Source organism: bacterium, from assembly GCA_008933615.1.
GTDB lineage: Bacteria > CLD3 > CLD3 > SB21 > SB21 > SB21.
In genome coordinates this window covers 1-41,934 of record WBUR01000037.1, presented here as the reverse complement: position 1 = coordinate 41,934, position 41,934 = coordinate 1, and the positions used below count along the sequence as shown (strand labels likewise).

Annotated in this window: 46 protein-coding genes, 1 tRNA gene and 1 other RNA gene; 11 read left to right on the top strand and 37 right to left on the bottom strand. The window is 42.6% G+C overall.

What is annotated here, in order from left to right; genetic code table 11:
* The 14 genes from F9K33_13235 to F9K33_13170 all read right to left on the bottom strand — a co-directional run.
* Positions 1 to 248: recombination protein RecR (locus F9K33_13235; protein KAB2878475.1), on the bottom strand; the 248-nt coding region annotated here is incomplete at its 3' end.
* Positions 249 to 263: 15 nt separating this feature from the next.
* Complete coding sequence (locus F9K33_13230; protein ID KAB2878479.1) at positions 264 to 590, bottom strand: YbaB/EbfC family nucleoid-associated protein; 327 nt, start codon at positions 588 to 590, stop codon at positions 264 to 266.
* A 32-nt stretch (positions 591 to 622) separates the two neighbouring features.
* Complete coding sequence (dnaX, locus tag F9K33_13225; protein ID KAB2878474.1) at positions 623 to 2,401, bottom strand: DNA polymerase III subunit gamma/tau; 1,779 nt, start codon at positions 2,399 to 2,401, stop codon at positions 623 to 625.
* A gap of 29 nt (positions 2,402 to 2,430) precedes the next feature.
* Positions 2,431 to 2,529, bottom strand: an RNA gene (gene ffs, locus F9K33_13220) — signal recognition particle sRNA small type.
* 211 nt (positions 2,530 to 2,740) lie between these two features.
* Complete coding sequence (locus F9K33_13215; protein ID KAB2878473.1) at positions 2,741 to 3,355, bottom strand: YbjN domain-containing protein; 615 nt, start codon at positions 3,353 to 3,355, stop codon at positions 2,741 to 2,743.
* A gap of 122 nt (positions 3,356 to 3,477) precedes the next feature.
* Positions 3,478 to 4,422, bottom strand: coding sequence for a tRNA epoxyqueuosine(34) reductase QueG (gene queG / locus F9K33_13210; GenBank protein ID KAB2878472.1), 945 nt, complete (start codon positions 4,420 to 4,422; stop codon positions 3,478 to 3,480).
* 107 nt (positions 4,423 to 4,529) lie between these two features.
* A tRNA-Pro gene (locus F9K33_13205) sits at positions 4,530 to 4,603 on the bottom strand.
* Positions 4,604 to 4,766: 163 nt separating this feature from the next.
* Positions 4,767 to 6,119, bottom strand: a complete 1,353-nt coding sequence (locus F9K33_13200) for an L-lysine 6-transaminase (protein ID KAB2878471.1) — start codon at positions 6,117 to 6,119, stop codon at positions 4,767 to 4,769.
* Between the two features lie 234 nt (positions 6,120 to 6,353).
* A complete protein-coding gene (locus F9K33_13195) occupies positions 6,354 to 7,841 on the bottom strand; it encodes an aldehyde dehydrogenase family protein (protein ID KAB2878470.1) in 1,488 nt (495 codons plus the stop codon).
* Positions 7,842 to 7,896: 55 nt separating this feature from the next.
* A complete protein-coding gene (locus F9K33_13190; GenBank protein KAB2878469.1) occupies positions 7,897 to 8,094 on the bottom strand; it encodes a hypothetical protein in 198 nt (65 codons plus the stop codon).
* Between the two features lie 24 nt (positions 8,095 to 8,118).
* A complete protein-coding gene (locus tag F9K33_13185; protein ID KAB2878468.1) occupies positions 8,119 to 8,799 on the bottom strand; it encodes a VCBS repeat-containing protein in 681 nt (226 codons plus the stop codon).
* A gap of 43 nt (positions 8,800 to 8,842) precedes the next feature.
* A complete protein-coding gene (locus F9K33_13180) occupies positions 8,843 to 9,820 on the bottom strand; it encodes an alpha-ketoacid dehydrogenase subunit beta (GenBank protein ID KAB2878467.1) in 978 nt (325 codons plus the stop codon).
* 63 nt (positions 9,821 to 9,883) lie between these two features.
* Positions 9,884 to 10,249: a hypothetical protein gene (locus F9K33_13175; protein ID KAB2878466.1), complete on the bottom strand. Its 366-nt coding sequence runs from the start codon at positions 10,247 to 10,249 to the stop codon at positions 9,884 to 9,886.
* Between the two features lie 34 nt (positions 10,250 to 10,283).
* On the bottom strand, positions 10,284 to 11,969 hold the full coding sequence (locus F9K33_13170; protein KAB2878465.1) for an alkaline phosphatase family protein: 1,686 nt from the start codon (positions 11,967 to 11,969) through the stop codon (positions 10,284 to 10,286).
* A gap of 476 nt (positions 11,970 to 12,445) precedes the next feature.
* On the opposite strand from F9K33_13170, the gene F9K33_13165 reads away from it, so the two are divergent.
* Positions 12,446 to 13,258, top strand: coding sequence for a DNA/RNA non-specific endonuclease (locus F9K33_13165; GenBank protein KAB2878478.1), 813 nt, complete (start codon positions 12,446 to 12,448; stop codon positions 13,256 to 13,258).
* Between the two features lie 31 nt (positions 13,259 to 13,289).
* Here F9K33_13165 and F9K33_13160 read toward each other — a convergent pair whose 3' ends face one another.
* The 8 genes from F9K33_13160 to F9K33_13125 all read right to left on the bottom strand — a co-directional run bounded on the left by F9K33_13160 (position 13,290) and on the right by F9K33_13125 (position 19,890).
* Positions 13,290 to 14,033 (bottom strand): dienelactone hydrolase family protein, encoded by a 744-nt coding sequence (locus tag F9K33_13160; protein ID KAB2878464.1) that lies wholly within the window; start codon positions 14,031 to 14,033, stop codon positions 13,290 to 13,292.
* 54 nt (positions 14,034 to 14,087) lie between these two features.
* Positions 14,088 to 15,443: a peptidase M64 gene (locus tag F9K33_13155; GenBank protein KAB2878477.1), complete on the bottom strand. Its 1,356-nt coding sequence runs from the start codon at positions 15,441 to 15,443 to the stop codon at positions 14,088 to 14,090.
* Between the two features lie 80 nt (positions 15,444 to 15,523).
* Positions 15,524 to 16,438, bottom strand: a complete 915-nt coding sequence (locus F9K33_13150; GenBank protein KAB2878463.1) for a hypothetical protein — start codon at positions 16,436 to 16,438, stop codon at positions 15,524 to 15,526.
* Positions 16,425 to 16,895, bottom strand: a complete 471-nt coding sequence (locus tag F9K33_13145; GenBank protein ID KAB2878462.1) for a DUF4442 domain-containing protein — start codon at positions 16,893 to 16,895, stop codon at positions 16,425 to 16,427. The genes F9K33_13150 and F9K33_13145 overlap by 14 nt, the downstream gene beginning before the upstream one ends.
* 33 nt (positions 16,896 to 16,928) lie before the next feature.
* Positions 16,929 to 17,984 carry a thiamine pyrophosphate-dependent dehydrogenase E1 component subunit alpha gene (locus tag F9K33_13140; protein ID KAB2878461.1) on the bottom strand — a complete coding sequence of 352 codons (1,056 nt, stop codon included), beginning with the start codon at positions 17,982 to 17,984 and terminating at the stop codon, positions 16,929 to 16,931.
* 156 nt (positions 17,985 to 18,140) lie between these two features.
* On the bottom strand, positions 18,141 to 18,239 hold the full coding sequence (locus F9K33_13135) for a hypothetical protein (GenBank protein ID KAB2878460.1): 99 nt from the start codon (positions 18,237 to 18,239) through the stop codon (positions 18,141 to 18,143).
* Positions 18,240 to 18,296: 57 nt separating this feature from the next.
* On the bottom strand, positions 18,297 to 19,322 hold the full coding sequence (locus tag F9K33_13130) for a thiamine pyrophosphate-dependent dehydrogenase E1 component subunit alpha (GenBank protein KAB2878459.1): 1,026 nt from the start codon (positions 19,320 to 19,322) through the stop codon (positions 18,297 to 18,299).
* Positions 19,323 to 19,365: 43 nt separating this feature from the next.
* Positions 19,366 to 19,890, bottom strand: a complete 525-nt coding sequence (locus tag F9K33_13125; protein KAB2878458.1) for a hypothetical protein — start codon at positions 19,888 to 19,890, stop codon at positions 19,366 to 19,368.
* 191 nt (positions 19,891 to 20,081) lie between these two features.
* Between F9K33_13125 and F9K33_13120 the strand changes: the two genes are divergently transcribed.
* From F9K33_13120 to F9K33_13105, 4 genes are read left to right on the top strand one after another with little or no spacing between them, the layout of a single operon-like run.
* Positions 20,082 to 20,741, top strand: coding sequence for a hypothetical protein (locus tag F9K33_13120; protein KAB2878457.1), 660 nt, complete (start codon positions 20,082 to 20,084; stop codon positions 20,739 to 20,741).
* 6 nt (positions 20,742 to 20,747) lie between these two features.
* A complete protein-coding gene (locus F9K33_13115; protein ID KAB2878456.1) occupies positions 20,748 to 21,563 on the top strand; it encodes a ParA family protein in 816 nt (271 codons plus the stop codon).
* 26 nt (positions 21,564 to 21,589) lie between these two features.
* Positions 21,590 to 22,264 carry a hypothetical protein gene (locus F9K33_13110; protein KAB2878455.1) on the top strand — a complete coding sequence of 225 codons (675 nt, stop codon included), beginning with the start codon at positions 21,590 to 21,592 and terminating at the stop codon, positions 22,262 to 22,264.
* A gap of 1 nt (position 22,265) precedes the next feature.
* A complete protein-coding gene (locus F9K33_13105; protein KAB2878454.1) occupies positions 22,266 to 22,601 on the top strand; it encodes a hypothetical protein in 336 nt (111 codons plus the stop codon).
* Between the two features lie 62 nt (positions 22,602 to 22,663).
* On the opposite strand, the gene F9K33_13100 is transcribed toward F9K33_13105, so the two are convergent.
* From F9K33_13100 to F9K33_13070, 7 genes are all read right to left on the bottom strand, one after another.
* Positions 22,664 to 23,188, bottom strand: a complete 525-nt coding sequence (locus tag F9K33_13100; GenBank protein ID KAB2878453.1) for a thiol peroxidase — start codon at positions 23,186 to 23,188, stop codon at positions 22,664 to 22,666.
* 77 nt (positions 23,189 to 23,265) lie between these two features.
* A complete protein-coding gene (locus tag F9K33_13095) occupies positions 23,266 to 24,246 on the bottom strand; it encodes a molybdopterin-dependent oxidoreductase (protein KAB2878452.1) in 981 nt (326 codons plus the stop codon).
* The gene (locus tag F9K33_13090) at positions 24,246 to 24,458 is read right to left on the bottom strand and encodes a hypothetical protein (protein ID KAB2878451.1); all 213 of its coding nucleotides are present in this window, start codon (positions 24,456 to 24,458) and stop codon (positions 24,246 to 24,248) included. Before F9K33_13090 ends, F9K33_13095 begins: the two co-directional genes overlap by 1 nt.
* A 3-nt stretch (positions 24,459 to 24,461) precedes the next feature.
* Positions 24,462 to 25,124 carry a bifunctional (p)ppGpp synthetase/guanosine-3',5'-bis(diphosphate) 3'-pyrophosphohydrolase gene (locus F9K33_13085; GenBank protein KAB2878450.1) on the bottom strand — a complete coding sequence of 221 codons (663 nt, stop codon included), beginning with the start codon at positions 25,122 to 25,124 and terminating at the stop codon, positions 24,462 to 24,464.
* 20 nt (positions 25,125 to 25,144) lie between these two features.
* Complete coding sequence (locus F9K33_13080) at positions 25,145 to 25,771, bottom strand: hypothetical protein (protein ID KAB2878449.1); 627 nt, start codon at positions 25,769 to 25,771, stop codon at positions 25,145 to 25,147.
* A 153-nt stretch (positions 25,772 to 25,924) separates the two neighbouring features.
* On the bottom strand, positions 25,925 to 26,320 hold the full coding sequence (locus tag F9K33_13075; protein ID KAB2878448.1) for a DUF2203 domain-containing protein: 396 nt from the start codon (positions 26,318 to 26,320) through the stop codon (positions 25,925 to 25,927).
* 1 nt (position 26,321) lies between these two features.
* On the bottom strand, positions 26,322 to 26,555 hold the full coding sequence (locus tag F9K33_13070) for a hypothetical protein (protein KAB2878447.1): 234 nt from the start codon (positions 26,553 to 26,555) through the stop codon (positions 26,322 to 26,324).
* A 131-nt stretch (positions 26,556 to 26,686) separates the two neighbouring features.
* Here F9K33_13070 and F9K33_13065 point away from each other — a divergent pair, with 131 nt between their 5' ends.
* From F9K33_13065 to ruvC, 3 genes are read left to right on the top strand one after another with little or no spacing between them, the layout of a single operon-like run.
* Complete coding sequence (locus tag F9K33_13065; protein ID KAB2878446.1) at positions 26,687 to 27,568, top strand: DUF2520 domain-containing protein; 882 nt, start codon at positions 26,687 to 26,689, stop codon at positions 27,566 to 27,568.
* On the top strand, positions 27,565 to 27,969 hold the full coding sequence (locus F9K33_13060; protein KAB2878445.1) for a hypothetical protein: 405 nt from the start codon (positions 27,565 to 27,567) through the stop codon (positions 27,967 to 27,969). The genes F9K33_13065 and F9K33_13060 overlap by 4 nt, the downstream gene beginning before the upstream one ends.
* A gap of 1 nt (position 27,970) precedes the next feature.
* Positions 27,971 to 28,504, top strand: a complete 534-nt coding sequence (gene ruvC, locus F9K33_13055; protein KAB2878444.1) for a crossover junction endodeoxyribonuclease RuvC — start codon at positions 27,971 to 27,973, stop codon at positions 28,502 to 28,504.
* Positions 28,505 to 28,592: 88 nt separating this feature from the next.
* Here ruvC and F9K33_13050 read toward each other — a convergent pair whose 3' ends face one another.
* From F9K33_13050 to F9K33_13035, 4 genes are all read right to left on the bottom strand, one after another.
* Positions 28,593 to 29,903 (bottom strand): T9SS type A sorting domain-containing protein, encoded by a 1,311-nt coding sequence (locus tag F9K33_13050; protein ID KAB2878443.1) that lies wholly within the window; start codon positions 29,901 to 29,903, stop codon positions 28,593 to 28,595.
* Between the two features lie 45 nt (positions 29,904 to 29,948).
* Positions 29,949 to 30,359, bottom strand: coding sequence for a cytochrome c maturation protein CcmE (locus tag F9K33_13045; GenBank protein KAB2878442.1), 411 nt, complete (start codon positions 30,357 to 30,359; stop codon positions 29,949 to 29,951).
* 58 nt (positions 30,360 to 30,417) lie between these two features.
* Positions 30,418 to 31,695 (bottom strand): dicarboxylate/amino acid:cation symporter, encoded by a 1,278-nt coding sequence (locus tag F9K33_13040; protein ID KAB2878441.1) that lies wholly within the window; start codon positions 31,693 to 31,695, stop codon positions 30,418 to 30,420.
* A 123-nt stretch (positions 31,696 to 31,818) separates the two neighbouring features.
* Complete coding sequence (locus tag F9K33_13035; GenBank protein ID KAB2878440.1) at positions 31,819 to 32,544, bottom strand: DUF2914 domain-containing protein; 726 nt, start codon at positions 32,542 to 32,544, stop codon at positions 31,819 to 31,821.
* Positions 32,545 to 32,752: 208 nt separating this feature from the next.
* Between F9K33_13035 and polA the strand changes: the two genes are divergently transcribed.
* From polA to F9K33_13020, 3 genes are read left to right on the top strand one after another with little or no spacing between them, the layout of a single operon-like run.
* Positions 32,753 to 35,491 (top strand): DNA polymerase I, encoded by a 2,739-nt coding sequence (gene polA, locus F9K33_13030; protein KAB2878439.1) that lies wholly within the window; start codon positions 32,753 to 32,755, stop codon positions 35,489 to 35,491.
* A 49-nt stretch (positions 35,492 to 35,540) separates the two neighbouring features.
* A complete protein-coding gene (locus F9K33_13025; protein ID KAB2878438.1) occupies positions 35,541 to 36,620 on the top strand; it encodes a tetratricopeptide repeat protein in 1,080 nt (359 codons plus the stop codon).
* Positions 36,617 to 37,492: a hypothetical protein gene (locus tag F9K33_13020; GenBank protein ID KAB2878437.1), complete on the top strand. Its 876-nt coding sequence runs from the start codon at positions 36,617 to 36,619 to the stop codon at positions 37,490 to 37,492. The genes F9K33_13025 and F9K33_13020 overlap by 4 nt, the downstream gene beginning before the upstream one ends.
* On the opposite strand, the gene F9K33_13015 is transcribed toward F9K33_13020, so the two are convergent.
* From F9K33_13015 to F9K33_13000, 4 genes are all read right to left on the bottom strand, one after another.
* Entirely contained in the window at positions 37,493 to 39,358 is a 1,866-nt protein-coding gene (locus tag F9K33_13015; GenBank protein ID KAB2878436.1) for a tetratricopeptide repeat protein, read from the bottom strand.
* 22 nt (positions 39,359 to 39,380) lie between these two features.
* A complete protein-coding gene (locus tag F9K33_13010) occupies positions 39,381 to 40,238 on the bottom strand; it encodes a hypothetical protein (GenBank protein KAB2878435.1) in 858 nt (285 codons plus the stop codon).
* Entirely contained in the window at positions 40,238 to 40,858 is a 621-nt protein-coding gene (locus tag F9K33_13005) for a sigma-70 family RNA polymerase sigma factor (GenBank protein KAB2878476.1), read from the bottom strand. The genes F9K33_13010 and F9K33_13005 overlap by 1 nt, the downstream gene beginning before the upstream one ends.
* Before the next feature lie 171 nt (positions 40,859 to 41,029).
* A partial coding sequence (locus F9K33_13000) for a thymidine phosphorylase (protein ID KAB2878434.1) occupies positions 41,030 to 41,934 on the bottom strand: 905 nt, incomplete at its 5' end.

Here is a 41,934-nt window from a genome sequence, read left to right as displayed (position 1 = left end):
ATCGTATGCCGGTCGCGTTTTGGATTGGTACATAAAACGCAGGGATCTTGTTCGGTTACATTGAAACAAACAGAACAACGGCCGATCTTTTCTTTTATGTCAATCAACGCCTTCGACAGAACTAGCACATCTTCTTTGGGTTGCTTCAGCAAATGAAACGCCAGCCGCTGAGCCGTCTTGCGGCCAATGCTTGGAAGTTTTGAAAATTCGTTTATGAGCCGCTCTAATGACTCCGATGTATATTGCATAACAGTTTCTAAGTATTATTTGTTCGGTAATTTCATATTGGGCAATAAGCCGCCCGTGACCCTGCTCATTTCTGCATTCGAAATCTCCTCCGCCTTTTGAACTGCATTATGGATCGCCGACAAAATCATGTCTTCCAGTATGTCGACTTCAGCCGGATTAACTGCTTCTTTGTCAATTTTTATCGATTGAATCTTCATATTGCCATTGACGCTCACTTTGACCATACCCCCGCCGGACGAGCCCTCGACAAGAACCTGTTCTAATTCCGTCCGCTGCTTTTCTATCTCTTTTTGCATTTTTTCAGCCTCACGCATGAGGCTCTTCATATCAAATCCTTTCATCATGCTCTTATTCGTTGCCTTTCGTTGTAGATTTATGTATTCGTTTTATGAGATACTTCAATCAGTTCACAATCAAAGATTTCTATCAAACGCTTCAAAGGATCCTTCTGTTCGAGTTCCCGAATATGTTTAAATAATTCCACTCTATCCTTTTGAGAATTATCAGATGTAGGGGTCGCTTGATTAACGCTTTCCACTACGGGATAGTGATCCTCCGTCGTTTCGCTCAGAATGGATTCCCGATAGCCTTTTTCAGCTATTCTTTTTAAATCGCATTGAATGTGCAGCCGTTGCCCGAGAAACTCCTTCATTACTTTGGACAGATATTCTCTTTCTTTGTGAATGATCTCAATGTGAAACCCGGTGAAGTCATTGTGTGTAAAGCCCACATGGAGTACATCCTGAATAATTTCTGCAGGAAACGCATGTTCCAATATAGCTCCGACACGAATTTTTTCCAGCTTGACCTTGCTGAGTATTGCGCCCCATTTGCTTTCGACCTGTGGTATGCCGACTTCAATATTCATAGACCCTGATGAGGGTTTCGCCTGCGTAAGATTCAAATTTGGCGTTGTAATATTCTGAATAGTCGGAACAGAGGCGTTCGTATAGGCTGTTGTCGCTACGGAATTAACTTTTTTTTTTAATGCCGGCTCGGAGCTATTGTTCTCGTTAGGCTCCATCGATTCGATTTTCCTAATGAGATCGCTGAGCTGAACCGTATTTTCCATCTGAATCAGTTTCATCAGCATCAATTCAAAAATAAATTTTTGCTTGATGCTCCATTTCACTCGTTGGACGGTTTCGGACACCAAGTTCATCATCCGCAAAAGGTCCTGCTCTGAAAAATATGAAACAGAATGTTCATACTGCTTTCGGTATCCCTCAAATACTTCCGTCAGCGCTTGAGCCCCGCAGGCACGCGTCATGAGCATGTTACGAATATGTTCTAAGAACCCGTGTAAAAATTCCGTTATATCCCAGCCGGCATCCAATATTTTTGCGGCAAATTTAAAACCTTCCGCGGTCTGTTTTTCATGAATAATATTTGTCAGTTCAAAATATACATCTACATTAATGATGCCCAGCGCATCACGCAATTGATCGATCTTGATGTTAATACCGCAGAAACTGATTACCTGATCCAGAAGCGTCAGCGAGTCGCGCATACCGCCGTCGGACATCTGAGCCATAGCGAAAAGGGATTCCTCGTCGATTGTTATTTTTTCTTCTTTGCAAATGTAGCGAAGGCGTCCGACGATTTTATCAATCGGAACTCGTTTAAAATCGAAACGCTGGCACCGAGATAATATGGTGGGTAATATTTTATTGGGTTCGGTTGTAGCAAAAATAAAGATCACCTGCGGCGGCGGTTCTTCGAGTGTCTTCAGAAGCGCATTGAAAGCGTCCTTAGTAATCATGTGAAATTCATCGATAATATAGATCTTATATCCGCCGCGAACCGGCATATAGCGAACGTTATCGCGCAGGCTTCTAATCTCATCAATACCGCGGTTGGATGCGCCATCAATCTCCAATACATCAAGGCTGCGCCCGCCGGTAATTTCTGTACAACTGAGGCATTCGTTGCATGGGATAATCGTTGGGCCACCTTTCTCGCAATTGATTGCTTTGGCGAAAATGCGGGCGGTGGTCGTTTTGCCTACTCCGCGTGGCCCCGAAAAAATATACGCATGGGCAATACGATTGGATTCAATAGCGTTTTTGAGCGTGGTTGTAATATGTTCCTGGCCGATTACATCGTCAAACAGCATCGGGCGATATTTTCTGGCAATGACGAGATAGGACATGAATATTTCGATTTAGAGTGGATGGAAAAAAAGCCCAAGCTTGTTACAGCACATCCAAGAATAGCCTACCGTTGCTTCCTTCCGGACCTGGCGGGGTTCAGCTGTCTCAAATTGCGTAAGGCTCGGGCTATTATGTTACAATAGTTCACTGTGTGCTTTTTAATGTTGCCCAAAGTAATCAATCTGACCCTATTTGTCAAGAAATCTTGTATTAAAAAATGACTGTTTTTTCGATTTACATCAGCTTAAAGGCCGGTGACCGGAAAATAAAATACCGAACATAAAAAAACCAGCGTCGGTTAACCACGCTGGTTTTCAAAACTCAGTTCTAAACAACCGTTACATAATACCTTTTTTCATAGCTTCCCGGGCGGTCATACCTCCGGCCATTTCAACAATCTGGTTATCGTAATGATCTGCAATTCGGGCTACGGATTTCATTGATGCGCTGAACTCATTCTCATCCAAGTTGGCCCCAGCGAGTGAATGGCTGAATATAATTGTTCCGTCGTAGGTAATGCCAAACGAACCGAAATGCAGAACGGCGTTTTCCCTAAGTAGAAATTTCATAAGATTTTCGTCAAGGCGCGCGTCCTGAACGACATATGAAAATGATTCTACTACCACATCGTTGCTGTGCCAGGGGCGAATGACGGTCTGAACAACGGTCGAGCCTTCAAAAACCAAAAACCGCCCGTCTTCGTGTCGTTCGTAGTTCTTTTTATATAATTGCTTAATAAACCCTTCCACTTTATTCTGAACTTTTAAATTCAATTGTTCCAAAGTCAGTTTCGCAACTTTTTTCGCCGGCGCCTTCTTTGATGATTTTTTTCCGCTTTTTTTAACGGTTTTTTTCGGTGCGGCCTTTTTAATTGCCTTTGCTACTTTTTTCTTCACAACTTTCTTTTTCGCAGGTTTCTTTGAAGCCGCTTTTTTTGTTGACTTCTTTGCCATAGATCCTCCTGTGTTGCGGTGAGTAAAATTCTTAATAATTTCTGAATTAACAAACTTGGTGTGAACGACCAAAATTCCGAAAATTATGCGTAAAAGTCAAGGCGGATCATACCTTCATTTGCTCAAAGTTTTGTCAGTTGTGACAATACATGCTTCACATTCCGGACAAATCCGGTGTATTTTGTTCTCTTAACGGGACTTTTTTTAAATCGATTATTGAACTCGTCCTCACTGAGCGATTCCCACTCTTTTACATTTCGGTTTAAATTATTTTGCCTTGGGAAAAATTGTTCATTTGCAGTCGTTTCAGCAAATTTAATGTTCCATGGACAAACATCCTGGCATATATCACAGCCGTAAATCCAGTTATTGAATGGCTGCGCCACCTGTTCCGGAAAGGCTTCGCCACGGTATTCGATGGTTAGGTAAGAAATACACTTATTCGAATCTACAACATAAGGCTCTGTAATGGCCTGTGTCGGACAAGCATCAATACACCGGTTGCACGTTCCGCAAAAATCGCTGATCGACTCATCATAATCGAGTTCCACATTTAATATTATTTCTCCTAAAAACACCCATGATCCGAGTTCCTTTGTAATCACATTGCTGTTTTTGCCTTGCCATCCGATCCCGGCCTGAGTTGCCCAGTATTTATCCATCATGGGCGAGGTATCAACGCAACTCTTTCCTTCTGCATCAGGACATAGTGACTGTATTTCGTTAAGCAGTTGGCGCAACTTTTCTTTCACAATATCATGATAATCGTCACCCCATGCATATCGTGAGATCTTTCCCATTTCGGGATCATTCGGTATTGGTTGCGGTGTATAATAATTGAGTGCAACGGAAACAACCGATTTCGCGCCTGGAAAAAGTTTCCTCGGATCCGCTCTTTTATCAAAATAATTTTCCATCCATTTCATCGTGCCGTGGAAGCCGGATGTCAGCCACCGTTCAAGCAATGACGTCGACGCAACTTTATCTGCCTTGGCAATGCCCACTTTATCAAAGCCGATTTCCAACGCTTTGGATTTTATACTATAGGTAAGATCTGTCTTAGTCATTTCTTTGAGACGGGTTTGATTTTTTGATGGGCACTATGTGATGTATTAATATACAAAACTAGCAGTAAAATCAAAGACCCTCTGATTACTCAGAGGGTCTTATTGAGTCGGGGCGAGAGGATTTGAACCTCCGACATCCTGCTCCCAAAACAGGCGCGCTACCGGGCTGCGCTACGCCCCGAACATATATCAAATTATTTCAAACAGTTTCTAAACTAAGTCTCTGACATTGGCGCTACCGAGCGGAGTTTATCCCGACGAAAGCCGGGACTACGCCACGAACACGTAATTTAAACGGGCTCGAATATATAGAATCAACGTTCGATTGTCAAGGTGTATATCGCCTATTTTGCAATTTGCTTTAATGCATTTCTCAACAGGCCTATAGCCTCATCAATTTCTGATTTTGTAATATTAAGCGCCGGCCTAAGTCGGATCGTATTTTCGCCGCATTTCAGAATTAGCAATCCCCCCGCATAAGCCTTTTTGACCAGCGTATCTCGCAATTCCGTCACAGGCAGATCGAAAGCGCACATGAGGCCGGACCCGCGCACATTCGATACTAATGAAAAATCACTTTGAAGTTTCTGCAATGCTGCCAGAAGATAATCACCTTGTACTCTGGCGTTTTCAACTAATTTTTCATCTGCAATGATCTTCAGATACCAGGTAGAACGGTACATATCTGTGAGATTGCCGCCCCAAGTGGAATTGATACGCCCGCTGGATTCGAAAACGTTACCTTTTGTCTCATCAATACGCTTACCGGCAAGTATCCCGCAGATTTGCATTTTTTTCCCGAAGGCAAGTATATCCGGTTTCACGCCGATCTTCTGATGCGCCCAGAAGGCGCCGGTCAAACCTACGCCGGTCTGAACTTCATCGTAGATCATCAATATCTCGTTCTCATCACAAATCTTGCGAAGCTCTTCATGAAACTCTTTTCTGAAATGATTGTCACCGCCTTCGGCTTGTATCGGTTCAATGATCAGACAGGCAATCTGCTTTTTGTGTTCCGAAATTTGCTCGCGTATGTACCGTAACGATTCCCCTTCTCGTTTCTTCACTTCCGCAAGATTCTTTTCATCCAGCGGGAAAACGATCTTCGGGTTTGGCGCCTTTATCCAGTCAAATTTAGGGAAGTACTGTACTTTGTGACGGTAAAAAGTATTGGTCATGGTCAGCGTGTATCCCGAACGGCCGTGAAATGCTTCATTAAAATAAATCACTTTCAGCGAATTCACGTACTCATTTTCGGTTTCGACGGATTGGAAACCGTTCGGGTACTGTTTACGCACTTTCCAGTCAAAGGCGGTTTTGAGTGCATTCTCCACGGCAAGCGCACCGCCAGAAATCATGAATAAATGCGGCAGATAATCCGGAATGCCGACTTTGTCGAATGCGGCAACAAATTCCGCCATTTTGATTGTATAGACATCCGCGTTGGCAGGATTATTGGTCGCAGCTTCAACGAGACCGTCCTTAAATTCTTGTGTCTGCAGGCGGGGGTGATTCATTCCGACAGGCGCGGAACCGAAGAATGAGTAAAAATCTAAGAAAGATCTTCCTGTTTTGACATCGATAAGGCGGGAACCTAAACTTTTCTTTGTATCGAGCACAATATCAAATCCGTCAACCTGCATGTGTTTGCGCAAGGTTTCATGAACCTGATCGGCTGTGAGATGAATATTCAACATGACGATTCTCCTTTGGGAAAATAATAATAAAAATGTCCTCGTTCACTATAGAATGAGGAAATCTAATTAAAAGGAGAATCTGCCTCATATCCTCCATTCCGGTTTGAGCAGACATTTTCTGCGCCCGATAAGAACTTCTTGCTGACCAATCCACCAAAAACAAATCTGGTCGTCGACGGCAGAATGATCAACAAGAATTTCAAAAATATTTCTAAAAAACTGAATCATCTAACATTAATAGTTATCAATTTGCGCGCGCTGCAATTTATCACTGTAATCGACGTATACTGTTTTCAATTCACTAAAGAAATCATAAACAGCCCAGCCGCCTTCGCGATGCCCGTTGCCGGTTTCCTTAACACCGCCGAAAGGAAGATGCGCCTCGGCTCCGATGGTCGGAGCGTTGATATAAGTGATACCTGCTTTGATATCCCGAATCGCTCTGAACGAATCGTTTACATTACGCGTGTATACTGAGGATGAAAGCCCGTACACCGTGTCGTTCAATACTTCAATTGCTTCATCGAGGTTTTTAACTTTAATCACGGAAAGGACAGGCCCGAAAATCTCTTCCTGTTCGATTCGCATGCCCGGCTTGACATTGGTGAAAATCGTCGGTTTGTAAAACCACCCTTTTTTCAGATCGCCTTCCGTTGCACGCTCACCGCCGCACATCAGTTTTGCGCCTTCTGCTTTTCCTATTTCAACATATTCGTGATCGGTATTCAATTGGTCTTCGTTCACGCACGGTCCGACTTCCACGCCTTTTTCGAGACCATCGCCGAGCCGAAGTTTCTCGGTGCGCTTGACCAACATATCAACAAACTTGTCATGAATTTTTTCATGCAGGATCAACCGGCTCGTGGCGGTACACCGTTGTCCCGTCGTTCCGAATGCGCCCCATAACACCCCGTCAAGCGCCAGCTCAAGATTGGCGTCGTCCATAACTACCTGTGCGTTTTTGCCGCCTAATTCCAGTGATACCCGCTTCAGAGTTTTTCCGCAGGATTGCGCTATCGTTTTTCCCACGCCGGACGAACCGGTAAAACTAATTAATGCAACGTCCGGATGTTCAACGATTTTCATGCCTACCGCTCCGCCGCCGCCGTGAACTATATTGATCACGCCTTTGGGAACTCCGGCATCGTGAAGTATCTGAACTAAACTCGTTGCCGTTTTGGGCGTGTCGGAGGCCGGTTTAAATACGACGCAATTACCGCACACCAATGCAGGGAAAATTTTCCAGGTCGGAATCGCCATCGGAAAATTCCACGGCGTGACTATGCCGGCAACTCCGATCGGCGTCCGAATGGCCATAGCAAATTTATTGGGCAGTTCCGACGGCGCGGTATAACTGAATAATCTGCGCCCTTCACTCGCAGCATAATAGGCTGTGTCGATACCCTCCTGAACGTCGCCGCGCGTTTCGGTCAGAACTTTTCCCATTTCACGCGTCATTTCGCGCGCGAGTTCTTCTTTGCGTTCTACCATAAGATCGCCGACTTTTTTCAAAATATCGCCTCGTTTCGGAGCGGGCGTCAGGCGCCATTCTTCCCATGCCGCTTTGGCTGCTCCGACGGCCTCGTTTACATCTTCTTCAGCCGATTTCGGAAAGGTACCGATCACCTCATCCCAATTGGCCGGATTTCGGTTCTCGAATGTCTGGCCGGACTTTGCATCTTTCCATTCGCCGTTGATAAAATTTTGAAATTTCTGTGCCATGTTCCGTACCTCAATCTTTACTTTTGTTTTGAATAATTAGCCAACCGGAGTTTCATTATAAATTACGATCGATCCGGTTGCGGAAACTTTCGCTCGACATCGCTTTTCTAGCCACCAGTCCCCAAAGTGTAAAAACACCGCCTATGATCATGCCAAAAATACCAAATCCGAAAGGCGGAATATTCGGAATAAGTATGACCAGACCAAGAATGATCCAGACCCAATAAAGTTTTAAAAGCCATAATGTAAGCATATCGATCTCCTTTTTGAATCAATCCTATTGTCTTCCGGAATAGACATTTTCCAGTACAAAAATATCCTTCTCGAACTTGTAAAAGTAGGTTCTTTGACGGACGTCGCCTCCGTCGTTTTCCGGATATTCAACCTCGTCAATTCGAACGCGGTACCGCTGCTTCTCGTCTGCGCGCGTCAAGGATATGTTGCATGAAAACGACAGGCCGCCCCTGGTGTCCAAACTAAAAAGTGAAGTAAATTTATGGTCAATTAATTTTTCAATGCGGCAGAAACGGCGAAGTTCTTCATCAAGAAGCACTGAATAGATCTCGGCAAATCCATCGTTATCAACATCAACGATCTTTATATCAAAAACGCTTCCCCCGGCGCAACTGTTGACTATATTGCATGTCCATTTACCTTCATCCAAGTAATACACCATCACATACGTCAACTTTTCATTCAGACTGCCCGATACGATCAGTTCTATATTACCGTCACCATCCAGGTCTGCTGAGAACCCTTTGTACAGGATAAACTCGCATTGTGTGGGCGCCTTATCTATGACACCCGGATAATTAATCGACGCATCCCTATACGCGTCCTCAATATAATTTCGTTCGTTAACGCCGGATATAACCTCTATCGGCCGTCCGTTGCCTTCGAAAGCAATGCCATGCAAACCGCATACAACAAATAATAAACTAAAAACTCGAGCGATCAATCTTTCTTTCCTGTTTAATAAATCTTATAGAACATATCTCAATTTAATATGCTGCTAATTCCCGCATAACCTTGAGCATTTTGTCTTTGTTGGGCAAAAAATGAGCTTCCAACGGCGGACTGTACGGAACCGGCGTATCAATAGCCGCAAGGCGGCGAATAGGCGCATCGAGATGTTCAAATGCATTTTCCGTGATGAAGGCAGAGATATCACCGCCAACCCCGCCGGTCAGTGTCGCTTCATGCGCAACTATCACACGGTTAGTTTTCTTCACGGACTGTAATATGAGTTCTTTGTCGTACGGCAGTATACTGCGCATATCCAAAACTTCGACGCGTACTCCGTCTTCTTTTTCGATTTGCTCTGCCGCTTCCAATGCCCAATGCACAGCCGAACTGTATGCAACGACGGTCAAGTCTTTACCTTCGCGCTTAATATCGCCTTTCCCTATCGGCACAATATAATCGTCTTCCGGAACTTCACCCTTGATACGGCGGTAAAGAAACTTGTGCTCAAAAAATAAAACGGGGTTATTATCTCGAATGGCTGATTTGATCAAACCTTTAGCGTCGTACGGAGTCGAAGGAGATACAATCTTTAAACCCGGAACATGAAAAAACCACGCTTCCGGATTTTGTGAATGAAACGGCCCGCCGTGAACGCCGCCGCCCGACGGGCAACGTACGACCATGGGAACGGCCTCACGCCATCGATAATGAATTTTTGCGGCCTGATTAACCAACTGATTAAAACCGCAGGATATAAAATCTGCAAACTGCATTTCTGCAACGGGACGCAAACCCATCAAAGCCGATCCGACACAAACGCCGATAATACCCGCTTCGGAAATAGGCGTATCCATGACGCGCTCTGCGCCGAATTCCTCGATGAACCCTTTCGTCACTTTGAAAGCTCCGCCGTATACTCCGATATCCTCCCCGATCAGAAAGACATTGGGATCGCGACGCATTTCCTCGCGCATCCCCATCGAAATCGCTTCCAAATATGTTAAAGTCGCCATTATTTCCTTTGTAAAAAAATTATTTTTCGTTTGTCACACGACCCACGAACAAGCAACTGCAAATTACTGTTCAAGCAACTGCAATTGATTTCCGTCCGGATCGACCACGACAGCGATCTTGCCGAATTCCAGCTCCGTAATACCTTGCGTGAATTTGACATTCTTGGATTTCAAAGTACCCACGGTTCTTTCCATATCGTCCACTTCAAACTGAATCAATACACCGTTCTTCTTGTAATCTTTCGGTTCCGCAGATTTTTCGCCTCCTTTTTCCAGCGTGAGAATCGTGCCTTCGGTATTAAATTGCGCAAAACCGTCTTCATGATACGTTACATCCAAACCTAAGCCGTCTTTGTAGAAAGCGAGTGAGCGGTCGAAATCCGATGCATAGATACAGACATATTTAATGTTGGTAATCATTCTGGACATTGTGTGAACTCCTTCTTAGGTTGTGGTAATGTTGCTATTTTGAAAATCGTATAACTTCTTTTAATATTTTTCCTTCAAAACCGACCGGCGCATCGATTCCGAATATAGTCGACAAAGTGGGTGCAATGTCGGCAGGAGAACAGGGGGTTCCGAAATTTCCCGGTTTTATCCAGTTAGTACCGTATAGGATAAGAGGAACGTGCCGGTCATACGAGTAAGGTGAACCGTGTTCAGTGCCAACTTCATTTCTGTCCCATACAAAATTCGGTTTCAGAATGATGACTAAATCTCCACTGTTCTCAGTGTGATAATTATTTTGAACGAGCCTCAAAACCGTGTCCTGACTAATATTACCGTGCATTAGATGTTCTGCCGTATACACGCGAAATATTTGAGGCATTGATTTAGTCAAAACCTGGCTAATATAATCTTCTGCGGCCTTTTTATCAATCTTTTTTTCGTCTAACGCGCTCCGGTTAAAATAGAAATCAAGGTTCGCCATCCGTCCGACATAGGAACTTTCCACGTCTAATTTACCGAACTTCTTCGTCATGGCTTCTTGAACCAACTTTTCAATAACCGGCGGTTTGACTCGGCCGGATTCAATTTCCAGCCTTTTCAGTTCTTCCGGCATCACAGCGACTCCGTGGTCGGACGTGAGAACGTACAAGATATGTTCATCGCCGACTGCCTTGTCCATAAATTTGAATAGCCGTTCCAAATAACGGTCCGTCCGAATCGTAACATCCATCACCTCGCGGCTATTTGGGCCGAAACAGTGTCCTATCTCATCGTTTGCGGAAAAGCTGATACATAGAATATCCGGAAATTCATCAGCGCCTAATTCTTCTTCAACTGTCAATCTCTCTGTAAAATCCAATAACGCTTCAGAGGAAAAGGGAGATTCAATAAGCAGGTTGTAATAATCGGCATCCGGTTTTTCCAAACTAATTCCGATTTGATAAGGCAACGTCCCGCTCCAGCTCTTTGGATAATCATAATAACGCAAGGCTGAAATATCGATCATTGGATAGTCTTTTTCGCCGAGAAGCAAGTCCCACTTCGCTCCGAACCATTTATCAAAACTATGTTCCCGATTAAATGTCTCAACCCATTCAGGAAAGGCTTTCATATAATACGAACTCGTAAAAAAACCTCCCTCGGCATCGTTCATCCAATAGGCTGCGTTGGCCGATCGTCCTGCCATAAGAATCGACGCATCGTCTTTGCAGGAAACAGCAAAGACTTTGGATTTATTTCCGTTGTGATGTTTCAGGGCATCGCCGAGATTGGTTCCGTTAAATTTTCGAGGTGAACGCCCGTCCCGGTTTGATTTTTGGATAAGGCCTAGCACCGGCGACAGAGTATCTTCTACGGAGTATGTCAATCTTCGGAGATCACGGTCATACCAGTTGTTTGCTACGATACCGGTCGTGCGAGGATACGCTCCGCTCATCATCACAGAATGGCCGACTGACGTCTTTGTAGTTGCATGTTCGTATTCACAATTGACAAAATTCGCTCCTTTTTTTATCAAATGATTAAATCCGTCTGCGCCGAAGAAAGGAGCAAATCGAGTCAAATAATCATAGCGAAATTGGTCGATGCTGATGAAGACAATCAATTTCGGTGGTATAGGCAGCTTGGCATCCGTTGCAGATTTAGAACATCCGGTCAAGATAACCAGAGTGAGAAATAAAACATTTTTCATGTAGGTCATTTCACTTTTTCGCGGTGCATAGTAATAAATATTTTAGCAAATTAAAAGACAAAATTGCCCTTTCGTAAAAGAAAACCAATTGACAAAGCTATGGTAAATGACTAAAATTCCCCATGCTAAAAACGCTATCAACGCTTACCCTGTATAGCCTCATGGCGCTTTTGTATTCCTGTGCTCAGGTGAAAGAACCGAGTATCAATAACGATAACAACAACGATCCTTCAGATGCCGCAAACCTGTCCTCATTTCCATCAACGTTGGCTGAATATATTGATAATCCGACGGATGAGGATTTTTATAAGCTCGAGACTTTGGCGAATAAGCGCATCAGCGTCGATCTATCCATACCCGTCGGAAAAAATTACGACCTACACCTTCTTCGCGCAGATGAATCGGTGATAGACGGTTCCAAAAATAACGGTGTCGGCGGTATTGAATCAATTCGTTATACAACGCCCCAGCCGGGAATCTATTATATCCGGGTCAGCAGCGGGAACGCTTCTTATACTTCAACCGAACCCTACCGTTTGACTGTTTACATAACCGACACAACCGGCGCTCCGGGTTTTTCAAGCCCATACCTTGCGCTTGGCAATCCGAGTAACGCCGCCGCCGTAATTGACTCGACAAAAAATTATCTGATGGAAAAGCCACAATACGCGCTTTCCTACAACAGCTCGACCGGTAGGCCTAACTGGGTATCGTGGCACTTGAATAGTTCGTGGCTCGGAGATGTCCCAAGGCAGGATAATTTTCGCGTTGACGATTCTCTTCCTTCAGTCTGGTATCATGTGAATGAAAATGATTTCTCCGGTAGCGGTTATGATCGCGGGCACCTTTGTCCTTCGGGAGATCGTACAGCGACGGAAGCTGACAATTCAGAAACATTTTTGATGACCAATATGATCCCGCAAGCGCCGGATAATAATCAGGGACCGTGGGCCAATCTGGAAAACTATTGCCGTGATCTGGCAGCCGAAGGAAAAGAACTTTTTATTATATCGGGCGGTTATGGGTCGAACGGAACTGTAGCCGCAAGACACGTGTCCGTGCCTGCGCGCTCGTGGAAGGTTATTGTCGTAATGAATGAACCCGGAATTTCAGATATAACCACAACTACCAGGGTTATTGCGATTGACATGCCGAATGTGAACGGCATCCGCAATGACGATTGGAAAAATTACCGCGTTTCCGTTGATCAGATTGAGGCGGCAACCGGTTACAATTTCTTGTCAAATGTTCCTGTGTCTATTCAGGCCGTAATTGAAAGCGTTATCGACAATCAGTAATTTTCAAAAAATTATCTCTGTGTTCTCTGTGCTAAGTTCCGAATACCTTTCTAAAAAAACCAACCGCCTCCTGCCATGCCAAATCCGTCGATTCAGGATCATATCGGGGGCCTTCATCACGCATGAATGCATGCTCGGCTGGAAACAATTTGACTGAGAAATCTGTTCTGGCTTTTTTTAATTCGGATTCAATACTTGTCCTTCCCTCCGCCGGAATATGAGGATCAAGCGATCCGAATATCATAAGTAACTTGCCTTGAATTTCTTTCGCCCGCTCAAGCGAACCCGCATTTTCATCTTTGCCGAGCTTTCCATTGTGAATGCCCGTACCGTAGAAACATACCGTCGCTTTGACGTCAGGCTGAAGCGACGCGCGAAAAGCCAAATGCCCGCCAATACAAAACCCGGCGGCGCCTAATTTACCGGAAGCATTCTTAGGATACTGTTTTAAATAATCCAGGACAGCGCGGCAATCAGCATCAAATTCTGCAATGCTTGTTCTCCCCGCATCATTCATTCCTCTGTCACGACCCGTGTCGTCAAACGGGATCCAAGCTCCCGGCGGTTCTACACGGTGATAAATTTCCGGCGCGGCTACAACGAAACCATAGCCTGCCAAACGTATACACGCACGGATCATCGTCGGCGTTAGCTGGAATATGTCGGAATAAAAAATTACAGACGGATATTTCCCATCCGCTTTCGGTTCGGCAACGAACATCCGCATGGTACTATTATCCACGCTAAGGTCAACATACTGATGCGTAACAATCATCGGCTCTTTCTTCTTATGTCAAATAGAACTGATAAACATTTATCTACTAAATTTTTATTCAGAATACATCTTAATAACTTTTAAAATCGACTCAGTGCACACTTTGCAGAACGGCACATCGTTACGCGTGAACATGATACAATCGAGTTCCGGACGATAAAGGCCTTTCGATTCATACGCCGCGCCTTCAAATGCTCCGACCTTTCCAAAGAACTTATTCTTTTGCAGCATAGGCGTTGTAACCTGTTTTACCTCTTTGAACAAAGCCTCCATTTGTTCTTCCGTGGCTTTTTCTTCTACCATTTTAGCGCGTTTTTTCTGACGCTCGACTTCGTATTTGTCATACTCATCCTTATTCCACGGCGTCGGCAAAGGCGTGCCGGCTTCCATCAGGTGCTTCCATTTAAGATTTGCGGGATCAAAAAGCCCCGTCACATTCGGTTCCCAGGGTTCTACCGATGGCAATGCGTAATTCTCATACGATACCGGCGATGTATAATATTCATCGCCCAGCCCTGCAAACGAATGGCCGAATTCATGCACGAAAACATACGCGGACGGTTCCGTATCGGAAGTCACCGTCGCCCATAAATTAAATATACCGCCGCCGCCGTATTTGCGGTCATTGGCAATCATGATAATGGCGTCGTACGGCGCATTGGCGGAAATTTCACGCAAGCTCTTATTTTCATAGGTCAAAACGTAACGATCGGAATCGAAAGAATTAAAACTCAGGCCCAGCGCCGATTTGCGCCAAACGCCTTTACGCGGATTGCTGATGCCCGACTGAGCTGAAAAAACATCGATCGCGCGTACGTTAAAGTTTTTCTTTTGTGATTTGAAGGGTTCTGTTTCGAACATCACGCCAACTAATCGCGTTACGTCTTTATGAAATTTATCTTTTTCCTTCGCCGTATAACCGTCGGCTAATATCAGAATATCGACTTTTTTTGCCGCATCGCCGTTCTCAAAAACGCTCCAAACCTCGCCGGCAGGAACGAGCGGAGAACGATTGACGAACCGGCTCGACGGATCAATCGTCGTAGCATATATTTGTGTGAATGAACCATCGTCCTGGCGTTTCTTTAGAACCAACTGCACTTTATTCTTCGGTTCGGGAAAGCGCTGGGATTCGTGCAACGTCCGCCAGACCTTCGAAGCTTCGCCGGTCGTTTCCCACTCGCCGTAAATACTGGCGAAGCCCCGTGAATAAATGACCTTGTTTGATTTCAAATCCACGACCTCGAACATGTATTTCCCAAGATTCGATTCGTCGATCAAATTGATTTTACTCCCAGGCCAAACGCCTTCGAGGCGGATTTCATCCAAGCTGATATGCTCTTCCTTCGCCGTTCCGCTGTGGTAATAATCAAAACGGAAAGTCTGTCCGGTAAAATAATCATCGAACATGTTTTGGCCTCCTAAACCAAATAGTGATAGAAAAATGAGTAAGATTGTCATAAGAGCCTCCTTAAAGTGAAATCCATTAGCTACCTATTTAATTTATACGATTGTCGAACCAATGAAATAACATATTCTAAATCATCGTCCGAACTGATCTGCAATTCATAATCACCATTCCCCCAATGACCAATTTTTGAAATGTCTCTAGTTAACTTTTTGGGATCATCAAGTTTACCCTTTTCAAGATTGATAAATACTTTAATAGACTTCTTTTGAATACAAACATCAGTAATATTACTCTTTATTTGAAATGCGATGTAATATTTTTTTGCTTTAACCTTTATTTCAGGGCTTATTGATAAAACTAAATTTTTGAACCTTTCGTATAATTCACTTACTTCAGCTGTGGCAATTGAAAGATGTTCTTGCTCGCTATAGGTCTTAACTTCTTTGCTAATTACATCTACATTTTCATTCTTCTTAGATACAGACTTGATACTCGCTTGTGTAGAAGAAGGAATATGTTGATCAAACAAAACGGTATTATTAGAGTATCTATGAATTTCCCATAATTCAATTGGCAAATCTTTGAAATTTATCGCCTCAATTTGATATTGGGTAAAGGATGTCGAAACAAACATTACTCGAGACTGCGACCAATCAATATCATCGCGTTTTAAGGACATCTTGCATTTTTCGTTGTATTCAAGTATGAATTCTGCTTTGTTATTCAACATCAAGCTTAAGTAACTCATGCCTTGGTCAATAACAGAAAAATTTCGATCCTTTTTGTATTCAATAATCACAAAGGAAGACGAATCCTTATCAAAGGCAAGAGAATCTATTCTTAGACCATTCAATTGAAATTCGGACCTCACAAATTGCAGATTAAAAAGCGTCGCCATATTTCCCTGAACCAGTTCTTGCATCTCTTTTTCTAGTCGAAACGGATTTTCCTTAACTAACTCAATTTTTTTGTCATTTTGTTTAAATAGTTGCATTTTGACCCCTCTTCCTCACATAAATCAATTTCTTCACTTCGGCCACTATATTATTTTGTTCATCTGTGACGGATACTTCAAATTCATAATCCGCCTTTTTCTTCGCTTCCAATTCCTCTTTGATAGATTGAATCTTTTCATCAGGGACATGAAAACGGGCTTTAACCTTACCGGAGCCGGGTTTGACGAATTTGATTTGCGCTGATTTGTCCCAGACAATATAATCTTTGCCGAGTTTACGCATCAGAATGAGCATAAAAAAAGGGTCACACATAGAATACAGTGACCCGCCGTAATGCGTTCCGACATAATTTCGATTCCAGAATCGTAGTTTCATTTCCACTTCAATAATCTTTTCCTTACGATCCACTTCCTTCACTCGTATACCTGCTCCGAGAAACGGCGGATACCAATTGATCCAGCGAAACACATTGATCTTTTGTATTATCAACGTCATTTGGCTACTGCCGGAATGGATCGTTTGACGCCGCTATTCCGCATAAACGCCTTCGGCCGCTTCTTCACCCAGCGGGAACGGTGCATTTAATGCAAACTCCTCCGCCTCTTCCATGTCTTTCGCGACTCGTTTCTTTAGAGCTTCATTTTCTGCCTGTGTGATGACCTTATGATCGAGCAGATATTTTTCGGCGCGCGCGATGGGATCTTTTTTCTGCCATTCGGCAAACATTTCCTTCGGAACATAGAATGCGTCATCATGTTCCGCGTGGCCTTTCATGCGCATGGTTTTGGACTCGATCAAAATCGGGCCATTGCCGGCGCGGCATTGTTCAATTGCGTACTTGGAAACGCGGTACACTTCAAAAACGTCATTGCCGTCCATTACCACGGCTTCCATGCCGTATGCTTTGCCTTTCACCGCCAGATCTTTGAGATTAGACTGATGCGCCGTCGGCGTAGAATACGCCCAGTTATTATTTTCTATGATGCAGACAAAAGGCACTTTCCATACCGCGGCCATGTTCATACCTTCATGAAATTCGGCCGTGGACGTACCGCCGTCGCCGATATACGTCAGCGCCACACGCGGCTCCTTTTTGAGTTTAAACGCTAACGCGCATCCGGTCAGATTTATGATCAAACTTCCGAGATGGGAGATCGGCGCAAAAACTCCGATGCTCAAATCGCCCAGATGCGAATTCCCGTCACGGCCTCCCGTCGGAGTCGTTGAGCGGCCGATGAAATTGGACAAAAAATTCTTTACCGGTAATCCCCGAACGATAATGGCGCCCGCATTACGAATGATCGGGCCGACGATGTCGTTTTTTTCAAGCGCGTAGGCAGAACCGACGCTGGTAGCTTCCTGCCCGCGGCTGCCGTAGGCGGCGCCGATTATTTTGCCCTGCCGATAAAGTTTCGCCACACGATCATCAAATGCCCGATTGAGCATGATGAAATAATACAATTCTTTCTTCTGTGCATCGGTTGGCTCGAATTTCTTAAGATCGAGTTCGGCGGCAGTTAGAAAGGGCTTTTGATTTTTTTTTGTCTTTTGTACGCGGTCTTTTTTTTTATCTTTAGAGTTCACGTAACTACCATTCCGTTTTTTGTAAAAGTTACTCTGAGCGAAACGAAGAGTTCCCTAATTGGAAGTACTATTTCATTATTATAGAGATCCGCCATTTCGGGTTTATCGTATTTAAATTTATTCTAATTTCTCAACATTATAAACGTAAAGGTTATTCTAATGCTCAAATCCCCTTCTCATCACATTATTTGTAATACCGCTATACAGCACCCTGTTATTTTTATTCGACATCATATAAACAAAATACTGTCGCATGGCGTGTTCTCAATTTCGCATGAGATTCATCGCTTCGCTCTGAGTGACTGCAAAAGACTACTCCGCGTATACGCCCAATTCTGCATCGGCGCCGTTGGGCCAGGGCGCCCTATCGGCAAATTCCACCGCCTCTTCGATTTCATGCTTAACGTCAGCTGAAATTTTCTCGATCAATTTCTGTGTCAAAACTTTTTTTTCAAGAAGGCATTTCTCGAATTGATCGATCGGGTCTTTCGCCTGCCACTTTTCCAAAAGCCCTTTGGGATAATACTCATGCCCGTCATGTTCTGCATGTCCGCGCATGCGCATCGTAACCGATTCGATCAGCGTTGGGCCTTTCCCCGACCGCGCCCTATCCACTGCCGTTTTACAGGCATCATATACTTCCAGAATTTTCGTCCCGTCAATTTTAACCCCAGGAATTCCGTAGCCGATAGCGCGATCCACAGGGCTCTCACAGGCATATTGCAAATGCGTCGGTGTCGAATACGCATATTGATTATTCTCAATGATAAGCACAAACGGCAATTTCCAAACGGCCGCAAGATTCATCCCCTCGTAATATTCTCCGACGTTCATTCCTCCATCACCGATATAATTAAGCACGACCGCATTTTCCTTTTTCTTTACAGCGGCAAGCGCAGTACCCGCTGCTTGCGGGATCATCGCGGCAAGGTGGCTGATATTTCCTACGATACGTAATTTCTTGTCATAATAATGCCCCGTTCCGTCCACACCGCGCGTGGGACTGTCGGCGCGGGCGAGATGATTGAGCATCAGAACTTTCGCGGACTGTCCGCGCGTGAAATGTGCGCCAATATCGCGGTGCATCGGATATAAATAATCCTGCGGCTCCAGCGCAAACGCACTGCCGACGGCCGTCGCCTCATTTCCCCAACCGGAATACGCGCCGCCGATCATCTTGCTCTGACGATATAACCTGATAATACCCTGATCAAATTCACGCGTCAAACGCATCAGGCGGTACATTCGAATATAATCTTCTGAAGTAAGATTACTTTCTATTTCGACCTTTTTTTTCACGGCTGCTTTTGTTTTACTATTCGCTTTGGATTCCGCCATCTAAACTTTCATTTATTTATTCAATACACTTATCTTCTGATCCCTAGTATTCCCAGACATAACTTGCCGACTGTCCTTTGGTTTCTTCTACTTTCACCGCGACGGCGATAACAAAACTCACGATCTCTTTGTCCGGATTGTTTTCGTTCCACGATGTTTCTAATTTCCTGCAAAAAGCATCGCAGATATATTTTGCCAGCAATTCCGAGGTAACGTTTGCAATCGGTAAAATCTCCACATCTTCGCACGGGAAACTGTAATTTTTTGAAAATCCGGAGCCAGAAAACACCACCTCAAACTGGTCGCGATTCTTTGAAAGTTTTAGATATTTCGACTCCGTTGGAAGAAGAATTTTTTCGTCGAGTTGGTCGCAAAGCGCCTGCATCATTCGTTTGAGATCTTTGAAATCAAATGTGATCCCGTTTTCGCTATCCCGGCATTCGATATCCACCGCGACGTAGTAATTGTGCCCGTGCAGGCGCTCAACGTCATTATCGTCAAAAATTGTAAAATGCGCCGAACTGAATTTTAGATATTCCTTGGAAATATGTATTATGAATTTAGACATTCGTCGGCATTTCCCCTACGCTGAGTTAAACAAAATTAACCCAAAGCTAAAAAATTTAACTAAATATTCCAATTAAAAATTACAATCCATTCATATTCTTTTACGCCTATCTGTATTTTTGCATTGATTTATAAGCAAGAAAATTGTAGTTTGTTTCGCATTTTTATCAATCACATACCCGTCGGACTATCATGAGCAAAAACCCAATCGAATCGGCCGTTCTAAGTAATGTCAAAGTCGACTATGCCAAGGGAAGTCTATCCCTTACCGATCCGTTTACCCAACTACCCCGTCGCGTTGGAATTGTCGATATGCCGTTTATTTCGAGATTACAAAGCCTCCTATGGGCACAAAACAAAGACAAGGCAGTTGACCCTAAACTGTTTTTTTATGAATTCGGAAGAAGCTGGGGCTTTGAATTCTATAAAAACTTAAATGAGCGCATACAACAAATAAAGAGCGAATCCATTAGAAAGCCTCAGGATTACCTTAAGGACGAATTTATAGAATATCTAAATAACTACCTGAGTTACTCCGGTATCGGCCAATTCCGTATCACCGAAGGGAACAAGTTTTACGTCATTGAACTCAAACACTCAGTTGAATGGGCTCTTGAGAAGTCCGATGGCGATCACATGAATCGCATTCTTGCCGGTTTCTTATCTGCTTTATTCAGCTCCATTTCAGGAAAAAGACTTTCTTGTACCGGTTTTACGGATACTCACTCTCCCGAACGAAATCGTTTTGCATTAAGTACAGAAGATGTCATCGAGGAAATAGAACAACACCTTCAAAGCGGCAAGACAGAAAAAGATATTTTGGCCGCATACGGTAATCAACATTTGGAATAAGGTTGCATGGGTCAGATTTTCAGCATAGCGAGTCAGAAAGGAGGCGTCGGTAAAACAACTACCGCGCTCAATCTCGGCGTTGCTTTTGCAAGAAGTAACAGAAAAGTTCTGATCATCGACGCAGATCCTCAGGGCGGAATAGTATACAGCCTCAATAAACACCCGAATTCTCCGTTCGGCCTGTACCAGGTTTTTTGCGGTGAAGCAGAGATTCTCGACGGCGCACAGCCAACGGAATTAGAAAATCTATTTGTAATGGACTCCGGAATCCCAAACTCTAACTCTGAAATTAAGGCTTTTGAAGACGCAACCCGCGCTACCGGATTATTTCGCGAATCCGTTCTGAATGCTGCGCCGTATTACGATCTCATACTCATCGACTGTCCGCCGGGTATCGGCCTTATTTCTACCGGGGCTCTAATCGCTTCAGATTATGCGATCATTCCGCTACAAAGCGAACCGCTCAGTCTCAGAACATTCCCGCAACTTTTGCATCAATTGATTGACATCAAAAAGAATACAAATCACAGTATTGAAATTGCAGGCGTACTACTCACGATGTTCGATAATAATAGCATGGCTTCGCAAATCGTTCACGAAGAAGTTCGCAATTATTTTACCGAAGACCTTGTTTTTGAAACTTCCATTCCGCGTGATACATCTCTTAACCTCTTGTATACGGGCAATAAAAACTTACCGGATGCCCTGGCTGAATTAGAATCTACTTCCGAGGGGTTGCAGGCCTATTACAATCTTGCTGAAGAAATAAATTTCAAATTTTTTTCGCGATCTCCCAACGAATTAATTGCAAAAAGCTTTTAACTTATTTATTACTTACGGAAATTACTATGCCCAATTCAACTGTTTCTATTGAAAAATTCGCTGAATTTATTTTACCCGATAATTTTGTTCAATTCCTTCCATTAAGTTCAGAAATCATCATCCATGAATCCCTGCGGGGCCTTGCGATAGATAAAAGTTTTTTCAACGGCTGTATAAACTTTATTAAAACCCGATTCCCTAATCATGACAAAGAACTTTTATACCGAATCGGATTTCAATGGGGCGACGAGGTTTATTCAAAGATCGAGCGTCTTGCATTGCTGACATTTCCCGAAGTTCGTTCAATCAAAGACCTGAGTATGGATCAGTTTCATCAGCTTTTCACCAACTATTTAGCCGCGCTGGGGTGGGGAAACTTTGAGCTAAAAAGACGCGACAATTTTTTGTTTGTTGATTTACACAACTCGATCCTGGTTAATGACATTATTCCCGATGCAGCGAGCGACGATTCAAGAACCGCGTGTGAATTGTACGCTGGTTTTTTTGCCGGAATCTTCAGCCGCATTTCGAATATGAACCTATCCTGTGTCGAGATCACCTGCAAATCCGAAGGATACGAATGGTGTTCATTCTTGTTGGATAACGACGATACAATCGGTTTGGTTAACAATTATATGAAACAACATTTTTCACCGCTCGAGGCGTTTCAAAAAATCAAAAAAGAGATAGAAGAAGACTAGTATGGAATCCCAAACGAAATTTACGGAAACGGCCGCAGCAGCAACTTTACTTCAGGAATTTAATTCGCTTTCCAGAAGACCCGCGAAACGATTCACCCGTTCCACGAACGAGGCCGCAACCACTTTTTTCAGCAAAGATTTTTTGACCGTCGCTGATTTTCTTGCGCCGATAGGTGAAGTCCTTATCGTCCCTGCCGTGCGCGGCAAGGATAACTCAGTTCAAAATTTTATAGCCTCAAATGTGCATCGTGCAAAAAAACAGGCCGTACATGCCGATCGTTTTTTTGGCAGAAAAGAAGAAACCTTCACCGATTTTTTAGACCGTCTTGGTTCGTAGTTAGGTATAACAAAAAAGGACGCCCATGGCGCCCTTTTTTTACTTGAACTCTATTCGTTTTGCTACATGAGACTCTTCACCGCTTCGAGCGCTTTATCAAAATTCGGCAATTGCGCCACTTCAGGAAGGTATTCGACATATTTTACCGTATCGTCTTTGCCTATGACAAAAATTCCGCGAGAAAGAACCTGCCATTCTTTGATGATAATTCCGTAATTCATGCCGAATGATTTTTCTGCATAATCAGAAACCATTTTTACTTTGGCTGAACCTTCAAGTTGATGAGTGCAGAAACGTGCCTGCGCAGGAGGCAAATCTACGGTAATATGATAGATTTCAACATCACCTAACTTACCCGCTTCTTGATTAAAACGAATGGCCTGCGTTTCGCAAACGCTGGTATCAAGAGACGGGGAAACGCTGAAGATACGAATTTTGCCTTTAGAACTATCCAGAGTAACTTTGGTTTCTGGCCCAAAGGCAGTGCGCGCAGTGAAATTAGGCGCCTTTTGACCGACTTTTATTTCTTCGCCTAAAAGCGTCAAGGGGCTGCCTTTGATTGTTAATTTACCGGTTCTTTCCGTCATAGCTTTTCTCCTATGTAAATAAATGAATGTTCGTTAATTGGGTTTATAATTATAGTGAAAAATTCCGTAACGCTCAATCACAAAATACGAAATTTCTGGCGATCCGGAGCTGAGGCGCCGGATGGGAACGCAAGGCGTTTGGTTTCATCTTGTGTCTCGCCTTGTTCATTCGTAGCCCGGCAAACTACCTCAATCTTACCTTTTGTTACGCCGATTTCAAAACTCCATAATGACCAAACATAAGAACTTTCGGTCTGTTCAATATTCGCTTCGTTCCAACTTTGTCCGCCGTCGAGGCTGACATCTATTTTGTCTATTTTATTCTTACCATTTAGGGCCACGCCTTGTACGATATGGTTTTCAACTTTGCGGTCTATTCGAGTGATGATTTGTAGTTCCGCCGTATCCGACCAACCAAAATTTTCCCAATAGCCTCTGTAGTCTTCCTCCGTTGCGACTAATTTTCTGAGCCATTTCGGATTTTTCATCCCGTAACGTCCAGGAATGATCAGCCGCAGGGGAAATCCATGCTCACGCGTGAGCGGCTTTTCATTCATCACATAGGCCAGCATCACGTTGTCATTCAACAGCGATTGAATTTCGATGGCGGTTGAATAGATATCTTCACAGTAAAAGATGATTTTCTTCGCATTTTCGCCCAATCCGGCTTCTTCTAAAAGACCGCGCAATCGGAAACCCGTCCATCGGGCATTGCCGATCTGCTGGCCTCCAACTTCATTTCCTATGCAGGCCAGCGAAGTCATTTGCGTCACAGATTCTCTTGCCATTATCTGATCATAATTCAAGGTCATTGGATTCTTAAATAATCCGTCCAGGCTCAGCCGCCATTTCTTAGATTCAATTTTAGGAGGTTTTTCATCAATGCTCTGAACGTAAAATTCCTTTGCAGACAAGACCTTCATCTTGTCAAATGGGATGATCTTTCGTTTCGGGACATTAATTGATGAGAATAATCTGAAGTTCTTGAAAGGCAGGATGAGTGGAGCGATACCGGCAATAGATATTCTTAAAAAATGTCGGCGATTTAGAAACTTCATTATAGGCGTTCACATAAAGGGCAAATACTTTTGATGGCCATTGTATAATACCGCACTTCAGAAATGATTGCGGATGTTCCTCGTTTGCAGGTTAACGCGCTCGGAACGTCGAAACAGCCAAGATCAAAATCCATACAAAATAGTTCTCTAGGCTCCGCCGTCCGTTCCTCCGCAAAAAGCGAATCCGATATTTCTCCCGTGACAGATTTCATGTATTACCTCCGCATACGATTTCTTATCACGCTAAGCTCATGTTTCAATTCGCGAAAGATGTAATTGTTGGTGATCTCAGCCATCGGTATATATTTTTTTTCCGTCTCGTTGATATATCGCCGCATCTTTGCTTTGTTCGTGCTGAATCGAAGCGACCGGAGATTATCCAGTCTGTCGCACACTTTTACGAGTTTAACCGGATCGTTGGAATTCATAATGGTTTCAACATAGACGCGTTTGTGATTTTCTATTGAAGGGTCCTTGGTGAGAATTTTAACCATCTGCGCTATAGATTCGTTAAAATTATTTTTCAATTCTTTTAGTGTGATTCCGCAGTCTTCGATAACATCGTGCAGCAGCGCAGTACATATAATGTCGGATTTCATCGCCGCAACCTCATCCATTAGAATGTTAGCGACCCGCAACGGATGCATAATATAAGGCGTGCCTTCATCCCGTTTCTGCCCGTTATGCGCTAGTTTCGCAAAATCAAGAGCCTTACGCATCATAAGTTTTTCTGATTTTTGGAATTTGTACCGGGCCATAAACGCATGAAACCTGTTTTCAACAAAATCAAAATTATTGAATTTGTCGAAAAACTCCGTGTCTTTTCTCGTTTGACTTCCTAAAGACTTTTTCGATCCCTTTCGCACTTTTGATTCCACGCTTCGTCTCCGTTAACAGCTTATTTCTTGTTCAAAAAATCAATAATATGATTAGAAATATCTTGCCAGTCGCAATTTGTAGTGTCTACGACCATCGATGGAATTCTTGATTTTTGACATAATTTTAATAAGTCTTCCTGTTGCGCCAAATAATGGCGAGCCACGCCTTCATCAGTAGACGCAATCTGGCCCAGATACTGATCCCATTTTTCATTGCGATGTTGTTTTGTTGAAACGACGCTTCTTTCCTCAATGGCGTTTTCCGGAACGGAAAGAACGACGAGCTTAGCACAAAACGCATGGAGCCGGCTGTCGATATCGCTGTAAAGATGAAAATTTTCTAATCCCGCAATATCAAGGCAATGGCTCAGGTGAAATCTCTCGAAAACAAAATACATTTCATGTAGTGGGTCTGCATGAATTGGTTTTGGTGTCTCATGGATAGTTTCTATAATGCTGAGCAAGCGATTTAAATGAGAAATGCTTTCCAGCGGATTAGATAAACGAAAAGGTTCCATTGGTCTTTCCGTATCATGTTCGGTGAGAATGAGCGTCGAACAATCTTTTTCAATAAAATATTTTCTTAAATAACGAATAACCGATGTTTTTCCGCTTCCGACAACGCCTTCAAGAACAAGTCCGGCCATACGTTCGTTCCTAAAAAACAACCCCGTCGCACTTCAAATGAAAGCCATATAACAACAAATACTCATTCACAATGCACCATTTAGAAAATCACGAAATGAATCAGAAGAGCTGAGTTTTTGAACTAATAAAAGGATGGAAATTAAATTATAAGATCACCATTCGATCATGGATCTTCTGCCGCTAAAACCGCCGTCCATAGTGTGCCAAAATGCTATATCATCTTCGCCGGCTTTCCAGCACAGGTAGACTTCTTCGCCATTTGGACGCAAACTTGGGAAATCGATCAGGCCGTCCTGCAAACTTTTTACTACGACTCCCTCTTTTTCAAAGAAACGCATGATCTGTACCAACTCTTCCAATTCCGGAGGATGAAACTTCGACCCGTTAGGTCCAAGACCTCCGAAATATTCATGTTTATATAGATTGTAATTCAACTCATCCAGCGTTGATTTCAATTTCAACAAACGTTCACATTGAGGCCGGACCGTCTGTAATAACTCTTTAGCTTCTTCAGGTGTAAAATGACGTTTATGAAAATAAGCGGACATTTTAATTTTTTAGATCGTTATCAAGCGGTTCCGCATCGGCGATATCATGCATCAGACTGTCAAAAAAGAATACGGAATAATCCGACAATACGCGGATCATGTGTTCACGAGAAGATGCATCAATATGATTACGATTGCACCAATTGATAATATAATTGTTGAAATATGCTTCCGCAACTTTTCGAAATTCATTGTTTTCAGTTTCATTGCTTGGAATGTAGGAATCAAAATTCATTCAGAGGCTCCTTCAGGGGTTCTATCACATGACAATGTAAAAAATATGGGCTCTCAAATGCAAGATTAATTTCCGCCACTTACAAATGATTCAATACTTGCCTTTATTCGACACAACCTGTAACTTGTTTAGTGAAAAACAAGGTGACCAAATATCGGCATTCGCTCAAGATTGGCCTGGTTGGCGTCGGCGCTGTAGGAGTCCCGTTGGCTCTCCTGTTACGTCAAAAGGGTTTTAATTTTAACGCCGTTGTCAGCAGAACATCTCATACTGCTCTAAAGTTGGCCGCCAAAATTCAATGTGCAGCGGCCGGTTCTGATTTTAACTTGCTAACTGAATGTAATTTGATTTTGATCACTGTCCCCGATTCTCAGATTCAGACTGTTGTAACCAAATTACAAAGAGTCTGTTTTCAAGATCGAAAAGTCATCGTAATTCATACATCGGGAACGCGGGCGGCGGCGTCTCTGGCCAAACTGAAGGCGGCTGATAGTAGCAAAATACATATTGCTTCGATGCATCCGATGCAGACCTTTCCAAGAAAAATGAAGTGGACTAAGAATACATTGGACAATCATTTCAAGAATATATACTTTGGAATCGAAGGCGACTCCTTTGCCAGTTCTGTTATGACCAGAATAGTTATTAAACTTGGAGGACGTTGCCTCAAAATTACTGATGAACAAAAAACACAGTACCATTTGGGCGGAGTCTTTTGTTCTAATTTTCTGGTAGCATTGCTATACATCTCACAGAACATATATGCTCAAATCGGTCTGAAAAAGAAAACATCCGTTGATATTCTGCTGCCCATTATAGCTCAAACGCTAAAGAATGTCGCACTTAACGGTGTTGATGCTTCACTGACCGGGCCTGCGGAGCGTAACGACATAAGAGTTATAAAAAATCATCTTCACGCCCTAAAAAAATCTAACCAGAAATATCTAAATGTTTATAGGGAGCTAACCAAAGTTTGTTACCTTATCGCAAAAAACAACAAGAAACCACAATGAAACACTCTGCGATAAATTATATTTGTAGCCTCATTATTATCATACCGCTTTTCTTTTCCTGCAGGGAGCAATTGATTTCATCTGCTGATGAGAACAAAGAAGCCCTGATTCAGGGATCATGGATCCTGCAAAGTACAGATCCGCCCAGACCCGGACAGATCTTTTTCACATTTAATGTCGATTTTACCATACACATTGCAGTCATTGACGTGGAGGGTACGCACGAATACGATGCCTACTATAGAATCGAGGATGGTGATCTTTATATTTTATTCAAGGAAGGCAATGAGGTACTGAGTGAATTTGTTTATAATATTAATGAGCTAACTCCTTTTATTTTGGTTTTGGCTTTTACGGACAACAGCGGACAGCCGACTTCACAGACATACGTCAGGCCATGATATGATCATTATCGGAATTGATCCTGGGACTAACACAACTGGCTTTGGGGTAGTGCGATATGAAAAAAATAAGCTAATGTATCTCAGTAGCGGTATTATTAATCTTCCGGAGAACTATTCCCTGTCGCAAAAACTCGAACGTATTTACGACAATATAGTAGATATTATTGAATCATATCATCCCAATGAATGCGCGATCGAAGATGTTTTTTTTAGCAAGAATGTGAAATCGTCTCTGAAACTTGGTCACGCTCGAGGAGCGGCGATGCTCGGCGCTTTGCATCATGATATACATATCAGTGAGTATTCTGCTAAAGAAATGAAGATGGCTGTGGTAGGCAACGGAAATGCGTCAAAAGAACAAGTTCATTTTATGGTGAAAAAAATTCTTGATATAAAAAAAGAAATGACCTTCGATGAGTCCGACGCATTGGGCATTGCCATTTGTCATGCCCATCGCGTTAAGTCACCGCGGGCATCTGTCAAAAGCTGGAGTGCATACATAAAAGCGCATCCGGAATTGATTAAATCTTAGCCGGACTCGCACAACAACAAGTGACGGGCGTTAGATTTATTCAGAAAGTCTTTTGCGAGTTGGATTATTTACTTTAGAACAAATGTCCTTATTTAACCAGAATCATTTTTTTCGTTTTCGATACCTTCCCCGCATCAAGACGATAAATATAAATTCCGCTCGCCAACTCATTCCCCCGTTCATCCCTGCCGTCCCACACTACCTTCTGTTGTCCTGCGCCTTGTTTGCCATGAAATAGATGACGAACTTCCTGGCCCAAAAGATTATAAATCTTTAGTGAAACAACGGTTTCCCGATCCAGGTCATATTTAATCGTTGTCTCCGGATTAAAAGGGTTTGGATAGTTAGAATAAAGAAAGATGCTTGATGGAATTCTCCGTATAGAATAAATATCCGCTTTGTTTTCGATGGCGTTTTTTCCTTTTGCTGCCTGAATAAGCGTATTTTTGGCGGACCCGTTGAGCAAAACAAATTGAATCGTATCGCGAGTGGTATCTATCGGCAGTATGGTACCCAAGTCAATCGCCCAGAATACACTGATATCCGTCTTAGGTAAAGATGATACAAATACGGGCTGGCTCATCAAATTAAATAATAGCGTGTCAAGATCCTTTTTATTAGAGCCGGCACGGTTTGCAGATTGATGCATAAGTGCATAATTCCCCGCAACGGCATTAGTTTTTTTATTGATTAAACCCACACCTGAATACAATTTCAGACTATCGTCAAACACATATACCACTGCAGATGAATCGTCTTCGTAGTACCCGCTGCTGTCATCGCTAAATCCGCCGAGTGAATTTCCGATGTCCCCGTCGTAGCCAAACAATAATTTAGTATTGGAAAATATGGCCGTATCACCCGGCGGTTTAATAAATTCAAAAATATAAGTAACGAAAATGGCGTGGCTGCTGTCTTTTTTCGCTTCTATAATTTGCCTTACTGTAAAACGAGTTGAAACCTCATCAATGGTAAAATAGGAAGTGTCAATAGAGGTTTGAGAATTTTCAAATAAATGGCTTTGTAACCATTTAAATCCGTTCTTATCGCCGGGATTGTTTCTTGCATTTGTTCTGCCCACGGCGCTGTGTTTTGTCAATACAGAATCCATTTCATCAAAATGAATGACTATAAAACCCTGATACAAAGCGTTCGGATATTTTAACCCGTTGAAATGATGTCCGACAAATTCAGCCGCCTTGCCGTCTTCGTAAAATACCGAGGCGACTCCCGTTGATCTGGTCACTACAGACAAGGAGGTTTTTAATAATGTATTGCTTTTGCCGTTAGAAAAAGAATACACAACGAACCCTGCAAAAATGAGCAGAATAACGACAAGAAACGGAAAAATATATGGTGATCTGTATAACATAGGATCGTTGAAATAAAAAAAGATCATTCACAGCCGGAATGATCTTTTCGTTTTATCAATTATTTATCTTACTTAAGAGCCTTTGAGGTCTTTATAATCCACTTCATATTTTGACGCGCACTTGGCTTGGATCTGAGTACCTTCAAATGTGCCGTCTTCTTTGAAACGGCCGTCTATAACCGCTTCACATTCATCCTTAAACGTATCCGGAACGGGCGCTTTCCCGATGTATTTCACTGGAATCGTGGCGCCGTTGCGTGTCAGCAAGAACTCGAGTTTATGTTCATCCTTCTTAATACTACCGCTTACAACGTTGCCATGTACCTTCAAGTTTTTCTTATAGGCTTCCGGCCCCATTGCAACAAGTTCGTCAACAAATTTATAATACGACTTGCCTTCATTAAATCCGCTGACACTTAAAAAAGTCAGAACGGAAACAACCAGAGTAACTCCAACAATGATCTTTATGTTCTTTTTTTCCATAATTATTCCTTTCAATGGTTCAATCTAATCTAAATATGTCAAAAAGTCAAAAAAATCTTCATGAATCAAATCGAGCAGGTTCGCCTTGAGTCTTTGCGATGTAGGCGGCGGCTGTCACGTCGCCAGTAACATTAACAACTGTTCGGCCCATATCAAGAATACGATCAACTCCAAGTATAATACCGATACCTTCGGCCGGCACGCCCACCGTTTGCAGCACCAAGACAATTAGCGGCAATGAACCCCCTGGAATTCCCGCTGCACCGATTGCCGTTAAGACAGTCATGACGACGACCATCGCCTGCTGGGTTAACGAGAGGTCAACCCCAAAGATTTGTGCAATAAATAAAACGGTCAAACCCTCATAGAGCGAAGTCCCGTTCATATTGGAGGTTGCACCGAGCGGTAATACGAAGCCGGCAATTTTTGGCGCAATATGCAAGTCTTCTTCTGACACTCGAATCGTTGTGGGAAGTGTCGCGTTACTGGAACTCGTTGAAAATGCCGTGATCATAATAGGCTTTATCGCTTTAAAAAATTTCCAAGGATTTACGCCGGCAACGGTTCGCAATAAAATTGAATACACTACAGCCATATGGATTAAATACCCAGTAAAAACCAGCAGTACATACATACCCAATGGCTTTAAAATTTCTAAGCCAAATCGGGCCGATACTCCGAATATCAAACACGGAACTGCAAATGGCGCAATTTCCATAGTCATATCAACAATTCGAATAGAAAATTCATTAAGCCCGGTTAATCCTCTCTTCATCGAATCCACCTCAGGCGGTTTCATTTTGGTCAACATGATTCCAAAAAGAAGCGATAACAATATGATCGGCAGCATTTGCATATCTACGATCGCTCGAAGGATATTACGTGGCAATATCATATTAACAAAAGTCATTATGGTAAATTCGATCTCTTTACTGCGGCCAATCACCTCGGATGATCCCTCCCCGTATAGTTCCATTAAGCGGGTTTGCACGGCCGGATCGAAATTTTTGCCAGGCTGAAATACCTGAACTAAAAAAAGGCCAATGAATGTCGCTATTACCGTTAAAACGAGAAAATAAATTAGGGTACGTATCCCAATCTTTCCGAGAGTTCCCATATCGCCCAAATTGGCAACGCCGAGGGCTAATGATGCAAATACCAGCGGTACCACGATCATGAACAGAAGCCGTAAAAATATCTGGCCGATAGGATCGGTGATATTGGAAATAAAGAACTCCAAGCCGGGTTGCGCACCGGATCCCAGATATTGATTCGTTATAATACCGGCGATCAGGCCGACGATTAAGCCCAAAAGAATCTTCGAATGCAATTTCATATACCATTACCCTTGAGAGTTTTTCTAAACTAAAGAATCAATAATCGGAACAATAAACCTTACAAAAAAAATGCAGAAAAGAAGGCTCCCTTTCTGCATTATTTATTTAGGATTTCGATCAATCTATTTCACAATAAAAGAGGCGGCCTGCAACACGGCACCGGAAGACCCTACTATCTCAACTCTCCAATCGCCTTGATTTCCAGCGATGGTTTTATACGCGTACGTGCGCATTGAGTTGGATTTAATTTCAAGTAATACATCATTCATGAATGTGTTATTGTAATACCATTTTAAAGTAATCGACTTCCCGTCTCCACCAGTAACTTTGACCCAGCAATACACTTTGTCCGTCGAAGCGGAAAATGTTGTCGCTTCTCCCACAATCTCACTTTTTTCAACACCTGTACCGAATTTCAGAGCCTCAATAATTAGTCCGCCCTCTGTTGCCGACGCAGCCGAAACGGATCCTCCTGACACAACGAATTCGCCGGTTTGTATTATATTTCCCCCGTCGTCGACGATCTCGACTTTGTAGTTTCCTCCATTGCCGAAAATCGTTTTATAGGCATAGGTTCGCATATTATTAGAAGTAATTTCAAGGGCAACGTCCGACAAAAATACATTGTCCCGATACCACTTCACCATTACCGTTTTTCCCTGGGCTCCGGTAATCCTCAGCCAACAATAAACTTTATCAGTTTCCGCCGAAAACGAGGTGCTTTCGCCAACGACATCGTTTTTTTCAACACCCGTTCCGAATTTGATTGATTCGATGGCAACTTGTGCACGTATGACATTGGACGTGATCGTAAAAGCCATCATCACTGCCACTATTAATTTACCCATGTGTACTCCTCCTTACTTCAATTTTATATTTTTCATCAACATGCCATGCGATTAATACGCCCGCCGGACGTTATAAAATAATAGCAAATCTTCGGGCGGAATACCACTGTTTTTTTTGAGCGATTCTGATCGGTTCCTAAAAAATCTTGTTTTTAAAGCGTTTGGATTGTATTTTACTTCCGCATTTTTACATCACAATTAATTCATTATGTTTGAGAGATTATTTTTGTTGGACGGGATGGCGCTCGCCTATCGCGCCTATTTTGCGTTTATAAGCAATCCCCTCAAGAACTCCAAAGGTGAGAATACGAGCGCAGTATTCGGATTTACAAATGCGTTGATCAAAATACTGGACGAGGAAAAGCCGGAGTATATCGCGGTTGTTTTTGATACGCCGGAACCCACGTTTCGCCACAAGAAATACGCTCCCTACAAAGCAACACGTGAGAAAATGCCGGAAGATATGGCACCGCAGCTTCCTCTGGTTAAACAAATATCTGAAGCATTGGGTGTTCCGGCGGTCGAATTGGCGGGCTTCGAGGCTGATGATATTATTGGCACTCTGTCTGTACGAGCCGCCAAAGAGAACATCAAAGCGTACATGGTCACCGGCGATAAAGATTTTATGCAACTGATCAATGATAAAATCGTCATGTATAACCCGCTAAAAAAAGGCATCGCGCTCGAAATTGTCGAAGCCGCCGGCGTCAAGGATAAATTTGGAGTGGAGCCTCACAATATCACCGACATGCTCGGCCTGATGGGAGATACGGCGGATAATATTCCCGGCGTCAAAGGGATCGGAGAAAAGACCGCAGCAAAACTGATCACCCAATACGGAACTATCGAAAATCTGTATGTACATATTGATGAGCTCAAAGGAAAAGTCAAAGAAAACCTTATCGAATACAGAGATAATGCTTTTTTGTCAAAAGAATTGGCAACTATTGATACGAATGTTCCGATTAAGATCGATTTTCACAAACTTAAATCAGGCCGGAAGAATTACGAACAATTGATCATACTGCTGAAGCAACTCGAATTTACTTCACTCATTAAAAAATTTACAAAAAAAGAAGAGGATCTGTTTTCAGATCTCAGTTTGACCGATCCCGAAAAGACGGTGCAATCGCAGAAAAAGCGAAACAACCGATATCACCTTGTAGCATCACTAAAAGATCTCAATAATCTCATTAAACAACTCGAGAAGACCGATGCTTTTTCATTCGATACTGAGACGACCGGTATTGATCCCATGCAGGACGATTTGGTAGGGCTATCCTTTTCATTCCAAGAACATGAGGCTTTTTATATCCCTGTCAACGGCGAATTGCCTCGTGAAACCGTCCTGTCGCAGTTGAAACCGGTTCTTGAAAATGAAAAAATCAAGAAGTCGGGACAAAACTCAAAGTACGATGTTCTCGTCCTCAAAAACTGCGGCATACAGGTACGAGGAATTAATTTTGACACAATGATAGCCGCACACCTGATCAATTCAGAAAAAGACGTCAATATCGACGCATTGGCGAAAGAATACCTCGGCTACACAAAAATTCCTACTTCAGATTTAATAGGTTCCGGACGAAATCAAACCAACATGCAGGATATTCCACACGAGATAATCGCTGAATACGCATGTGAAGATGCAGATTGCGTGGAACAATTAAAACATGTTTTGGTCAAGAAACTCAAAGAGACCGAGTCGGACAGAATCTTCCATGATATCGAAATGCCGCTGTCCTCTGTCTTAGCAGATATGGAATACCATGGCGTTTGGCTTGACCTGAAAATTCTGAAAGACATGTCATTGGAATTTGCAAAAGAAATTAAAAAACAGGAGAAGACTATTTTTAAAGAGGCCGGTATCCATTTTAATCTGAATTCTCCCCAACAGCTCGGCGATGTGTTATTTGAAAAACTACAAATCCAAAAGTTGGCCGGTATAGAAAAACCTAAGCGTACGGGTAAAACCAAACAATATGCGACCGATGTTCGGATACTTGAATTATATAAAAGCCTTCCCATCATTGATTCGATCCTTGCGTATCGGCAATTGACCAAATTGAAGTCAACTTACATTGACGGCCTGCCGCCCTTGCTTAATCCTAAAACAGGCCGTATTCATTCGACTTTCAGCCAAACAATCGCATCAACGGGACGATTATCTTCCAGTAATCCTAATTTTCAGAATATTCCGATCAGAACCGATATGGGACGCGAAATTCGGACGGCATTTACCCCGCAGCTCAAAAACTGGGTATTGCTTTCAGCAGACTATTCGCAGATTGAATTACGGGTAATGGCGCATATGTCGGGTGATGAGAATCTGATTCAGGCATTCAAAGATGGAGAAGATATTCATACCACAACCGCATCTCTTGTTTTTGAAATTCCGAAGGAAAAGGTGACAAAGGATTTGCGAAGAAAGGCCAAAGATATTAATTTCGGAATCATGTACGGTATTTCGCCGTTTGGCCTCGCAAGCCGCATTGGTATGAGCCAAAGCGAGGCAAAAACTTTTATACAAAATTACTTTGCAAAGTATCCTACCATAAAAGCGTGTATCGATAGAATTATGGACCAGGGTAAATCTTCCGGTTTTGTCACTACATTGTTTGGCAGACGCCGTTATCTGCCGGATCTGCAGAGCAAGAACTTTACGGTGCGTAACGTCGCCGAGCGAGCCGCTATTAACACACCCATCCAGGGAACGGCTGCAGAAATAATTAAAATTGCCATGATCCATGTTGACCATGCCATACGAAAAGAAAAATTAAAATCAAAGATGATCCTGCAGGTGCATGATGAATTGGTATTTGAGGTTATGCAAGAAGAGATCGGCACTATGAAGAGCTTGGTCAAGGAAAAAATGGAAAATGCTGTAAAAATAAAGGCTCCACTAAAGGTGGATATTGGCGTGGGAGACAATTGGCTTGAGACCAAATAAAAAATGTTCGTTTTTTTTCGTATTATGTATAAACAATAGGAGAAATTGAATGTCGGATAAAACAAAAAAGTCCAACCCCAATCCGGGAGCACCGTTCTGGAAAAGCAAACTGTTTATTATCATTACCGTTGTATGCATCGCCGGCGTGGTTTATGCCGGGATGAAATATTTTTCGAACAATCAATATGCAGGTATTCCCAAACGCGCCATTGATGAATACAAATTGGGCGTTGCCGCGCTAGAAAAAAACGATCCTGAAAAGGCATTAAGTGCGTTGCTTAAAGCGGCCGAATTGGATCAGACTTTTGCTGACGCTCAGGCGCGCATCGGCGAAGCCTATTTTATGGCTGCAATGAAACACAAATCGGCGAAAAACACTGAAATGAAAAATGCCATGTTGGAGCAGTCTATGGTTTTTGTCAACAAAGCGCTTGTCATTGATTTGAACAACGGGTTTGCCCACCAGACGTTAGGATATCACGCCTATGAAAAAGGCAATCTGGACGAAGCATTGCGTGAGCTCGAAACGGCTGAAACCGCAGGGGTTCATTCGTTTGATCTTCACACGATGTTAGGATATCTTTACAATGAAAAAGAAGAAACCGCCAAATGCATTGAACAATACCAAAAGGCTCTTGAGTTTCGTCCGGCCGATATTAAGACCCTGCATAATCTTGGTGAATTATTTTTCGGTGTTGAGAATTTTCAAAAGGCCATATTCTTTTACGGAGAACTGCTGAAATATGACTCAAAAGATAATAGCATTAAGGCAAATTACGCGGCAAGCCTATGGAAGAGCGGAGATCAAACAAAAGCTAAAGAATTATTCAATCAAATACTTGAATCGCCGGAAGGCAACAAGTTTAAAAATTATAATACTGTTGCATGGACGCTTATAGATAAGGATATTGATATTGAATGGGGAATTAAAATGGCTCATGCCGCCGATGAATTGAAACCAAGGAACATCGAATCGGCAGACATATTGGGATGGGGATATTTCAAAAACAAAGATTATGCAAACGCTGTAAAATACCTGAATATGTCGATGAAGATGAGCCCGTCTGACGAAGTTCAACGGCGGCTTACTATGGCAAAAGAAAAATTGGATGAATCCTTAAAGAAATGATTAAAACGCTCTTCTGTATTTTATTCATCGGACTTCTTTTTTCCTGTCGCGATACTTCCGATGCGACCGGAGATGATGTCATAACATCAAATTTAAGCGGAAAACTAGTTTTTCAAAGTAATCGGACCGGCGATTTTGAAGTTTTTGCTACCAATAGCTCCGGCATAGGCATTACAAATATAACAGACAATAAATCCGACGACATTTACCCCAGCGTTTCTCTCAACGGAAATAAAATTGCATATTTGTCCTACCGTGAAGGAACTCCCAATATATATATTTATCAGAATAATGTTTCAACAAAAGTAACCTCTGATGACTCAGAATACAGCGTCTTGCAAATCTCTCATAAAGGCGATAAAGCCGTTTTTATAAGAAACCATAATCTTTATGTTATGAATTCATCCGGGACGGGACTCACGCGGTTGACTTACAATAGCGGCGATACGGTAAATTACTCACCCGCGTTTTCTTACGATGACTCTAAGCTTACTTTTACCCGTAATATCAACGGCGGTAATTCAGACATCTTTTTAATGACCGGTTTAGGCGGAGCGGTCCAAAATCTTACGGATGGAATTGGCGACAACTTGTTTCCAGCCTTTTCACCGGATGGCGCGCAAATCGTTTTTAGCAGAAATAACCATATCTCCATTCTTACGATTGCCACAAAAACAATAGCTGACCTGATGCCAACCGACTCGCTTCATTTTAACGGATACCCTGTATTTTCTCCAGACGGCAATACCATTGCCTTCGTTACAAATCGAACAGGCAATATGGAGATTTTCACAATGAAAAAGAATGGACAGACCTTAAAAAATATTACAGATAATGACGCAATAGATACGTATCCGTATTGGAGTGATTAATCACGAAGATTTTTTGGCGGTTTGTTCCAGTTCCCTCATGCGTTTTCTCACTTGATTTACATAAATGCTCTTTGGATAACGAGAAAGGAGTTCTCTGTACGCCTTAATAGCTTCAGCAGGAGTCTCTAATTTCTCTTCAAAGGTCTCACCGATTTTTTTTAGCGCCAGGTCTCCCAATGTACTGTTTTTTAAATTATCCACAATATTTCTATATACCGAGATGGCCTCAGCGTATCTCCCGCTCATAGAATAAATAGCTGCGGTTTTCAGTAACGCATCATCCACGATGGCGGCGTTTGGAGACACATGTATGATTTCACTCAGCAATGCGAGGGCTTCCGAGTATTTCTTCTGAACAAAATACAGACTCGCTCTCGCAAACATTGTTAATAAATGGGTTTCCTTTTGATTTTCCTGAATGAGAAGCACGTACGATAGCGCATCATTAACATATAACCCGTTTTGACTCCGGCTGAGCGACTTCATCCGGCTAAGACAAGAATCGAATTTTTCCATGAAAAAGTATATTTCCGCTTCATGGAAAAGCGCTCTGTCACGAGTGGCGGCATCCCTGGTTTCTGCGTTTATCATCGTATACTGAGTCAAGGATCTGTCCAACCTCCCTTCTGTAAGATAACATTCGCCTAAACGAAACATCGATTCAATTCGAAATGGATTCTTAGAATCAACGGCTTTTGAGAAATTCACAAATGCTTCCTGCACATCGAAAAACTTTCGTAACTTAATTTCGCCGATATGAAAATACGCTTCTGCGCTCCACTCCGAATTTGGATACTTAGCAATCAGCATTTGGTAGGTTTGAATGGCCCTATCGGCTGAAATATTTTCTTTTATTTTCTGCTTGAATGAAGCGGTGTCCGACTGGGCCACAATAAGGACATCATTTGAACCCATACTTTCAAAACATTTGGCAATACCCATTTCCGCCTGCGGCGCATTGGGATACAATGTCAAAAAATAGGCATAAGCTTCCTGAGAGATGCCGAACTGTCTATTGTCAAACATCATGTTTGCAAAACTTAATATCTCGGCGCCATTCTTACCGCGTTTTGTATCCACTAATTTACTTTGTTCAAACGCAGACTCATAATTCTGGTTTTTTATTAAAACGTCGATTAGAAATTTATTCAGCGCATAATCTTCTTTATTGAATTCCAGATTCTCCCGGATTGCTTTTATCACCAACTGATTATCATTTGAATTATTTGGAAATTGGAGAATCTGAGTTTTGACATAGTCCTGACTGCCTGGATTCAGGTTATAATATCTAAGAAATTCTTTTGCTGCTAAATAATACTCGTTTTTGTACACGAGAAGGCTTGCCATCTCTAAAATAAATAATTTATCGTTTGCCAGGTTCTTTCGCGCTGTCCGGTAGGTTTGTTCCACCTCATCAAACCTGCGATTACCCATGAGAACCGTGATGACAAGGCGATACGTACCCTCAGAACCAGGATCAAGTGCAATGATCTTTTGAACTATGTTTTGCGCTATGGGAATATTTTTTGATTTATACAGGGCGTCGGCCAATTCACATAACAAGGCAATATTTGCTGAGTCCTTCTTAAGTTGATTTGTGAGAACCAGCAATAAACCGTCGTGTTTGCTCAGAACTCGGTAAACATTCTTCAGTCGGTCTAAAACGACAATATTTGTCAGGTCTTTCTTGTATAATTCTTCATAGATCGGAACGGCCTTTTCATAAAGCCCGTCCTCTTCATAATTTTTTGCAAGATTGAGTAGATTTGAACTGGTCTGAGAGTAAACGGCAGGTAGTACAGCAAAAAACAGGAAAATAAATAGATACATTCCTTCGTGGAATTTATTTGGAGATAAAAATGTCATCAAAGGTGCGCCTGAAGTAAACTTATTCGATGGCTTGAACTTTCAGATTGCCCAGTCCTGTTTCAATGAATAGATTAAGTGCGGGAGCGGAATCATCGTAATTGATTGAATAATAAGTTCCGCCGAATTTTTTGACAAAATACTCTTCGCTGATTTTTATCGACGCTAGAAAAGAATCTTCCGTTCGAATTTTTACGTTCAAATTTTTAGGAACGCGGATGGTCAATCGGCCAAGCCCCAAGGATATATTGCAGGTGGAATTTTGGCTCAAATTGCCTGAAAAATCTAAAGTATACGATCCGACGCCGCCTTCAAACTCCATCTTCTCAAAATTGGCATTGGCAAGCCCAATCATGTTCAGTTTTGATACTCCTGCCTCTATCTTAAGTTTATTAATTCGATCTTTATTCTTTGAATTAAATAATATGTCCGCTGAACTGGCTCCCATGGACAGCGTTAAATCCTTGACTCTTAAATTGGTAAAATCAAATTTTCCTTCGCACGCTCCCATCTCCAATTTGAAAGACACCGGGATTTTGTCCGTAAACTCCATCTCCAGCTTTTGATTGCCGAAATCAAAAACGCCGACGGATTCATTTTCATTCATGTCGACAACAAGATACCCGGTTGTTCCGTCCTTATCGTACCGAACGTTAGGCGTTATCTCATTATTAGTTTCTTCTACCGCAATACGGCATAATTTATCATTAAAAATTTTTCCGAGCGAAATTTTTCCTGCGGCGTATTCTAGCTTCACTTTTAACTCTTTTTCATCTTCTCGATTTATTTCCTGTACACGCGACTGCGCGGAGAGCGAGAGGAATCCGATAAAGTAAAGGCCTATAACAAACACTATTTTATTTTCAATTTTCAACTTCATCACGATCCTTTGTCAATTTTTCCTTTTAGAAATTTATTCAGCATTTCACGCGCCCTGAAAATTCTTGCCTTTACCGTACCAATCGGAATCTTTAACATAACTGCAATCTCTTCATATGAAAGCTCTTCCGAGTGGCGAAGAAAAATAACCGTTTTGTATTTTTCCGGCAATTCGTCAATGGCCACTTTGATAATCGAATTCCTTTCTTTGCGCATCATTTCTTTTTCAGGATAATACGTCAAATCCGGGATCTCCATAGTATACGAAGAGTCCTTATAGGCAATCGGCGCATCAATCGAAAATGTTTGCAATTTTTTTTTCCTTAAGTGATCGATGCAGTTGTTTGTTGCAATCTTATATAGCCAAGTACTAAATGCGTATTCATAATTGAAGTTTCGAATCGATGTAAAAGCCTTCATAAACGCTTCCTGCACCAGATCCTCCGCCTCAGCCGTAGAGCGGACCATGCGGTACATCAAACTGAAAATTTGCGACTGGTAACGGCTCATGAGATCTTTATACGCTTTTTGATCGCCATTTATCGCTCTGGATATGGTCGCAAAATCTTCTTTTTTTTGCTTCTCTCTTTTTTCAAGCAGCACTCTCTCTGGACTATCCATAAGTGTTTCGGCAGCCAGAGGGTTCCCAACCGCTTTCACCACACGTTTTTTCAAAGAACGTTTGCCGGTTTTCTTTTTCGTATTTCCCGGCTTCCTGGAACGTTTTGTCATAGTTGACATTCTATGTTACGTGATGGTTTATGGTTTTGTTTCACATCAAGCACAATATTGCTAGTCCATTTCACGGAAGCCGTCCTTGTCCATAACCGCTAAAATCAACGGTTTTTTATCGGGTGCATTGAATCCAATCTCATAAGCTTGCTCAATTTTATGACATGCAGGTTCGAGTTGTTCGTCAAGGCTGACATACACTGTCGCCAGAGCTTCTCCCTTTTTAACCCTGTCACCCACTTTCTTATGAATCATGATGCCGGAAGAATAATCAATATTGTCTTCTTTCTTCTGGCGCCCTGCTCCAATAAGAACTCCCGCCATCCCGATCTCGAGGGAGTTAATCGACAGGACAAAACCTTCACTTTTTGCTGTGATGGGGATGGCGTGTTTTGTTTTGGGATACCCATCAAGATCAGTAAGTATATTTGTATCGCCTCCATGGCGCTGAACTATTTGTAAAAATTTTTCGTAAGCGCGCCCATTCCTTAAATTCGCTTTAGATCTAATGTATGCCTCTTCGTAAGTTAACTCCGGCTTTGCCAAGATCAGCATATAAGCCGAAAACGCAGCTGTCAATTCAACAAGGTCGTCCGGTCCATTGCCCCGCAGCGTTTCGATCGATTCCCGCATTTCAATCCAATTACCAACCGCTTTGCCGAGAGGTTCGTCCATATTCGTTAATAATGCTATTACCGACTTACCGGAGTTTTCCCCTATCGATATAAGATTTTTTGCAAGCTCGGCAGCACGCTCAAAAGATTTCATAAAAGCGCCGTTGCCCACTTTTACGTCCAGTACCAAAGCGTCAATTCCTTCCGCCAATTTTTTGCTCATAATGCTGGCAGAAATTAATGGTATGGATTCGACCGTTCCGGTGACATCTCTCAATGCATACAATTTTTTGTCTGCAGGCGCTATCTCGGCGGTCTGCCCTATCATACAGACACCGATATCTTTTAACG

What these genes read in the sequence shown, in the direction of transcription:
- F9K33_13195 (KAB2878470.1), bottom strand. Translation starts at nt 7,841, where the DNA reads ATGGCACAGAAATTTCAAAATTTTATCAACGGCGAATGGAAAGATGCA.
- F9K33_13135 (KAB2878460.1), bottom strand. Translation starts at nt 18,239, where the DNA reads ATGCGACAGTATTTTGTTTATATGATGTCGAATAAAAATAACAGGGTG.
- F9K33_13060 (KAB2878445.1), top strand. Translation starts at nt 27,565, where the DNA reads ATGAAACACTCTGCGATAAATTATATTTGTAGCCTCATTATTATCATA.
- F9K33_13125 (KAB2878458.1), bottom strand. Translation starts at nt 19,890, where the DNA reads ATGTCTAAATTCATAATACATATTTCCAAGGAATATCTAAAATTCAGT.
- F9K33_13155 (KAB2878477.1), bottom strand. Translation starts at nt 15,443, where the DNA reads ATGTTCGATGATTATTTTACCGGACAGACTTTCCGTTTTGATTATTAC.
- F9K33_13160 (KAB2878464.1), bottom strand. Translation starts at nt 14,033, where the DNA reads ATGATTGTTACGCATCAGTATGTTGACCTTAGCGTGGATAATAGTACC.
- dnaX (KAB2878474.1), bottom strand. Translation starts at nt 2,401, where the DNA reads ATGTCCTATCTCGTCATTGCCAGAAAATATCGCCCGATGCTGTTTGAC.
- F9K33_13180 (KAB2878467.1), bottom strand. Translation starts at nt 9,820, where the DNA reads ATGGCGACTTTAACATATTTGGAAGCGATTTCGATGGGGATGCGCGAG.
- F9K33_13090 (KAB2878451.1), bottom strand. Translation starts at nt 24,458, where the DNA reads ATGAAATCTGTCACGGGAGAAATATCGGATTCGCTTTTTGCGGAGGAA.
- F9K33_13190 (KAB2878469.1), bottom strand. Translation starts at nt 8,094, where the DNA reads ATGCTTACATTATGGCTTTTAAAACTTTATTGGGTCTGGATCATTCTT.
- F9K33_13095 (KAB2878452.1), bottom strand. Translation starts at nt 24,246, where the DNA reads ATGAAGTTTCTAAATCGCCGACATTTTTTAAGAATATCTATTGCCGGT.
- F9K33_13170 (KAB2878465.1), bottom strand. Translation starts at nt 11,969, where the DNA reads ATGACCTACATGAAAAATGTTTTATTTCTCACTCTGGTTATCTTGACC.
- F9K33_13100 (KAB2878453.1), bottom strand. Translation starts at nt 23,188, where the DNA reads ATGACGGAAAGAACCGGTAAATTAACAATCAAAGGCAGCCCCTTGACG.
- F9K33_13215 (KAB2878473.1), bottom strand. Translation starts at nt 3,355, where the DNA reads ATGGCAAAGAAGTCAACAAAAAAAGCGGCTTCAAAGAAACCTGCGAAA.
- F9K33_13115 (KAB2878456.1), top strand. Translation starts at nt 20,748, where the DNA reads ATGGGTCAGATTTTCAGCATAGCGAGTCAGAAAGGAGGCGTCGGTAAA.
- F9K33_13145 (KAB2878462.1), bottom strand. Translation starts at nt 16,895, where the DNA reads ATGACGTTGATAATACAAAAGATCAATGTGTTTCGCTGGATCAATTGG.
- F9K33_13050 (KAB2878443.1), bottom strand. Translation starts at nt 29,903, where the DNA reads ATGATCTTTTTTTATTTCAACGATCCTATGTTATACAGATCACCATAT.
- F9K33_13230 (KAB2878479.1), bottom strand. Translation starts at nt 590, where the DNA reads ATGAAAGGATTTGATATGAAGAGCCTCATGCGTGAGGCTGAAAAAATG.
- F9K33_13075 (KAB2878448.1), bottom strand. Translation starts at nt 26,320, where the DNA reads ATGTCCGCTTATTTTCATAAACGTCATTTTACACCTGAAGAAGCTAAA.
- F9K33_13200 (KAB2878471.1), bottom strand. Translation starts at nt 6,119, where the DNA reads ATGTTGAATATTCATCTCACAGCCGATCAGGTTCATGAAACCTTGCGC.
- F9K33_13150 (KAB2878463.1), bottom strand. Translation starts at nt 16,438, where the DNA reads ATGCAACTATTTAAACAAAATGACAAAAAAATTGAGTTAGTTAAGGAA.
- F9K33_13045 (KAB2878442.1), bottom strand. Translation starts at nt 30,359, where the DNA reads ATGGAAAAAAAGAACATAAAGATCATTGTTGGAGTTACTCTGGTTGTT.
- ruvC (KAB2878444.1), top strand. Translation starts at nt 27,971, where the DNA reads ATGATCATTATCGGAATTGATCCTGGGACTAACACAACTGGCTTTGGG.
- F9K33_13040 (KAB2878441.1), bottom strand. Translation starts at nt 31,695, where the DNA reads ATGAAATTGCATTCGAAGATTCTTTTGGGCTTAATCGTCGGCCTGATC.
- queG (KAB2878472.1), bottom strand. Translation starts at nt 4,422, where the DNA reads ATGACTAAGACAGATCTTACCTATAGTATAAAATCCAAAGCGTTGGAA.
- F9K33_13175 (KAB2878466.1), bottom strand. Translation starts at nt 10,249, where the DNA reads ATGTCCAGAATGATTACCAACATTAAATATGTCTGTATCTATGCATCG.
- F9K33_13105 (KAB2878454.1), top strand. Translation starts at nt 22,266, where the DNA reads ATGGAATCCCAAACGAAATTTACGGAAACGGCCGCAGCAGCAACTTTA.
- polA (KAB2878439.1), top strand. Translation starts at nt 32,753, where the DNA reads ATGTTTGAGAGATTATTTTTGTTGGACGGGATGGCGCTCGCCTATCGC.
- F9K33_13120 (KAB2878457.1), top strand. Translation starts at nt 20,082, where the DNA reads ATGAGCAAAAACCCAATCGAATCGGCCGTTCTAAGTAATGTCAAAGTC.
- F9K33_13130 (KAB2878459.1), bottom strand. Translation starts at nt 19,322, where the DNA reads ATGGCGGAATCCAAAGCGAATAGTAAAACAAAAGCAGCCGTGAAAAAA.
- F9K33_13110 (KAB2878455.1), top strand. Translation starts at nt 21,590, where the DNA reads ATGCCCAATTCAACTGTTTCTATTGAAAAATTCGCTGAATTTATTTTA.
- F9K33_13005 (KAB2878476.1), bottom strand. Translation starts at nt 40,858, where the DNA reads ATGGATAGTCCAGAGAGAGTGCTGCTTGAAAAAAGAGAGAAGCAAAAA.
- F9K33_13020 (KAB2878437.1), top strand. Translation starts at nt 36,617, where the DNA reads ATGATTAAAACGCTCTTCTGTATTTTATTCATCGGACTTCTTTTTTCC.
- F9K33_13080 (KAB2878449.1), bottom strand. Translation starts at nt 25,771, where the DNA reads ATGGCCGGACTTGTTCTTGAAGGCGTTGTCGGAAGCGGAAAAACATCG.
- F9K33_13025 (KAB2878438.1), top strand. Translation starts at nt 35,541, where the DNA reads ATGTCGGATAAAACAAAAAAGTCCAACCCCAATCCGGGAGCACCGTTC.
- F9K33_13015 (KAB2878436.1), bottom strand. Translation starts at nt 39,358, where the DNA reads ATGACATTTTTATCTCCAAATAAATTCCACGAAGGAATGTATCTATTT.
- F9K33_13035 (KAB2878440.1), bottom strand. Translation starts at nt 32,544, where the DNA reads ATGGGTAAATTAATAGTGGCAGTGATGATGGCTTTTACGATCACGTCC.
- F9K33_13010 (KAB2878435.1), bottom strand. Translation starts at nt 40,238, where the DNA reads ATGAAGTTGAAAATTGAAAATAAAATAGTGTTTGTTATAGGCCTTTAC.
- F9K33_13070 (KAB2878447.1), bottom strand. Translation starts at nt 26,555, where the DNA reads ATGAATTTTGATTCCTACATTCCAAGCAATGAAACTGAAAACAATGAA.